Genomic DNA, 57,671 nt, shown 5'->3' with positions numbered 1-57,671 from the left:
CTAAATCAAAAGTTATATAATCACCAATAGCCTGGTTTTCATTAGTCCATGCAAATGTAGAATAATCATTATCAAATAGATTTTTGTAGCTTCCTTCTTTTAAGCCATTAGTTAAGTTTGTTTCCATTATATTAGGATTTACTTTTAAGTTCGTAATAGATATACCAAATTCATTTATATTTAAAGTAATATTCGAATTAGATTTATTAATTAATCTAATATATTTTGAGTTTACAGTTTCATCTATAAACTCATCCCAAGTACTTCCGTTAATTGAATACTCAACAGTTAATCCTTCTTTAGAAGCTTTATTAACTAAATTAGAAACTTTACTTATATCTATTAGTTTTATTCCTACATATTCATTAGGTTGTAAATTTATATTATTTAAATTATAAATACTATTTCTACCTCCATTAATAGTTATTGGAGTTTCTTTTAAAGCCTCAACATTTGTATATATACGTGGTTGTTTTGGCTCTTCCTTATTAATATTAAATTCACGAATGTAAGTCCAATAAGGTTTTGTTTTATCTTTAATTAAACGTAATCTTACATATCTTGCTTCAAAGTTTAAATCATCTAAATCAATTCTTACTTGATTATTATAAGTATTAATTTTATTCCATGTAGTTCCATCTGTTGAATATTCTAAAACAGCCTCATGAAAATAATCATGATGAGTATCATTCATCGCTTGTAAAATATGAATATTTTTTACTGATATATTTTTCCCCATATCAACACCAATGTAGTCACCCTCTGCTTGATTTACAATAAATGATGCATTAGTACTTTCATCACCATCAAATATTTTTGCTGTATTAGCATTATCAACTTGTTCTACTCCACCCATAACTGCATATATGCTTGGAGTAAAACTATCATCTTCTATACCAAATATAGATACTATATCATTTTTTACAGACTTAACTACTTTAGAAATAAATGGAGTTAAGCGTTTACTTCCAGCTTCTGCATATACATTAGGCAAACTTTCTGTTGTTAGATAAGTATACTTAGTTTCAAAAGCTTTAGTTGCTATCCTAAATGAATTCCAAGCTTCCGTTTTATTATTATTTAATATTGCAATCTTACTTTTTAATATTTCTTTACCTGATGTTGCTACATCTTTTAAGGATTTAAGCCATGGATCTAATTCTTCTATCAATCCATCATTTGTACAATTATTTCTCATTTCTTCTATAGAAACTAGCATTTTATCAAACTCTTCAATTAATTCTACTATGTCCTCATCCTCTGCAGTTAATGTTCCTTTTTGAATCTTATTTGCTACACTATCTAATTTCGTTTTTAAATACTCAGATTCATTAAATCCTGGAACACGTGATGATCTTGGTGCATTTGCAATGTTTCTTGCTATTGTTAAATAGGCTTCATTTACCTCTGGTTGTATATACTTAAAGGAATCCTCCCAAACTTTCTGTGAATTACTTAAATAATTTTTATTATTCCAATTTAAAGCAGCAAGTTGAAATAAAGCAACTTTATTAGACTCTGCAAATCTAGAAGGATTAGATACAAATCCAGCCATTCCATTTACATTATCACGTGCATAGTATGAAATATCTCCTAAATAAATTCCTGATTTAGAATGCTCATTTACTGGATAGTTTAGCCAAAACATTGGTTTATGATTAGTCTTTCCCTTTAGAAAATTAACTGTTTCTTGAGTAATTGGAGAATTTACATCATCCCCTGTCCAATATAAGTCAATTGTTTCATTTAATCCATTTAATACCCTCAGTTCTTCTCCATTGCCTGACCATGCTTTATTATATCCCTGTGGACAATAAGCCATCCTATAACAACCATTTTTTTGTATAAATTCAGTATCTAAACGATTTAATAATGCTACTACATCTTCATTAGATCCACTACCAAAATCATCATTTAAAACATCAAATTTTCGTACACCAACATCATATAACTGTTGAAATTTTGATATTAATTTTTCATATCTTTTTTCATATTCAACTTTATTAGAAGTGTCTAATCCGCTAAAAAATCCTGAAATATGAACTGACCATCCATAACGAACCTTTGTTTTTTCACCTATATTCACAAGTTCTTCAATCTTAGTCAATTCATCTGCTGGATATAACACATCCCATTTACTAGTATGATAAGGATCTGTCTTAGATGCATATATAAATGAATTCATTTTGTAATCTTTCGCAAAATTCATCAAGCTTTCACGTTCTTCATAATTCCAACCTCCGTAAAACCCCTCAATAAATCCACGAACTGGTACGCTAGCATAGTCTTCAATTTTAGCATTTAATAATTTGATATTATTAAATGATGAGAATAACATCTTTAATGTTGCTACCCCATAAAATGTACTATCAGTATCTTTACCCAATATAACAATTGCTTCTTCCCTAACATCCATTAAATAAGAATCTGGATTCTCAAATAAAGTTTTACTACTTATTGTTATATTGTTTTTTACATACTCATCTACTATCCCCTTTGAATTATTTACACCTAAACATAAGTTTGTTATGTTCTCACTTAACTTATCATTTATAGTATAGTTAATCTCAAATTCAGTTAATACTTCTTCAACATATAGCTTTGTAGCCTCATCAATCCCATCTTCCAAAACTAAATTTATCCCGTTCTTCAAATTGAATGAAGTTTTATCTTCATCATACAAAATACTTTGTGGTATTGGGTAAATTAAATACTTGTCAGATTCATCAGCGGTCCCACTATTAACGTTTTCATTTTCTATAGCACGTACTTTAAATTCTGTCGATTGAAAACAAATTCCTAATAAGATAGTTATACTCAAAGTCAATGATATAAGTCTATTTTTACAATCCTGTATCCTTTTTCTCATAGATTCAAATTCTCCTTTCTTAATATATATTAAACTATCATTTTAAATCATACCATAATATTTCTATATATTCCATATTTTACAAAAAACATTAGCAATACACCCTATTTTCAGATGATAATATTTTTTTCATTATAAAAAACCCCATGTATTTTAATTATATATTCATGTAGGTTTTTACATAGTTTATTTAAGTTGTTACAAAGTTATTAAATGTAGATATTAATTCTATAATTTTATGTAATTTGCATAAAATTATATATTTTCTTATATAATCATTGCTATACTTTTATTCCAATTATATAATAATTATTTATATGAAAAATTTATATTTTTTTCTAAATTTGAAATAAAGTTGATAATATTTTTTTATAATGATATTATTGAAAATGTTTGTACTATTTTGAAATTAATAAAATATATTTAATTTTTATATATTTATATATAAAGGGGGATTATTTATGACAAAAGATATGACAACAGGGAATCCTGTAAAACTAATTTTAACATTTTCTGTTCCTTTACTTATAGGTAATATATTTCAACAATTTTATAGTATGGCGGATACTATAATCGTTGGTCGCTTTCTTGGTGTTAAGGCATTAGCTGCTGTCGGATCTACTGGTGCTATGGCTTTTTTAGTTAATGGATTTGTAATTGGACTAACTAGTGGGTTTGCTGTTTTAGTTTCACAAAGATTTGGTGCTAATGATGAAGAAGGTGTAAAAAAAGCTTATGCTAGTTCTTTGGTTTTATCTGCTATTATGACTATAATAGTTACTGCAATTAGTGTTGCTTCTGCAAAACCATTACTTGATCTTATGAATACACCTACTGATATTATAGATGAATCTTTGGCCTATATAATAGTAATTTATGCTGGTAATATCGCAATAATCTTTTATAATATGTTTGCAAGCATTTTAAGAGCTTTAGGTGATAGTAAAACGCCTCTTTACTTCTTAATTATAGCATCAATACTAAATATAATTTTAGATATTGTATTTATTGTTAATTTTTCAATGGGAGTAACTGGAGCGGCTTATGCAACTATTATTTCTCAATCTATATCTGCTATATTATGTGTAATGTATATAATTAAAAGATTCCCTATATTGAGATTAAAAAAGAGTCATTGGAAAATAAGTAAAAACTTTGTTAAGAGTCAATTAAGAATTGGTATACCAATGGCACTACAATTTTCAATAACAGCTGCTGGTGCCATGGTTCTTCAAGGCGCTTTAAATAATTTTGGTTCTAAAATAATAGCTTCATATACTGCTGCTTCTAAAGTCCAACAACTAGTTATGCAACCTGCTGTTACTTTTGGTGTTGCTATGGCTACTTATTCAGGTCAAAACCTTGGCGCAGGAAAAATTGATCGTATTAAAGAGGGCGTTAAAAAATGTACAATTATTAGTATTATTGTAAGTATAGTATCAACAATTGTTGTAGTTTTATTTGGCGGTTCATTTACAAAATTATTTATGGATGGAAGTGACTTAGAAGTAATAGAATATGCAAGGCATTACTTAAATATGGTTTCTATCTTCTATATTCCTTTGGGACTAATTTTTATATACAGAAATACTCTTCAAGGAATTGGTGATAGCTTTGTACCTATGATGGCTGGCGTTGCTGAAATGGTAGCTAGAACAGTTGTTGCTTTTACATTGCCAAGCATAATAGGATTTACAGGAATTGCTTTAGCTGATCCTGCTGCTTGGATTGCTGCTGCTGTGCCTCTTGTAATTACTTATTTTAAAAGAATAAATGTAATTTTAAAAGAAAAACAATTAGCTGCATAGAAAGATTTCAATGGTATTACCAAAACAAAATTTATTTATGATAAAATTTATTCTAATTATCTTCAACTTATTATATTAGAAGCTTTAGATGTTACTACTGATTTAACTACAAACATTATAGTATCCGATGAAGCTTATAATAAATTTAAAAGTTATGTAAAATAGTAAAATAAAGACTTTTAATTCTATAATGATTTTAGTTATATATGAATAAATTAATAATAGTGTAAAGAATTAATGAAAATGACTAATTAAAATCAATACTATATTATAAATTAAAAAGAAAATTTCTAATAAATCATACTGCATTTATTAGAAATCTTCTTTTATTCTAGTTATTACATTCAATATCTCTTAGCATCTCTATGTGAGGAATATCATCTTCTAAATATGCGTTAGAGACTTCTATAAATCCTAAGCTTTTATAAAAATCCTTTATGTAAACTTGTGCAGATATTCTAATTGGACTTTCGCCATAAGTATTATTTATAAATTCTATAGCCTTTCTCATAGCTTTTCTTCCTAAATCTTTACCTCTATATTTTTCATCTACTACTACTCGTCCAATAGACAATTCGTTATAAGAAACACCCTTTTCAAGTATTCTTAAATATGCCACTATACTATTATTATCAGCACAGAATAAATGATATGCTCCCAAATCTTTATTATCGCAATCTTGATAAATACATTCTTGCTCTATTACAAATACCTTATTTCTTAAAGCAAGGATATTGTAAAGCTCTTTAGCACTTAAATCGTCAAATTCTCTTATCTTCCATTCCATTTTAACCACCCCCTAAACGACTTATTATAAGGTAATCAACTACAAACTTATATTTTATAATTAATATACCAATCGCTTAAAAGTTAAAGCCATTAAAACCCCAGTTCTCGACTTTTTCGTATTTAATATATATCGGGTCTTTAAGAATATTTAATTCCTTTTTATATAAATCATAAATTTCCTTAGTTACTTCTTCTAAATTACTTTTTGAAGTTTTATTGACTCTCTCTTTTACAATGTTAAATATAAAAAGCTTATAAATTTCAATATTATTCTTCTTTATTTATAAAGAATTAAATAAAGATTTTTGTATCTTAATTTATAACATCTTATTAAAGCTTTTCTAATTCATCTTCCTCTATATTTTTATAAAACAACTAATACTCATACTCATATAAAATTCCTAACTTTTATATAAATAAATTCTATAATTATAATATCTTCTTTATATAGAAAGGCTCATTATATTGGAATATACTAATTAATTCTTAATCATTTTCTCGCAATATCATATAATGTTATTTATTAGCAACTACTTTTCTTTTATCTTCATAATATTTCCTTCCTTTCTATAAACTTGATTATAGCATAATAAATTAATTCATAAAAGAAGAGATTATTACAATTTAATGTATAATCTCCTCTTCATATAAATTAAAATATTATTTAATGATTAAAATCTATATACTCTTCTAGCTTTTCAGTTCCATCAATTAATGTATCTTTAAATATATCTTTTATATAACTAATTAATACATTAATATCTGTAAATGTTTCGCCTGCCATTATAGCTTCCATTGTAATAGGTAAATTTACTCCTCCAATAACACAATACTTTTCTTGATTATTAACTAAATTAATCATTACTCTGCTAAAAGGCGTTCCTGCAAATAAATCACATAATATTATAACTTTCTTATATATACTTAAATTTAACAAGGAATCATTTAACTTCTTATCATAATCATTTATGCTGTCTCCTGAAATAAAATCAACAACTTCTACATTATCATAATCACCATTTAAACAATTTAGAGCACTATACACCCCAGAAGCAAAGGTACCATGTCCAGTTATTAAGAATCCTACTGATAATATTTTTCTATTATTAAAATAGAAACCATTATCAACTCTATTATTAGTATTATAAGTTATTTTTGTATCCATTTACTCCTCACTTAAAATATTTATAGCTTACTATATTATATTTTATTAAGTATGTGAAGTTACAGGAAAAACTATTTCTCCATCTCTAGCCTTACCCTTGCAGTTTTTTATAAATAAAGCATTATTATCATCTATAATTTCTCTAGTAATGACCTTAAACTTTTTAGATTCGGGGATAAATTTAATATTAATAATCTTATCATCACTCTCTATAACTCTAAGTATTACATTGTCAAAATCGATAGGACTTTTACTTATAATATCATTTATAATAACCTCGTTATTTTTTCTTTCTAAAATAACTACAATATCATCCTCCTGAAAATAATATAGATTGTCATTAAAAATATAGTTACAATAAACCTTTAAAGGCCATTCATCATTTATTACTCCAAGTTTATATGATACAGGATATCTATCTTTACATAACCTTTCTATAATTAACTTGTCTTCTGTTACAGATAAATTTAATCTTCTTATGCTTGCAATACTTTTATATCCTAATTTTTTACAATTAAGCTTCCTAGAATTTTTATTTCTTATATCATCCATACTTATTTTATACTCATTTTCATTTTTTCTATTAAACCCAAACTTATTATAAAAATCCAAAACAGAATTATTAGCAAATAAATATATATAATCTACTTTATCTTCATAGTCTTTAAAGACTTCATTCATAAGTCTTCTTATTAGTCCTTTATTTCTATAATTAATATCTGTCATAACAGTACCTAACTGAATTACTTTTTTTAATTCCCCATCCTGAATTATTGTAAATTTATTTATAGAAACATTAGATATTACTTTTTCATTGTAAATATACGAATATGCAATATAATTTTCATTACAATATCCCTCATCAAACCAAATCTCAAAATTTAATCCAAATGTCTCAGCTGCTAAATTACTAAAACTTTTTCTATATTTCTTATTTTTACTATAATCTTTAAACAAAATAAATTTATCCATTTTTTTACCCCTCTTTCTAATAATCTCTATATACCTTTTTTAAGAAATTCTCCCTTATGATTATATAAATTAATTTTATCCATATATTTTCACAAAATCTATAGTTATTAATATTATATTGACATTAGCTCTTATTACCTTTTAAAAGCTTTAAAAATCTTTGAATTTACTAACCTTTGCCTAATTTAATATCATAATGTTTTTTTGAGCATATAATATTTAAAAGCAATTAATTTAGTGTGGTTTTATGAATTACTTATTAGAGATTCAAAATTGTAAATTGTTAGGTTCTGGAGCAGAAGGTTCAGTTTACTTAACACCTGAGGGCTTTGCCCTTAAAACATTTAAAAATGTCAAAGCAGCTAAAAGTGAAGAAGAAATACTTAGAAAAACTTTAGATAGTCCTTTCTTTCCAAATCCTATATTAAGAGTAAGTAACATACTGGTAAGAGAATATGTAGGGGGAGAAAACCTTTTTGAATATATCTCAAAACATGGCTTACCTTATAACTTATCTATAGAGATAATAGATTTAATCGAGGACTTGAAAAGACTTAAGTTCAAAAGAATTAACATAAGAAATGCTCACATATTTATAAACTCAAAAGTTAAGATTATGGTTATAGATCCTAGAAAACCATATACTAAAGTAACACCATATCCTAAAGACATAATAAAAATATTAGTTAAGCTTCATCTATTTGATAAATTTTTAAAAGACGTTTTAGAATATAAACCAGATTTACTTCCTTATTGGACTTCTGCATACGATTATCTTGCATCTCCAAGAAAAAAAAGAATTTACCGATATGGTTAGTTAAAAATAAACGGTTAGTAAATATAGAAATATAGTTTACTAACCATTTATTTTTAATAATATCCATACTAAACAAAAATAAATAAATATTGTAATTACCCACAAGATTTAACTATATTCTTTTTTAAGTATAGAATACATATCTAAATCAACGATTCCCTTCCCTGTCCATATAGTTCCTTGCCTTATAGTTCCTTCTTTTGTAAATCCACTTCTTTCTAGTACATTTATTGATTTAATATTTTCAATCATACCATATGCTTGTATTCTATTTATGTCTATTTCATTAAATAAAAAATTGATTAATAATTTCACAGCATTAGTGGCTATTCCATTACCACAGTAACTCTCATTCAGTGTATATCCTATGGTTGCCATACTAACTTTTTTATCAACATCAAATATTTCAACTACTCCAATAAGTTTATTAAAATCTTCTTTATAAAAAATTCCAAGAAAAATTGTCTTTTTTTTTATAAAATCTCTTTCAAAGTGATTAATAATATGTCTTACTACCTCAATTGATTTTTTTGCACTTCCAGGCTTATATTTATATAGATTTTCATTTGAATAAATTTCATATAAATCCTCTAAATTGACTGCTTCAATTTTCCTTAAAATAATTTCATTGCATTCTATATACGGAAATTTAATAAAAAGCTTATATTTTTTCATTTAATCACCTGTACCTTATTATCTTTCTAATAATTTTCAGTTAATTACCAGTACTAATCTCTTTTATTTTTATTTTTGGTTCACCTTTATACCTCTTTATATAGACAATAGTGTAGGATAAATTTAATATAATACTAAGTAATGATATTCCAATCATAAATATACTATTCCTTGGGACTAAAAGCTCAACTGATTCTGTAAATCTTGGGAATGTAAAATAATACATAAACCAAGCTGCAAGAGTAAATGCCCTTGCTTGAAGCCATGTACCTTTTTTAACAAATATAGCTGGAATTGTAGAAGATAATATAACTATAAATTGAAGTGATGCTGATCCTGGAAAGTTTAAATATACAAAAGCCCAATTCCAAACATCATATGCTATTATCCAAAGCATGGGCATCTTTATCCAAACCATATCTTTTTCTTTTGAATTATCTGGTCCAATTTCTTTCCACCCATAAAATAAAGTTGCTATTGATAAAACTCCAGCAATGCCATTTAATATATTGGGCAAATTCCCCATAGAAAAATCTTGCACTACTGCTTCAATTATATTTGCAGATAATATTATAGCAACTATCATTTTACTCCAATTCTTGGTTCCTATTTTAGTAAATCTCATAAGAATAAACCAAACACTTCCAGCAACTGCCGAATAAACCTTAACCCATTTAAACCAATATGTAACTCCATTACTTGCCCATAATGGAATCATTATTATTGGTAATATAAAGAAAAACAATATAGCAGCCAACTTTTTTCTTCTAAATAATTCATTTAATGCAATTAAAACAATTAATGCTAAAATCCAATGTATTATTGATAAAGTTCCCTTGTGTTCTTTGAATATTGTATTATAAAAGCCATTACTATACTCTATAGATTTTTCATCTAATATTTTTAAATTTCCATTATCTAATTCTTTTATTACATCATTTGCTTTACTTTTTATTATTATATTATTATTCTTATTTTTCCATGTCTTTTCTTCCTTTATTTCTCCATCTCCAAATTGCTTTATTACTAATACATTACCATTAGCGTTAAACTTCAATCTATAAAATAATCCACCTTCCCCATGCTTACCATCAACTATTCCTTGCCATGTTCCTGCTTTAAAATTTATAGTTGTATTTGCTTTTGTAATAATACTGTTAATATTAAATATCACTATAGCAATTATGCCTATACTAATAAATTTTAATAATTTGCCCCTTAATAATTTTTCAAAATAATTTCTCATACTAATCCCCTTTTTTCTAATAGTTAAATATTACTTATAAATATCTATATTTCTCCTTTCATAATGTATATATAAATTCCATATTTTACATATAATTTAATTATAAATAAATTCTATTTAACGTACAACTTTAAAATGGAAAAAGTTATACATTAATTATAAATATAATGTATAACTTTCAATTTATATATTATGTTTAATTTATTTATTAATAGCTCTAAAGCTCATTATAACTTAAAGCTATCATGATTTTATGATTATCTCCATTATTAATCCATTGTAAAATTTCCTTCATCTTACTTTATTCAACTGCTATATATCCCCTAGTAGGAACTCCAACATCCATATGAAAAATATAACAGAACTTTTACCACTTATAACGTGATATCTCTTATAATTAATTACTAATGCATATTTATATGAATTACTATGCTCTATTAAATACTCAGCTTAGTTCCATATTCATGTTAGAAATCTCAAAGAACTAAAAGTATTATTTATTATTTTATTTGCATATTTAAGTTTTTTCTTTGCTAGCTTTTATAAGATAAGCTCCTGTACTACCTAAAATGATAAGTATTGCTATAAGTAAACTACTTATTATTTTTTCTTTTTTAGTTTTTATAATCTTCTTCATCCATATAATAAAATATACTTAGTGTCAATGTACCCATTTATTATAATACAGTGTTTTATATTCTATATAAATAGTTAATTCTTATAAAATTATTTCTTTAAAATCTATATATAGAAATCCTCTCAAAAGATTCATTTATAAATATCATAACAATTAAATATTGACTTTTAATACAAATTTATGTAAGCTTTACTTATAAATCAAATAATTTAAGTGCTAGGGGTGCCTTATGGCTGAGAAATGATAATTCATTAACCCTCTTTACCTGATCTGGATAATACCAGCGTAGGAAAGTCACGATGTACTTTTGTAGAAATGATTATATCAAAACTATAAGTATACCTCCTAGCAACTTTTAGGAGGTATTTTTTATGGATAATTTTATTAACACATTAAAAGAAGGTTTTACTGAAATATTTAAAAACCCACTTTCTTTAGCTACTCTTATAGGAGTAGTAATTTTAATATTAGCACTTATTAAATTTAAGAAAATTAGTCTAGATGCTAAAATTATGTCTAGAATAGGTATTGCTTTAGCTCTAGCTACAATACTTCACCTTATAAAGATTGTGGACTTGCCTAATGGTGCTGGAAGTATAAACTTAGGAAGTATGGTTCCTATTTTAATTATTGCTTTTATGTACGGCCCTGAAATAGGTATGCTTACTGGATTTTTATTTGGCGTTATCTATTTAATCATAAGTCCTTATATACTCCATCCAATTCAAGTTCTTTTTGATTATCCTCTTCCATTTATGGCTGTAGGACTTGCTGGATATTTTAAAAATAAAAAGCTCCTAGGTACCTTCGTAGGTATGTTTGTTAGATTTATATTTCACTTTATATCAGGCTTTTTATTCTTTGGACAATTTGCCCCCGAAGGCTGGTCTCCTATGATTTATTCATTAGTTGCTAATGGATTAGTAGTTGGAGGAAATTTAATTGTAGTCCTAATCATTATAGCGCTACTTCCAATAAATAAAATCATTAAGACCAATAACAATTTCACATTATAATTTTTGTTAATTACTATAGATTGAAATTTAATAATATTAATTTATTTAATTATGTATTATGATTATTTAGTAAAAATTTATTATTAGAAATCATTAAGTATTTAAGGAAAATAAGTGAATAACAATACAATTCAACATATAATAAGAGCTAAATGTAATTAGCTCTTATTATAATTTATATTATCTATTTCCCTTATATAAATTTATTATGAATATAATATTATAATTGAGTATGACTTCATTTTAGGAACTTCTGATGTTTTAACTGTCTTTATTATTTCTATTCCTGCTTTATTAAAATCAGCAATTATATTCCATTTTCCATTTTTTGAAACTGGCATATATTGATTTATATCATAATCGTCTATTGAAGTTCCATTATAAACTACAATTAAATCATTAATATTCTGTACTATATTATTTAAATTTTTAAAGTGCCATTTAATTACTCCAACCTTTTCTTCACCATTTAAAAAACTAATTTCAAGATTATCTAATTCTTCTCTCTTATCTAGTCTAAATGCTTTAAAACTCTTTCTAATTTCTATTAAGCCCTTTATATAATTAAATACTTCAATATATTTTGCTTTATATCTCCAAAATATTGCATTTATATTATCAGGGCTCTTATAACTGTTATGATCACCATTTTTTGTTCTTAATATTTCAGATCCACACTGTATAAATGGTATTCCTTGTGCTGTTAAAATTATTGCAAGTGCTAATATATTTCTCCTCACCAAATGATTATCAAATATATTTTCTTCTTTTATTTTTCTATAATCTTTTTCTTTAATATCAGGTGTTAAGCTTTTTTCAATTTGATCCCAAAGAGTATAATTATCATGTGCATCTACATAATTTATACTTTCTCTTGGGTTATATGTCAATGTATTTATAGACCCTTTTAATCCTTCTATTATGCTCCATGCTGTAGCGCCATCATGCTGTTTTCCATTGACAAATCCATAGGACGGACTATTATTTCCTCTTATAAAATCTCTAAATGTATCATTAAATATAGAAAACTCATCATTTTTTTGACTTCCCTTATAAGTTCCATTTGCAAGGACCGACTCTCCACCCTTCCATGGTTCTCCATAAATTAATATACTCTCATCTATTTCTTTACTTGCTTTCACAACTTCCTTCATAGTATCTATATCTATTAATTCCATAAGATCAAACCTTAATCCATCTATATGATAATCTTTTAGCCAATGTTTTATTGAATCAATTATAAATCTTCTAACCATAGGCCTTTCTGTAGCTATTTCATTACCACAACCTGACCCATTTGTAAATCTACCTCTATAATTAGTTCTAAAATAATATGCTGGAACTATATTATCTAAACTTCTTGTTTCTTGCATATGATTATAAACCACATCCATAACTACCCTTATGCCATTTTTATGAAGAATTTTAATCATTTCTCTAAGCTCAATTATTCTTGAAATTGGATCATATGGATCACTTGAATAACTACCTTCTGGAGCATTGTAGTTCTTAGGGTCATATCCCCAATTTCTATTACCCTTCTTATTTGATTTTCTTTCATCAACTGAACCAAAATCAAATACAGGTAATAAGTGTATATGGGTTATTCCAAGCTCCTTTAAATGATCAATTCCTGTTTTTACAGTAATTTTTCTTTTCTTATCTTTATAAGTAGTCCCCTCTTCAGCTAATCCTAAATATTTCCCCCTGATATTTTTGTCTATTCCACTATCATCACTTATAGTAAAGTCCCTTACATGTATTTCATAAATTATAGAATCCTCTTTTCTTAAAAGCTGTGGCCTTTCATCACATAACCATCCAAATGGCATTGATTTAACATTATTTATATCTATTAAAAATCCTTTTTCTCCATTGATTCCTACTGATACTGCATATGGGTCTACTGCATAATTTATTTTTATATATTCAGATCCATTTCGATCTATATCTTTAAAATATAACTTGTATAAATAAAACCTACATTCATTTTTCTTTCTACTAATCTTAGTATAAAAAGTCCCACTTTTTTCCTCTCTCTTCATATGATATATATTTTTTTCATTTTCATTAATATCATACCAATTTTCATATAAACATAAATCTATTTTAAATGCAGTAGGCGACCAAATTCTTAAATATATATTTTCTTTGTCATATACAACTCCCATATCGCTTCCATCATAATAATATCTATCTAAAAAATTCCTCATCGTCACTTTACAAGGTAAGAATGTATTACTAGCTCTTATTTCTACTAAATCACTTGGAGATATTCTTACATTTAAATTTTTAAACTCAACTTTTTTAAATAATTTATCAATTAAATACTCACAATTTTCTTCTTTAATACCATTAATATAAAGATAAAATTTAGTTCCATCTAAAGGTGTTTTAGATAAAAAAGCTGTAATACTATCTTTATTATCCATTATTGCAATTTCAATTCTAGGTTTCATATATTCAATTACATCTTCTAAATTTGTTATAAGATTATTCTCTCCATGAACTATATAACAATTTTTAACTCCTTTTGGTATTTCAAACGTCGCAGTTTGCTCTGACCAATCATTTCCCCAGTTATCTCCCCAAGCTTTTCTTCTTGCAATTATATTTTCTTCCCTTACAAATGCACATCTACCAAAATCACTTTTATTTTGTAGCTCAACAGCATATGAAATTCCATAATTTGAAAAACTCCATAAATCCCACTTGTATCCATTTCCAAAATAATCACCATCATTTTTTATAAAATGTATTAATGTACCTTCAACTTCATTTAAAATAATAGGAAATTCCCTACAAGCTCTTTCTCCTGTAATTTTATCTACACAAATTACTTTAAGTGAATTTTTATTTGTCAATATCTTTCTTATTTTGATTATATTATTTGAAAGCGTAATATCCTCTCCTGTATAGTCAATTTCCCAATAAACATCTCTTATTTCTTTTATTCCAAATATTGATTCCTTTAATGCTACTAATTGTATTTCTTCATCCAAATAAAATATATTACTAGATGCCTTTATTTCTAATGAATTAATATTATATATTTTAATAGAGTTGTTATTACTTATATCATTATATGTCATGTTATCACTACAGCTTATCATTCCTTCAACTCCTAAAATCTTTCTATTATATTTTATGTCTATCAATAATTATTGCCCCTACATGTTTTTTCTTAATCATAAGTAAAATTTATTTAATTCAAAAAATTATATAACCACTCTTTCATTATCTACTTTATCTTTATTTACCTCTTTACTAAATTTTCTTTTAATTCGTGACAACTATTATATCAATTCAATGTTTTTATTGATTTGTAAATACTTATATGGTATTATTTAAAAGACTTTAAGGGAATGAAGTTCTCCCTTGACTTATGTCTAAACCGCTTAATAAGCTAATGACTTCTGCAAGTTTTTTTGCAGAGCTCATTAGCTTTTTTTAATAAGAAATAAAGGAGGATTTTATGTTAACAAGCATAGCACTTATTATTTTATTAGGTCTATTTATGGGATCTATTTTTACTAAACTAAGGCTTCCAAGCCTTGTAGGTATGATATTAACAGGTATTATTTTAGGACCTCACATGCTTAACTTATTAGATTCTAGTATTATAGGCATATCATCTGAACTTAGACAAATAGCACTTGTAATAATTTTAACTCGTGCAGGCATTGCATTGGATATAAAAGATTTAAAAAAAGTTGGAAGACCAGCAATTTTAATGTGTTTTATACCTGCGACCCTTGAAATATTAGGTTTTATTATTCTCGGTCCAAAACTTTTAAATTTACCTATATTAGATTCTGCAATACTTGGAACAGTCATAGCTGCTGTATCCCCAGCTGTTATAGTTCCTAGAATGCTTAAGCTTATGGAGGAAGGGTATGGTACTAATAAAAGCATTCCTCAATTAATCTTAGCTGGAGCTTCTGTCGATGATATTTTTGTTATTGTGCTATTTACTTCATTTACAAGCATTGCAACTACTGGATCAAACTTTTCAATAAGCTCAATAATAGAAATTCCTATATCTATTATACTTGGAATCATCTTAGGGATTTTAACTGGTATTATTCTAGTATATTTATTTAAAAAAATTCATCTAAGAGATTCTATTAAAATTCTTTTAATTTTAAGTGTATCTTTTTTATTTATCACAGTTGAAAATTTATTAAAAGGATTTATTCCTATATCAGGATTATTAGCTGTTATGAGCCTTGGTGCAACTATACTTAAGATTTACTCAAAACTTGCTAGGCGTATATCTAATAAATATTCAAAACTTTGGGTTGGAGCCGAAGTATTTCTATTTGTTTTAGTTGGGGCTAGTGTAGACATTAAGTACGCAATGAATTCTGGAATTATTACTATTATTATAATTTTAGGTGCATTAATATTTAGGATTTTCGGAGTATTATTATCTTTAATAAAGACTGAAATGAATTTTAAAGAAAGATTATTTTCTGCTATAAGCTATATGCCAAAGGCAACAGTTCAAGCTGCTATTGGATCATTACCATTGTCAATGGGATTAGCTTCTGGAGAAATAATATTAACTGTAGCTGTTCTTTCAATAATTATAACTGCTCCTCTCGGTGCAACTTTAATTGATAATACTTACAAAAAATTACTCTCTAATTCAAAAAATAACTAAAAGCAAAAGCTATAGATATATTTATGCCTACATTATATAGACATCAAACTATCCATAGCTTTCATTAATTGTTTAATTAATATCTTATATTATTAAATCACAAAATTCCATTGCAACATTTATATCATTTGTTTTATACGTATCCTTAGTTGTATTTTTATTTAAATATTGAAATTTTATCTTTGGAAGTAGTATTACTACTTCATCTCCTTCATCACATTTATTATTTACATATACTTTACCATTTTGAAGTTCTAATAAAGATTTAGCTATTGACAAATCTTTAGCATAAGTATTTAAAGGACAACTTTTGGTATCATTTTTAAAAACATTAAATGTAGAATTATTAAAACTATTTCCTCTGTATTTAAATACTATATTTATATAGTTTTTTCTTTCTAAAACCCTTATTAATATATCAGATTCTTCGAATGATACCATGCAAATATTAGAAAGAATACTAAGTATTATTTTCTCAATTAAATTTGGATCACACTTTATAATCAATTCTTCTATTTCTGTATCAAATATTAAGTTTTGATTTTTAATATTTGCATATTTAACAGACCTTGATATTATATCCTCAATTAAGTATACAATATTATAATTTTTAAAATCTACTTTAAATTCATGTGCATCTATTTTTACAGCGTCAATTAAATTATTTATAGTTTTTAAAACTTTTAAGCAATTTTTAATTATTACAGTTTCATATTTTAAATAATACTCCTTTAATTCGCTAATTCCTATATTACTCATTGTATCTATTAATTGTACACTTGAATAAATTGAATTTATAGGCTCTTTTAAATCATATGATAATCTTGAAAAAAACTGCTCTTTTATTTTATCATAAGATTTTAAATCATTATATCTATTATTTATTTTAGTAACCTTTTTTTCATTTTCTATATTAATATCCTTCAAAATTGAATTCATTCTCTTCGTAATCATTAACGCTTTTTCATAATCACCACTTTTCTTATAAGCTGCTTTAATTCCATCATAACTTCTTAATGTATATTTAACATTAAATCTATAAGATATTCTTAACGCATCATTATAATACTCTAAAGCGTCTTGGTAGTTTCCCTCAAATATACAAATATCTCCTCTTATTATTTTTATCCAGTAATCTGTATTAGTAAATTTAAAATTATTATTATATTTATTATAATTTTCTTCACTCTCACTAATTAAATCTTTAATTAGTACTACTTTTTCTCTTCCAGAGACTCCCGCTCTTAGTTCAAGTATTATTTTTCTACATATCTGTATATTTATTTTTATTCTGAATTGCTGTTGCTTGAATTTATCTAACTTTTCAATATTTTTATTAAGGTATTTAATTAGATTTTGTACATCTTCTCCCAATTCCTTTTCATTTAAATATATTTCCAATATCTCAATAACTAAAGTTAATTTTGTCATTATGCTTAAATTATTTTTATATTCTTCTATCGTTTTAACAATTATTTCCTTAGCCTCATCCAATCTATTATCAATAGTAAAAATATCCTTCAAATAACAAACTCCAAATGCTATTTCATCATATTTATTTTTAATCTTTGCATATTTTATGGCTTGTATAAACATATCTTTTGCTGAATTATAATCCTTCATAGAAAAGTATACTTCTCCAAGACAAACATAAATATTAAATGTTTCTTCCTCTTTTAATGAAGATATCATTTCTCTAGTTTTATTTAAATACTTTTCTATATATTGACTTTCTCTTTTCTTTAATGCTTCTGTGTACATAGCTGATAAGTATAGCTGAACTAAATGAAAATATGACTTTTCCTCTATAAAAATCTCTTCTGCTAATTTAAAATATTTTTTTGAAGATAATTTTCATCAAGATCCGAATAACACTTAGTCATATATAAATATATTTTTCCTCTTTCATGTAAGCTATTTATTTTATTACTATTTATAGCTCTTTTAAAAAATCTAACTGCCTTATTTTTGTTCTTTTCTAAATAATAATAAATACCTTTTGCATATTGTATATTTTCATAATTGTTTTCATTTTCTATATATTTTTGTATTTTTGCCTTAGTTTCATGCAATCTTTCATTTCTTAATATATTTAAATATCCATGATCAACTTCATTTATTAATTCTGAAAATAATTCCATATCATTACTACCTCTACTAACTGTATAAATCATAAATATCAGATAATTCTACTGATATTTTTTCAACATTTAATTTATACCCTTCTTTTTTATAATCAGTACACTCTTCTTCAACAATCTTATCTTTAGGTAAGTTTAATACAAATTCACTTCCACTCTCATATTCAGTGTTTAAATATATTTTTCCATTCAATAAGTCTACTAATGATTTTACTAAAGATAACCCTATTCCACTTCCCTCTTTACTTACATTTAATGATTTATCTACTTGAGTAAACTTATGAAAAATTTTATCTTTCATAGCCTTTGGAATTCCTACTCCTGTATCTCTTACCCGTATTTCAACTTCATTTTCTTTATCATTAATACTAACTATAATCTTACCGTTTTTAGGAGTAAATTTTATTGCATTTGATAATAAGTTTAAAATTATTCTTTCAACCATGTATACATCGCATTTTATTATAAGTTCTTCTATATTAGTATCAAATAATATCATAATGTTTTTTATTTCTACATATGGAGTTACTGAATTAGTAATTTTCTCTACTAACTCAACTATATTCAAATTATTAAAATTAGCTTCATAATTACCTTTATTTATTTTAGTTACGTCTATAATATTATCTATAAGCTTAAAGCTTCTTAAACAATTTTGCTTTATGTTATTTTTGTACTTTAAATAATATTCCATAAACTCATTTTCATTTTTATTCTTATATAAATTTAGTAGTTGCATTGACGAGTATATTATATTTATAGGAGTCTTGAACTCATGAGAAATATTAGCAAAAAACTCACTCTTAGCTTTCTCTGACTCTTGTAGTACTTCAAGATTTTTGTATAACTCTACATATTTTTCTCTATATTTACTATTATCATATGAAATCATTATAGAGTTAGCTTTCTCTAAATATTCCATAGCCAATTTACAGTTACCAATTTTTTCATGTGTGTTAGATAATCTTTCATATATTTTTTCAATAAATTTATATCCATATTTTCTAGAAAGATTTATTAGGTTATTATAATGATATAATGCTATTTCATATTCATTTAAGTTATAATATATATCACCATATAACATTTCTATATATAAATCAAAATTACTAAATCTAAATGTATCTCGATATTTTTCATAAATATCTTTAGCTTTATTTAACTCTTCTAATATATAGTTTGATTTTTCATTTATCTTTAAATAATATCTACATTTAATAAGTATTAAATTTGCTTCAAATTGCTCCTTAGTCTTAATTGGCATCTTCTTTATATTTTTCTCAACCAAATATATTAATGAGTTTATGTTTTCCATATTTAAATTTAAATCTATATATAATGTAGATAATTCCATATAAACTGTAGTAATAAGAAATAATGATAAGCTATTTTTATTATTAGTTATAAGCTTATTAAATAGTTCTATTGCATCTCTTCTTTTATCTATATAAGTATATCCAACTGCTATATAATACATTAACAATACCTGAATATCTTTTAAATTATATTTTTTTGCTAATTTATATCCCTTATTATATAATTCTAATGCCAATTCATTATCATTTAGTTCTATTGAAAAAATAGATCCAATTTTAAGGTACTCTTCTGCTATCCAATATCCATGATTTTTCCCTATCAAAGCTAAAGCTTTTTTTATTATACTTATACCTTCATCTTTTTTTTCATTTCTAATTAATTTAGTTGATAAATTAATGTATAGATTAATTAATGATTCATAATTTTTCTCTGATAACAATGTTTTTTCCGCTAACATTAAATGAGTTTCATATCCATTTATATCATTTTTAGCTAAGAACATTTTTGTAAGTTCTGCATATACTTGTCCTAAGCATATATTATCACTATTATTTATCATTAACTCTCTTTCTAAATTTTCTGTTGCTTCATCTATAATAATTTTATTTATATTAACTAATGTCTTTAAATAATATGATTGTACTTTATCTATACTTTTTGATCCATCATCTACTTTTTCCAAAGCATTCACGGCACTTGAGTAAGCCTTATTCATGGTGTCACTATGTTCCTTTATCACTTCTAAGTCTCTGATCTCTTTTTCTAACGCTTTCATGCTATCCCCTTAAATCTAAGTATTAACCTAAAATATATATGATTCAAATAATTATAAATATATAATTAATTATACATTTCATCCTAAATTTTAACAATATATTATTTGTTTTTATTCAATATTTAGTCATATTTCATTTTATTCCTAACTATTCATTAATGTTTAAGTTCTCAAATAAATTAATAATTATCTATTGAAAATTTATTTCATTTTTCGAAATTACATCTTGAAATATTCAATCTTATAGGTTACAATAATATTAATTTGTAAATGTTTCCATTAAATATAATTTTTAATTTAATTTTAAATTTACTTTAAAAATATCTAAATTAATTAAGGAGGGGTATTATGATTAAGAAAAAAGCTTTGACATTATTTTTACTTGCTAGTATATCTAGCCAAGCAATTACTTGGCAAAATTCATTTGCAAAAGCAAATGAATCACCTCTATTTAACTTTAAGTCTTATGACTTTACTACTATGGAGTCAACTTATGATGAGAACACACCTGTGTATCTTTATAAAAATGGTCCTCAGGTAACTATTCCTGATAAGTTTGATAATCCTAAAGAACAATTTAGAACAGCTTGGCTATCAACTGTTGTAAATATTGATATTTCTGATGTAACTAGTGATCCAAACCTTTCTGCTGAAGAAGAATTCAAAAATGAACTTTCTTCAATTCTTAATAGATTTGAAGAATTAAATTTAAATGCTGTTACTTTTCAAGTAAGTCCAATGCTGGATGCTTGGTATCCATCTGAAATAGCACCATGGTCTCAATACCTACATCAAGGTGGTTCTAACTATACATTCCAAGGCCAAGACCCTGGTTTCAATAATTTTGATCCATTAGAATGGTTAATCTCTGAAACCCATAAAAGAGGTATGGAATTCCATGCTTGGTTTAATCCTTATAGAGTTACTAACACTGTTGACAAAAGACCTATTCTAGATAAATTGAATGAACTTTCAGAAAATAATTTTGCAAGGAAAAATCCTCATTTAGTATACGAATTTCAAAACAAATTATTCTTAGATCCAGGCAGACCAGAAGTAATTGATTATGTTGTTCAAAGAGTAGAGGAAGTTGCTACTAAATATAATGTAGATGCCATTCATTTTGATGATTATTTTTATCCTTATAAATATACTGAAGATGGTAAGGATATATACTTCTATACTCAAGACCTAGATAAAGAAACCTTTATTGATTATAATAGAGGTTATGGTGAATACAACATTGAAAATGCTGCTAAATGGAGAGAAAATAATATTAATCTTCTTATAAAATCAATTAAAGATACGATAACTAGCATTAATATAGCTAATAATAGATCTATACAATTTGGAGTTTCTCCATTTGGAATATGGGGACATGCAGAAAATTATCCTGAAGGATCTAATACACCTATAGGATCAACCTCAAGTCTTAGAGACCAATTTGCTAATACAAGAAAATGGGTAAAAGAAGGCTTAGTGGATTATTTAACTCCTCAAATTTATTGGTCCTTTAATACTGCTGCTGCTCCATATGGCGAATTACTTAAATGGTGGGATTCTCAATTTGAAGGCATAAATAATTCTCATCTTTATATTGGACATCCTAACTATAAATATATAGATGCTTCTTGGGATAATAATTTTAAAAACCCATATGAAATAGCTAACCAATTAAGATTTAATCAAAAGTTTGAAAACGTTAAGGGAAGTGCATTTTTCTCCTTTGATAAATTATTACCTAAATCAGTTGCTACTCCTGGCGATAAATATGATATATTGAATCATTCTAATACTATTTTGCAAAAGGAATACTTAAACTTACCATCAAATGTTCCTGGAAAGCCTTGGCTTGATAAATTAGAAACTCATCCAGTTACTAATATCAAATATGAAGTTAACGATAATATAGTTAAATTGAGTTGGGATGATACTAATGCAGATAGCAAATTCTATTGTATTTATAGACAAGAAGGAAACCTAGATGAAGTAGATATTACCAACCCTCAAAATTTAATTGCAAGAAAAGGTATAGAATCTGGAAAAGAGTTTATTGATGCAAATATAGAATCTAATAAAACTTATACTTATGCTGTTACTATAATAGACAATGCCTCTGTTGAAAATGAAGCTAAAATATTTAATAAAGAAGTTCTAGATAATGAAAATGCTGCCTTACCTATTATAGACGCAATTAATAAAATTCCATCCTTAGATGTATTAAAGTTAGATGATGAATCACTTGTTACTTCTGCTAGGGCTTTAGTTATAGATTTTAACAATGATGTCTATATTACTAACTTAGATGTATTAGTTGCTGCTGAAAATAAAATAGCAGAACTTAAAGAGGAAAAAGCTAAGGAAGAACAAATAGCAAAAGAAAATGCTGCTATTTCTGCAATAGACAAGCTACCATCTCTAGAGAATATATCCTTATCAGACGAAGCCTCTATTAAAGATGCAAGAAAATTAGTTACTATTGCAAATAATGATTCAGCAATAACAAACTTAGATAAACTTGTAAAAGCCGAATCTAAAATTAAAGATTTAAAAGATAATTCTAATACAAACCCTGGTGAAAATAATAATAATAATAATAATAATAATAATAATAATAATCAAGATGGTAAACTTCCAAATACAGGAGGAAGAAATTCATCAATTTTGTTTAGTTTTGCATCAATGCTTACTATAGCTGGAGCCACTTTATTTAAGAAAAATAAATTATAAAAAGATATTAATCCTAGCAATCAAAAAAATTGCTAGGATTAATTATCTTTACATTTAATTTATTGTTCTTTAAAGTTTATTTAATTTACAGTTAATATACTTATAATATAAAATCCATTTATAAAACATATTATGATTTTATAATAGATCTAGTTTAGATTCTTATATGAGCTATTGAAATAATGTAAATTTTCCTAGCGGGAAAATTATTTCTACCTTTGTTCCTACTTTTTCCTTTGATTCTATTTTAATACCTAATCCTAACTTTTCACATAAACTTTTACACAAATAAAGCCCCATTCCTGTTGATTTACCAAATACCCTTCCATTTTCCCCTGTAAATCCTTTTTCAAATACTCGCTCTACATCTCTTTGATTTATACCTACTCCATTATCTTCTATTATCAATGAATTACTATTTTCATTGACTTTAGTATATATAGTTATTTTTCCTTTTCCCTTTTGAGAATATTTAATTGAATTTCCAATAATTTGATTAATGATAAAGCTTACCCATTTTATATCACTAAAAATCATTATATCTATTTTTTTTAGGTCTAAAGTTAGCTTCTTATTTATAAAATCCCTTGAATTATTTCTTATTGCTATTTTAACAGCATCTGATAAATTAAATTCTTTTATTATATAATCCTTGCTCACATCTTCACTTTTTGAATAATATAATACTTGTTCTATAAAGCCTTCTATCTTCTTTATCTCATAAGATATTTTTGAAGCAATTTCACTTTCACTATTTTCTAATATTAATTTAGTTGAAGCAATTGGTGTTTTTATTTCATGAACCCAAGTTTCAATATACTCTCTATACTCAGCTTGCTTTTCTTTATAGTATTTAACATTTTCATTCATATTTTTATTTGTTTCTTTTAAAACATCATATACTATTTTTCCTTCTAAAAATTCAGGTTCTTCAATAACTTCAGTAAGTAGATACTTTTTATCTAAATTTTCTAATACAGATATCATATTTTTATAAAAACTATTTTGCTTAAAATATTCTATAAAAATATTTATAACTAAAGGTCCTATCCAGGTAAAAAATATTAATACTATTAACCACTTATTTACATGTGCAAAGAATAAGGTAATAGATACAAGTACAAATAGAAAAATATTTATTATTATTCTAGCTCTTCTATCACTAATGTATTCTAATATACTCATGGCATTATATAACCTAACCCTCTTCTAGTTTCAATAATATTACTTAATCCTATTTCTTCAATTTTCTTTCTTAATCTAGTTACATTTACTGACAAAGTATTATCATCTAAAAATAAATCAGATTGCCATAACGCATCCATTAATGTATCTCTTGAAACAATCTTGCCTTTATTCTTAATTAAATATGCTAAAATTTTCAATTCATTTTTAGTTAATTCTATAGTATTCGAGTTATATGAAATACTTCCATTTGCAAGATTTAACTTCAAATCTCCATAACTAATTATTTCATCACTATTACTTTTTCCATAGCTTCTTTTTAATATTGCTGATACTCTAGCTATTAATATTTCAGTGTTATATGGCTTTGTAATAAAATCATCAGCTCCTAAATTCATACTCATAAGTTCATCAACTTGACTATCTCTACTAGTAACTACTATTATAGGTATATCCGATTTTTTTCTAACTTCTCTACAAATATAATATCCATCATAAAAAGGAAGATTAATATCTAATAAAATCAAATTTGCATTACTTTTATCAATATATTCGATTATATTTTCAAAAGAATCTGGAGCTTCAACTTCATACCCATATCTTTCTAGATATATCTTAAGCTCTTCTCTTATAGACTCTGAATCTTCAACTATAACGATCTTATACATTTTTCACCTCTATATTATTTTTTATTATTACATATTTTATAATATGTTTATTATATACTAAAACTTACTATTATCATACAAACTTAAATTATTTTATGAATTATATTCTGTATGTTTTCAAAAAAATAGCAACCTTATTAGGTTGCTACTTATCTATTTAACTATATTTTTATACCCAGTATATGTTGCATAGAAATATCCTCCATAAACTGCTACTAAAGTAAACAGTGTAACAAATGATGATAATCCAATACTTGGCTTGTTAAATAAGATTATAAAATCATTTATAACACTAATTCCTACTAGTGAATGTACTATTGCTAAAATAAGTGGAACCATAAAATATATTAATGTTTGCTTAAATATAGTTTTATTTATCATTTTCTTAGATGCTCCAATTCGTTTAAGTGAGATATATCTTTCCTTACTATCAGCAGCTTCTGATAATTGTTGTAATGATAATATTGCAGCACTAGAAATTAAAAATACTATTCCTAAATATATTGCTATAAATAAAATGACAGTTGTCATGCTTTTATTCTCAGTATATATTTGATTTCTAGTATAACCTAATACAAAATCTGTATAATCATTTCTTGTATAACTTCCACTCCTAAAGTCTGTAAATAAGTTATCATATTTCTCTTCATACTTACCTTCAGGATAGTTAACATTTAAAATTGATCTTGATGTAACTAACTCACCCTTAAAACTATCTGGAACTATAACTGTAAAGACATTTCCTGAAAGTAAATCTGTATAAAACGACTCTGTAATTAAATCTGTATTGGCTATTTTATATTCCTCTCCACTTAAAATTATAGTTTTTTCATTTTTAGCAAATTCACTAATTTCTTTAATTTTATTTTCAAAGCTTGAAGAAATTAATACTTCATCTTGATTTAAAGATAATTCTTTTTCACCTTTAAGTCTCATAATTTTATTATAATCTGATATTTTAATAAATTCGATTGGGTTATCTTCAAATCCCTTCATACTGTCAGGACTTTTTGTATAGTCTTTAAGAATATCTCCTAACTTTTCTTTTGAAACATATTCAGTATATATTATATATTTCTCATCTTCATTGAATTTGAAATTTAATTTATCTAGATTTTCCTTTATATCCTTTGAATTAGATCTTTCATCAAGATACATAATTGCTGAAGCCGAAAATGGTGTTGCTCCTTTTAAACTACTTTCAAGAGCATTTTTAAAGCTAAGTCCTGTTGAAAGTGTTGTTATCGTCAAAAATAACATTAGTGAAATTACTGTCATAGATACAAAGTTAGTATTAATTTTACTGCTTATTTGCCTTAAAACAAATATATTAAGTTCTTTAAAATAAGTTTTTTTATTTTTTTGAATTAAATATATACTAAATCCACCTAAACTTATAAAAAATAATAATGTTCCTAAAACACCCAATATTAAAGCCATAACAAACTTAATATCTTCTGGCTTTAATCCCGCTTTAATTACCAAATAATATGCTACTGATAATATCATTACTGATAAAATAAATATTATAATATTCACAATTGGATTTTTAAATTTTATATTTTCACTTTTTCTAGCAGCTGTTAACATATCAATTAATTTATATTTTGATACTACAATAGTATTGAAAATCATAACTAATAAAAACATTATCCCAAAATAAATAGTACTTTTAACTATTGCTTCAGATGATATTATAAATTTATATTCTTTCATACCAACTTCAAATAATTTTGCAGTAAACACTGATAATCCTTGAGAAAAAATCACTCCTATAACAAGTCCTGCTAATAATGACATTATCCCAATAATTAAGGTTTCAAAAAGTAATATTTTAGAAATCTTATTTTTCCCCATACCTAATGTCATATAAATTCCAAGCTCTTTTTTACGCTTTTTAATTAAGAAGTTATTAGCATATATTATTAAACTTCCAAGAATAACTGATACAAATATTGAAACCATTCCTATAATTTTGCTTAAACCACTTATCGTATCTGACTGGCTACTATTCATTTCAAATATAGCTTTTTGGGATTCTATAGAATTAAAACTGTAAAATATACAAACTGCAAATGTTAATGTCAAGAAATATATTGCATAATCTTTTATACTCTTTTTTACGTTGTTAAATGCTATTTTAGAATACATCTCCTGCATCACCTCCTAAAAGAGTAACTACTTCAATAATTCTATTAAAGAATTCCTTTCTAGAATCTCCTCCCCTTACAAGTTCATTGAATATCTTTCCATCTTTTATGAATAAAATTCTATGTGCATAACTTGCTGTAAAGGCATCATGAGTAACCATTAATATAGTTGCTTCTAATTCTTTATTAAGAGTTTCAAATGAATCTAGAAGTAACCTTGATGATTTTGAATCTAAAGCTCCTGTTGGCTCATCTGCTAATATCAATGATGGATTTGTCACAATTGCCCTTGCTGAAGCTACTCTTTGTTTTTGCCCACCTGACATTTGATATGGATATTTACTTAGCACTTCTGTTATTCCTAGACTTCTTGCAACATCTTTTATAAGCCCATCAATTTTATTATGACTTCTACCTTGGATAGTTAGTGCTAATGCTATATTTTCATAAGCAGTTAATGTATCTAAAAGATTAAAATCTTGAAATATAAATCCTAATTCATCTCTTCTAAATTTCTCTAGTTGTTTTGATTTTAATTTTGTAATATCCTTATCATTTATTACTATATTTCCTGTAGTTACAGTATCTATTGTTGAAATACAATTAAGAAGTGTTGTTTTACCACTTCCAGATGGCCCCATTATTCCAACGAACTCCCCTTTTTCAACTTTAAAGCTTATATTATCTATTGCCTTAGTTACATTTTCTTTATTTCCATAATACTTTTCTATTTTTTCTACACTTAAAATATTCTTCATATTATCCTCCCTCTTATTAACTACATTAATGTTTATATATAATGTTTTTCTTACAATCATATTTTATCCTAATATTAATTAATTACATATTTATGTAACTTTCATTAAGCTTTCATTTTTGTAAGATATCTGCATAAAAAAACAACCCTTTATCTTATTAAAGGATTGTTCAATATTTATATATTAACTTATTTTAAAATTCTTTACTATCATCAACTTTAACTTGTTTCGTAAATTTTACTATATAAATAATTTTTCTTGTAGCTAATTTAAAAATATCAATATAGCCCTTGCCTATTTTATTTTTAGTTTCATAAATTAATAAAAATATTCCTACCGTTAATGGAATAATATAATAGCTTATACGATACAAAACTAAAGCTAGTAATGCTTCTTCTTTATTTATTCCTAATGCACTAACCCCTAATATAAATGATAAATCAAATCCTCCAATTCCGCCAGGCATCATACTAACAATACCTATAGCTGAAGATATAACATAAATTGGAAATATTTTCGAAAGTGGTAAAGAAGTTCCTAATAGCTTTAAAATACTAAATAATAATAAAGCCATTGCTATCCACTCTAAAATTGAAATTGTCATTATCCTTATGGTCTTTATAGCATTTTCACGTTTTTCTTTATTTGTATACCTATATAGATTATATATAAAAATAATTGGGGCATAAAGTGCTGCTAAAAATATCCCTAGCCTTACTAATTCAAATTTTTTTAAGTTTGATATATTTGAAATAGAATAAATAAAGCAAAGTGCAGAAAAGCCAGTAAAATTTAATAATACCACTTTTGATACTTCTTTAACTAATGCCGCCTTGTCCTTAATGTAAGGTGAATAAAAATGACTTTTAAGTGCTATTGCAGCTGCTCCGCCAAATCCTACTATACTTGAAATAGAGCTTGCAATCCAAGAAGATTTATAAAGACTCTTATTATCTAAAGAAATATTACATGTATCCTTTATTATAAAATCATATAAGGATAATGGTAAATATGATAATAATCCTAAAATAGCAATAATACTTAAAGTTATAAAAGAAAGCTTGTCTTTATATATGTAAAATGTATGCATATCAAAATCTGAAAATAGCTTTCTAAACTGAATAATAATTACTGTAAATATACTAATCATAAAAGCTACTTTCATCCATACCTTTACTTTATCTTCTATCTTAACAAACATATAAATTCTCCCAACAAATCAATTTATACAATACATAAAAATATATTTACTTAATCTTTATTAGTATACATCAATAGTAAGGTAAATTCAAAATATTTTTATTTATTACTATTATCTTTCAGAAATTTATACTCAAAGTTCTAATTAATATTTAATATGTCTACTTTGAGGATATTTTATAAATTAAATTTTTTTTCATCATACCCTGCAAATACTACTAAAGCAACAACAGTTAAAACTTCTTTAATCTTTCTCATAAAAAATCATCTCCCATATCAATTTATAAATTTATTATATTAATTATTTTACCTTTGTAGTATTTATGTATATTACTTAAAGCTTTCAATTATGTAACCTTTTTTTATTTTTATAAAAAATCATCTTTTTAAGTAAAAGATAATTTAATTTTATCTTTTATTACTCAAAAAGATGATTTTATAGTATTATTATTTGATTATTTTTATTATAAGTTATTTTTTTACTTTCTTATAAAAAGTATTTTCAAGTGGTAATTTAGTTCTAAATTCACCATCTAATTTATAATAAGCCCCTTGCATTGCTGGAGCAGCTGGAACAACAACAATTTCTCCAACACCTTTTGCTCCATATGCTAAACTTGATTTATTTTTTTCTACTAATATAGTTTCTATTTCTGGAACTCCTGTTGATCTAAATAATCCTAATGTTCCAAATTTAGCTAATGGAACTCCATCTTTTAATGGATAATCTTCTGTTAATGCATATCCAAGTCCCATAACTACTCCACCTTCAATTTGACCTTCTACAGCTATAGGATTTACAGCTCTTCCAATATCATGAGCTGCAACTACTTTTATTACCTTTCCATTATCATCTAAAACTACTACTTGAGTTGCATATCCATAAGCAACGTGACTTACTGGATTAGGCTTTGTACTACCCATTGGATCTGTATCTGAAACATATTCCCCATAGAATTCTTCACCCTCAAGTTCCCCTAAAACTTTATCCTTTAAGGCATCTTTTAGTTTCAAAGCTGCTGCTCTTGTTGCTTCTCCTGTAAATACAGTTTGTCTTGAAGCTGTTGTTGTTCCTGAGTTTGGTGTAGTAAAAGTATCTGGATTATCTACTGAAACTTGCTTTGGATCTATTCCTGTAGTTTCACAAAGAATTTGTGTTGCTATTGTACCAACACCTTGTCCAATGCAAGCTGCTGAAGTTCTTATAACAGCCTTACCATCCTTAATTACTATTCTACATCTACCTGTATCTGGAATGCCTACACCTAAGCCAGCATTTTTAAATGCACAAGATATACCGACATTTTTATTATTTTCAAAAGCATCTTTTACAGCTTCTAAAGTTTCTACTAATGCAGTTCCTTCATCAGCAATTTGTCCATTAGGTAAAACTTGACCTGGTCTAATTGCATTTCTATACCTAAACTCCCATGGTGAAATTCCTACAAGCTCTGCAAGCTTATTTATGTTACATTCATTTGCAAACGCTGATTGAGTAACTCCAAAGCCTCTAAATGCTCCTGCTGGTGGATTATTTGTATATACAGCAATACCTTCTATTTCCACATCTTGATAATTATATGGTCCAGCTGCATGAGTGCAAGCCCTTTGTAATACAGGTCCACCTAATGATGCATAAGCTCCAGTATCTGAAATTATTCTTGCCTTCATTCCAGTTAAAATTCCATTTTCATCGCAAGCTGTAGTAAATTCCATTTCCATTGCATGTCTCTTTGGATGGATTATTATACTTTCTTTTCTGCTTAAAGAAACTTTAACTGGTTTCTTTGTATAGTAAGTTAAAAGTGCAGCATGATGTTGAACACTCATATCCTCCTTACCACCAAATCCGCCTCCTACAAGCATACTTTTTATTCTTAATTTGCTTGGATCTAAATTTAAAAGCTTTCCTATTTCACGAAGCTCATCATAAACTCCTTGTCCACCTGTATATACTGTTAGAATTCCATCTTCATAATTACCAACTGCACATTCTGGTTCTAAAAATGCATGTTCAGTTGGTGGAGTGCTATATTTTTCTGTTACAACATATTTTGAATTTTTTATAGCCTCATCTGCATCTCCTCTTTTTAAATATTGTCTACTTAGAATATTTCCACTTTCATGAACTTTAGGGGCATCGTCTTTCATTCCCATTTCAGGATTTATTACAGGTGGAAGTTCTTCATAATCAACTTCTATAAGATTTAATGCTTCTTTTAATATCTTCTTATTTTTTGCAGCTACTAAAGCAACAGCATCTCCTAAATATCTAGTTTCTTCTCCAATATCTATCATCGCTGGCCAATCTTGGACTAAATGACCTATAAATCTATCCCCTGGTATATCTTTTGCCGTTAAAACAGCATAAACACCATCTAAGGCTTTTGCTTTTGATGTATCTATATTTTTAACTAAGGCTCTTGGATATTTTGATCTTAATGCAGATCCATAAAGCATTTCATCAAAATATAAATCATCTGCATATTTACCAATTCCTAAAGTCTTAACTTCAGCATCAATTCTAGGTAAATTTTCTCCAACTAATCCTTTACAATATACTTTAGGTACTTCTTCATTATTTCTTAAAAGTTCTGCAACTAAATTAATAGCTTTTATAATTTTTACATATCCAGTACATCTACATATATTTCCTTTAAGAGCATTTTTTATCTCTTCTTCAGTAGGATTTAAATTTTTATCAAGTAATCCTTTTGCACTTATAACCATTCCTGGAATACAAAATCCACATTGTACTGCTCCACATTTACCAAAGGCATAAGCAAAAACATCTCTTTCTCTTTCACTAATTCCTTCAACTGTGATTACATCTTTATTTTCTAATTTACTTAACTTTTGAATACATGCTCTTTGTGCTATACCATCAATTAATACCATACAAGCACCACAAGCACCTTCTGCACAACCATTTTTTACTGATGTCAATTGTACTATATCTCTTAAATAATCAAGTAAACCCATATCTTCATTTACTGATACACTTTTACCATTGAGCTTAAAACTATACATTTAATTTGCTCCTCCCAATTATCAAAATAATAATTTTAGTGTTTTATAAATAAAAAATCTTTTTGATAACTTATTATACGTAGTTTTTTAGTTCTTCTTCTTTTAAAGCATTTCTTTCATCAATATAATAAGAATAATCTTTTAAAATTGTTTCAGCAGTAATTTCTAATTTACTCTTTTCTTCTTTTGAATTAACTACATATATATATTCTTTTCCTTCTTCTCGTAATAAGAATTTATCTTCTCCAATTCTTAATAATCCAGTATTCTTTGAATTATTATATTCTTCTAAATTCTTATAAATAGTAGGTTTCTTAAGATAAGGGAATCCACCCTTTGGACAGAACATATGACAGTTACCACATTCATTACACATATTTTCAACATGAGCTATTTGATAATTAGCTGAAAGTTCTTCAACTGGTACTCTCATATTAGCTCTATTTGGACATACATCAACGCAAATTCCACAACTCTTTAAGCAATCAAAGGTCTCTAACTTATCTTCTAAAACTTTACCGTTACCTTTATTTTTATAATTAGTATCATTCTTTGCCTTATCAGCTAAATCATTTAAAGCTTCAATATTTAATCCTTCAGGTGCATGTCCAGATTTTTTCATTTCATTTAATACCGCAATGTTATTTACATATCCTTTTGGTTGCAAAAATAATGTCGCTATTGTAATAGGCGCAATTCCAGTACTAAAAACATCTAATACATTATTTTTATCTATTCCACCTGATATTGACATACATATATTATTAAACTCATTAGAAATTTTTTTAGCTACATTTATTGCTATTGGGTAAAGTGGTTTTCCAGACATATACATAGCATCCCCTGGTATAACATTTCTAGTATTAACTACAGGTAATGTATTTGTTAACTTAACCCCAAATGTTACATCATTTTCATTACCTATTTGTAGTAACTTAGATATTATTTCTTTAGCCATATCAAATTGTAAATCATGTTCAAAGTCTTCTTTTTTAAGTTCTATGTCATCGTAGCCTAAATCATCTAATATTTTTCTTACAGCATCATAACCTAATAATGTAGAATTACATTTTAACAATGTATTTATATTTTTATTTACCATTAAATGAGTCGCTATATCTAAGATTTCACTTGCTTTACATCCATGCATTGTTGAAAGTGTAATTATATTTGTAATCTTTGAACTTAGCTTATCTATATCTTCTAATTTAAATCTTTTAAAGTTATTTATATTTTTCTTTAATACTTCTATACACTCTTTAAATGCTCTAGTATCTCTTGCCTCTTTAAGGTCATCAATAAAATCAGAAATCTTTTTTGATTGAATTCCTTTAAGGTCATATCCTACACTTATATTAAGTATAAAATCTTTTACATCAGATAATCCAAGCTCAATTCCCATTACTTGCAACAATACAGAGGCTTTAATATACTCTTCTTTTGCTTCTTCAACTGTTAATTCTGTAGACCATTCTACATTGTATCCTACATTTTTAACATCAATACAAGGTCTTGCTATCATTTCTTGCATTTCTTTTCCATCTACTATTTGAACAGTCTTAGGTTCAAAATATCTACAACCTGTTAAATAAGCTGCTAAGAAGTTTTGTGTTAATTGTGTATGAGGACCTGCTGCAGGACCTACTGGAAATCTTAAATACTCATTGCAAAAATTCATTTCTATACTATTATCAATATCTCTATAAAAATCCTTTTCTTCTATTCCAAATATTTTTCCTTTTGTATAATAATCTTTAAGAGTTAAATCAAGAATTTTTTCAAAAGACATTACTTTCATTACATCGCTCATAATTCTTCCACCTTTCATAAGACAAATTAATATAAATTCCTATCACTATAAATTTTAATTATTATCTAAACTTTGATATAAATTTACAAATACTATCACTTCTATTTAAGTTAATACGAACTTTCTATTCCCGTATACGTAAAAAACTTATTAAATCTTTAATTAATAACTCTTACATCTGATCCCATAACCTTTGAGCTATTTTTCTTGAGTCTGCAAATATTTTTTCTTCATCTATATTTACTAACTCTCTATTTTTCATAACAATTTTTCCATTTATAATAGTTGTTATTACAGATCTTCCTGTAAATCCAAAAAGCATATGACCATTTATATTACTTGCATTCATTGGAGTCAGAGGATTATAATCAACTATAATCACATCTCCATAAGCTCCTTCTTTTAATATCCCAAGACCTTTATTAAAAAATCTATTTGTTATATTTCTATTATTTTCAAATAACAACTTAAATGTTTCATTAAAAGCTACACTTGGATGACACCTATTATGTCGTTGTATTATAGGGAAAACCTTCATGGACTCGAACATATCGCTAGTATATCCATCAGTTCCCATTCCTATATTTATACCTTTATTTATCATTTCTAATACTGGAGAACATCCAACTGCATTTCCCATATTTGATTCTGGATTATTAACTACATTTGTATTAGTGTGTTTTAATAATTCCATTTCCCTATCATTTATATGGACACAATGGACTGCTAAAGTCTTTTCTCCTAAAATATTAAAATCATAAAGTCTTTCAATAACTCTTTTTCCACTGCTCTTTAAAGACTCATGTAAATCTGATATGCCCTCTGCTGCATGAATATGAAATCCTGAATTTAAACTTTGAATTTCTTTAGTACATCTTTCCAAAGTTCTATTACTTAATGTAAAAGACGCATGAAGTCCAAATAGGCCTTTTATCATATCACTTGAATCTTTATTAGCATACTTAATAAAGTTTACGTTTTCATTAATACCCTCTTCTGCTATTTTATGTCCATCTCTATCAGATACCTCATAACATAATGAAGTTCTGATTCCAAGATCTTTTGCTACATCTCCTATAGTGAATAAACTATCAGTTATACTCATAGGACTTGCATGATGATCAAAAACAGTAGTTACACCATTTTTAATACAATCAATATATGTTGTGTACGCACTATATTTTGTATCCTCAAGTGTCAACTTTTTATCTAGCTTCCACCAAAGTCTTTCTAGTATTTGATTAAAGTTTTCTGCAGGACTTTCTTTAGCATCCATACCTCTAGCAAAAGCACTATATATATGATGATGCGTATTTATTAATCCTGGCATTATAACCTTGCCTTTAGCATCAATAAATTCATAATCCTTATATTTAGCTTTTAAAATTTCATAATCTCCAACTTCAATAATTAAATTTTCTTTTATAGCAATAGCTCCATTATTTATAATGGGTTTATCAATATCCTGGGTTATAACTATACCATTACCAATTAAAATCATCTATTATCCCTCCAGTATAATATACTTAAAATTATATTTAGCATTATCCATGCCAAATTCTATAAAATTATTCTTTTACTTAATTTTATTTTAAGTATTTTTATAAAAATACTCATTTAATCCTAAACTTTCTTTAAGCTAATATTCTTATCTATGTTGAAATTAATAGCCTTAAAATAAATATATTATGTTTAATGTCTAATATATATATTAAGAATGGTGAAAGTAAAGTATTAAATGATTTTAAATTTGGAACAAGTTTTTACGACAGTATTTTAATTGATAATACTTTAGTTAAAAATTAATAATAAGCTATTTATAGTCTTATTTCAGAATAATATTAATTTCATTACTACTAATTTAAGGTTTATTATCAATTTAGTAATTATAATTATCATTTTAAGAAAAGAAATTAAAAAGCTACCAAAGTAATTAATCAAATTACAGAAATAAAATTCCATATCGATAAGATATACATTCATTGTAAAGATGAAAATATATTGAGAAATGTAAAATATAATGATATGCATAATACTTTTATCCTATAAAAACTAGAATTTTACGTGACAAAACAATCTAACTTATATCTATATTTGTATTAAGAGATTTAAGACAAGACAATTAATATTTATATAAATTTTATTTAATACTCATTTTTACTGGAATTGTAAATCATATATTATATATAATAGAAATATATGTTAAATAAAAATTATATTTAACTCAGATATACTCTTTGAATCTGATTATAAATAAATGATGTGGTTAATATTAATAAAGTTCATATAAAACACTCAATTATATTATTAGCATTTGCTTTTATATTTATATCTTTTAGTAACAGTACTGTAAGCAGTAATCCCGATAATATTGACATTTAAAATGTTGTAAAATAATCATTTCTTACGATAAAGGATATTCTGATGAATTATCAAAGTATATCTCAGAAGAAGTATTTACTGCAAACCAAACATCAAATGGATGGTATATTATCAATAAATATGAACTAGCTTAACTAATAATGTAAACTTTTGATTGATAATTGCTATTAGAATAATATTTGGAGGTGAAACTATGAAAATATGTCCTTATTGTAATAACAAATTGATAAGAATAGATATAATTTTTAATAATTCTTCTAATATCAAATGCTCAAATTGTAATAATAAACTTTTTCAAACTAAAAGGTACAATATTATAAATAATATTCTAAGTTATTTACCTATACTATCATATATATTTTTCACTAATGAAATAGATTTTTATTTACTTAACCTTACTAAAAATCCTAAGTTATCAACTGTTTTCTTTGCATTTATATCAGGTTTATGGGGATGGTGTATAATGGTTTATCTCCATTGTAGTCAAAATATAAGTGATAGTTACTGAAACCTGTATAACTATCACTTATATTTTGAAATTTATTCAATCTTTTAGTTTATTATATATATAATCTATTTTTTCGCTCACTTCTTTATTTTTTAACCTAACAATCCAAAATTTGTTAATGAATTTATATATCAATATTATAATACCAAATAATAAAAAGAAATTAAGAACTGTTACTATAATAGTTGCGAAATTTATCTCAATAGAACTTTTCCTTTCTTTATAACACCAACTCACTTAGATCATTAACACTTTTAAATAGTAATTTGAGTTTTTTTCATAAATAAGCTCCTTCATTAATATTATTTAGTTGATATATCCTAAATAAAACACTATTTATTTTAAAATACTATAATCATCTTATATAAAATAAACTATTTTTTATCATTAAAATTATAAAAAGCATTATATTTGTCAGTATTTTCAGCTTTTCCTATATAAAGTAGCTAAACCTATTCCAAGTTTTTTAGCCGCCTTAGATTTTCCTTTTGTGTCATGTCCGTATTTTTCTAAAGCATAATTTATATATCTTTTTTCTAATTCCTCTAAAGTTATAAAATCTTCATCTGTAATTTTATATAAATCGATTTCATTATGTTTATTATAATAATCTACTATATTATCTGGAAGTATACTACATGATATCACATTATCTTCATCTACTAAATTTATCATAAACTCCACAGCATTTTGTAGCTCTCTTATATTACCTTCCCATGGATAGTTTTTTAGTTTTTCTATAACATCATCCTCTATATAAACTCTTTCTAATCTATATGTTGAACAATATTTCTCTATAAAGTTTAACACTAGCTGCTTTATATCTTCTTTCCTTTCCGAAAGATTTGGAATTTCTATTGGTATAACATTTATCCTATAATAAAGATCTTCTCTAAACCTTTTTTCCTTTATCATTTCTTTTATGTTTTTGTTAGTTGCAGCTATTACTCTTATGTCTAAATTTATCATTTTATTAGAACCTATTTTAGCAAACTTTCTTTCTTGAAGAACTCTAAGAAGTTTTACTTGTAATGCTAAAGGCATATCTCCAATTTCGTCTAGAAATATTATTCCCTCATTAGCAAGTTCGAACTTACCTATTCTACCACTATTACTTGCTCCACTAAATGCTCCTTTTGCATAACCAAATAATTCACTTTCAAGTAATGCTTCTGGTATAGCTGCACAATTTATGGCTATAAATGGTTTATTACTTCTATTACTTTGTGAATGTATAGCTCTTGCTATAACTTCCTTGCCTGTGCCACTTTCTCCTGTTATAAGCACTGATGAAGTTGAATTTGCTATCTTTATAATTTTCTTTTTAATATTCTTCATTGCCTCTGATTCACCAATTATAGATTCTAATTTTATTTCTCCCCATACATTATTTTCAGTTATATTATTACATTTATCTTTTTTACAAATTTTATTCAATATAATAATATGTTTATAGTTGTATGAATCGAAATCAATTTCTAATAATTCTCCTATACCGTCATAATCAATTCCCTTAACCTTTATCCCAATCTTATTATTTTCTTTATCTTCCCCTATAAATATTTCTACTTCTTCTAAATCAATACTTTGGATATTTAAGGCTCTTCTTACGTAATTGTTTGCGTAAATTACTTTATCGTTAGAATTTAAAATTATAATCCCATCGCTTATTTTATTAGCTATGTCTTCAATAAACTTTTCTTCCATGCTATCACCTTTTGTAAAATATTATTGATTGTCATATCCTCTCATAATATTATGTTACCATTTTTCTCTTATTCTTACAATTATTATAATCATCAAAAAAGAAGCTTAGACTCATAAAATAACCTTTTTATAAGCTCATTTTATATCTAATGCTTCATTTTAATTTATTTATTAACATTCATATAAATTGTAGGAATTAATGCATACATAGCTGCTGCCTTTACTATTTCACTCTTCCATGTTCTTTCATTTGGTGCATGTGCTTGATCTTCATGTCCTGGCCCAAAACCTATACATGGAATACCATACCTCCCCATTATAGAAACACCATTAGTTGAAAATGTCCATTTATCCACAATAGGTTCTACCTTAAATAAATATCTATATGACTCTATAAGCGTCTGACATACTTCATGTTCTTCAGGTATAACCCATGTTGGAAAATACGCTTGTGTCTCATAAGAAAGCCCTGTATAAGATTCCTTATTATAATTATACATAGATACTTGTGCTTGTACATTTTTAACGGAAGGTAGCTCTTTAATTTGATTTATCGCCAATTGATAAGTTTCTCCATCGGTTAATCTTCTATCTATAGAAATACTACATCCATCTGCTACAGCACATCTTGAAGGTGATGAGTAAAATATTTCAGATACAGTTAATGTACCTTTCCCAAGAAAATCATTATCCATAAGCTCATTATCTAAATTTCTTAATTCATTTAATATTGGAGCCATCTTAAATATTGCATTTTCACCTCTTTCTGGAGCTGATCCATGGCAACTTATTCCATTAGTGCTAACTTTTATTTCTACTCTTCCTCTATGCCCTCTATTTATATTACATGCAGTCGGCTCTGTAATTACCACAAATTCTGGCCTTATATTATCCTCGTTAATTATATATTGCCAGCAAAGTCCATCACAATCCTCTTCTTGAATAGTACACGTTATAAGTAAAGTATAATCATCTTCTAAGTTTAAATCTTTAATTATTTTTCCTGCATAAACCATGGCTACTAATCCACCACCTTGATCACTTGCCCCTCTTCCTAAAATAATTTCAGCATCTTCATCACCTTCATATGGATTATAGTTCCAAAGACTTGGATCTCCTACTCCTACAGTATCAACATGTCCATCCATTGCTATTAAATGACTTCCTGTTCCAATATAAGCTAAAATATTACCCATTGGATCTATTTCTATCCTATCAAATCCAACCTTTTCCATTTCCTCTTTTATTCTCATTATCTTAAGTTCTTCATTACAACTTTCACAAGGTATAGCTATTATTTCTCTTAAAAAGTCACTCATATCTTCTTTGTATTTCTCAGCACATTTCATTACCTCTTCAGATATAAAACTATAATCCATATTAGTTCCCTCCACCTTAATCTCTAAAGATATATCTAATTACGTATAAAGCATATTTTATGCCAAATATTTTATAAAAATCAGAATTAATTTCCACAAAATTTTATTAGAATTGGTAGAACTTCATATAAAAACCTAATAATATTTTTAAGCAGTTATCAAAATAATAATTTATATCATTTTGATAACTGCTTCTTATTCTTCTGTACTTGTAATGAATTTCTTATAGTCAGCTATAGTATCTATATCTTGAAGAAATAATTCATTATCTATATCTATATAAATAACTTTGCTCTTATTACTTTTTATTACTTCTCGCCCTCCAAAATCTCCTTCTAATGCCTCTAATTCATCTTTTAAAAATTTAGGAAAAATAACAGGACTCCCTGTTTTGCCATTTGCTCTTGGTATTATTATACTATCTTTGAAATTTAGAGAAGCAGTTACTAATTTATTTATTGAGATACTATCTATAAAGGGTTGGTCTCCACAAAAAAACATAAAATTTTGATTTACATCTACCATTGTTAATCCAAATTTTATAGACTGACTTTGTCCATAAATCGCAAATTTATTTTTAATTACTTGTATCTCTTCTCTAATTCCAATCTCAATAACACTATCTTCCCTTGCAACTAGAATTATATTAGAAATATCACTTTTCTTTATTTCTCTTATAACCTTTTGAAGGATTACTTCCTCTCCAATATTCATTAATAACTTATTTTTTCCCATCCTTCTACTAAAACCAGATGCTAAAATTATTCCATTCATTTATCCCACACCCTTATTTTTAAGGAAGCACTTCCATATAATAAATTAATCGAATTTACTTTGCAAAAATTTTACATATTATATCTTAGCAAATAAATTTTCTACTGCTTTTCTAGCTTCAAAAGCAGTTTTTTCTTCATCTATTGTAGTAAGTTCACCATTTCTTACCACTACTTTTCCTGCTATTATAGTATAATCTACAGGTGCTTTACATCCTACTGTACCTAGTATTGATTTTGGATCATATTCTGCACCTATAAATTCTATCCTATTAGAATTTATTATAAATAAGTCAGCAGCCTTTCCAACTGAAAGTTCTCCTATATCTTTTCTTCCGAGAACTCTAGCACTTCCTTTAGTGGCTAATTTTAATATATCATATCCTGTTGGTGCTTTATTACTCCAATTTAATCTATGAAGTAAATAACAAATTCTAAGCTCTTCCAAAAGATTAGATCCATCATTACTTGCGCTTCCATCGACAGCCAATCCGACAGGGACATCTAAATTTATCATTTCTGGAATTCTTGCTATTCCTGATGCTAACTTCATATTAGAAATTGGGCAATGTGCCACTCCAGTTTGTGTTTTTGCTAGAACTTTAAGTTCATCAGTATTAAAGTGAATTCCATGAGCATACCATACATCATTACCAACCCAATTAAGAGTTTCCATATATTCAAGAGGTCTCATATTAAATCTTTCAAGAGTATACTTTTCTTCATCCTTTGTTTCTGCTAAATGTGTATGAAGCCTCACATTATATTTTCTAGCTAAAGCTGCGCTTTCTTTCATAAGTTCAGCTGTAACATTAAAAGGAGCACATGGTGCTAAAACAACTTGTCTCATAGAAAACTCATTTGCATCATGATATTTTTTTATTAGTCTTTCAGAATCATATAAAATCTTATCCATTTTTTGAACAACTGAATCTGGTGGAAGTCCTCCATCTTTCTTGCTTAAATTCATACTTCCTCTTGATGCATGAAACCTAATACCAAGCTCTTTAGCTGAATTAAATTGTTCATCAATAAGAGTTTCTTCAGCTTTTTCTGGGAAAAGATAATGATGATCAAAACAAGTCGTACAACCGTATTTCATTAATTCTCCCATGCCAACTAAGGAACTATATCTTACTGATTCAGAAACTACGCCTTTCCATATCTCATACAAGGTAGTTAACCAATCAAAAAGCTCCATATTTTGAACTTGTGGTAAATTTCTAGTAAAGGTTTGAAAAAGATGATGATGGCTGTTTACAAGTCCTGGATACACATACATATCCTTTGCATCAATTACCTCATCTGCCTCATATACATCATTTCCTATATATTTTATAACTCCATCTTCAATATATAAATTTACATTTTCAAATAAATTATCTTTCTCGTCGCATGTCACTAAAGCTTTTATATTTTTTATGAATAAGGTATTTTTCATAATAAACCCTCCACTTTTTATAAATTAATTAGCTTTAACTCACTTCAATTTTCTTTATTCTTCTAATGATTTTTTGGTTGCATTAAATATCTTTTGGTATCCTGTACAACGACATAAATGTCCTGAAATTTCTCTCTTTATTTCTTCATCAGTAAACTTTTTACCACTATTTACAAGAGAAGTAGTTGTAAGAACTAACCCTGGAGTACAAAAACCACATTGTACTGCACCTTCTTCTATATATGCTTTTTGTACCTTTGAAAGCTCTCCATTTTTTTCTACTCCTTCTACTGTTAAAACCTCTTTTCCATCTGCCCAAACAGCCATATATATACATGAATCTATTGGTACTCCATCTACCAATACTGTGCAAGCACCACATTCTCCAACAGAACAACCTCTTTTTACTCCTGTATAATGTAATCTTTCTCTTAATACATCTAATAAAGTTTCTCTTATATCCACTTCTAAACTATGCTTTTTTTCATTAATTATAAGAGTTATTTTCTTCATAAATTCATTACTCATTAACTACACCTCCAGCCCTTTTAATTACCTCTAAGATTCCTCTATTAGTTAATTCTTTTATCAAATGTTCTCTAAAATCCTTAGATCCTCTCCATGAATTTCTTGGCTTAGCATTTAGCAATGCTTTTTCTGATATTTCAATAATATTATTCATATTTATTTCAATACCTTTTGCAAAATTTTCTGCTTCTAAGCATCTTATTGGAGTTGGTGCTGCTACCCCTAATGATATTCTTAAATCCTTAAATTTATTATTTTCAATAAATCCAACTACTGACACGCCTAGCATTGCAATATCCATAGCTTTTCTATTACTAAATTTTATATAATTTCCTTTATACCCTTTATAGTCTTCTTTTCTTATTATTATCTTTACTAATATTTCATCTGGAAGAATACTAACTTTACCTGGTCCTAAATAAAATTCTCTTATTGGCACTACTCTTTCTTCATTTTTACTTCTTAGTAGAAGCTGCGCATTTAGTGCAAATAATGTTGTTGCACTATCTGCTGAAACTGCCCCATTACATACATTCCCACCAATAGTTGCCATATTTCTCACTTGTGGTCCACCCATAGATACTGCTGCTTCTGATAATACATATATATTTTCATTTATTATTTTATCTCTAAATATATCTGTAAATGAAGCCATAGATCCTATTTCGATATCCCCATTATCATTTAACTTTATTGCTTTTAGCTCATCTATATTTCTTATACTTAAAAGTTCAATTCCAATCATATTTCCGTGGTGTAATTTTATTAATACATCTGTTCCACCAGCAATAATTTTTATATTTTCTTTATTATCTAAAATATCTAAGGCTTCTTCTATAGTTTTAGGTTCGTAAATATTACTTATATCAAACATTTCTCTTCCTCCTTATATTAGTCCAAGTTCTTTAAATTTCTCAAAAACTGACTGAGGATTCATTGGAATTTTATTAAAGGCAACTCCAGTTGCATCTAATACAGCATTACGTATTGCTGGTGCTGGTGATATTGTTGTATTTTCGCCGAGAGATTTCTGACCAAAGCCAGCTGCTGGCTCAAATTTCTCTACAAATGCAGATCCTATATTAGGTGTATCCATTATTGTCTGTAATTTATAATCCAATAAATTATTATTTAATGTTTTTCCTGTTTTTTCATCAAATAACATTTGTTCTGAAAGTGCATATCCTAAAGACATACTAACTCCACCGTGTACTTGTCCTTCTGCTAATTTATGATTCATTATTATGCCTGAATCATGCACATTATAAATTTCTAATACTTCTATTTGTCCAGTTCTCATATCTACTTCCACTTCTGTAAAGGTTGTACCATATGCTATTGAATTACTTCTAACATTTACAGATGTATCACTTGTTATAGGTGCAGATTTTATTCTGTCATAGAATGATTCCATAGCTATTTCTTCTAATGAACAAATAACTCTTCCCAATTCTTTCTCTATAATATTACAATTTTCCATATTTAATGCTTCTTTATCTAATCCACATTTATCACTTGCAAATTTTAAAACCTTGTCTCTAACCTCTAAAGCAGCTTTTTTAACAGCTGCACCTGATACAAATGTTTGTCTTGATGCATAAGATCCTGTATCGAAAGGTGTTATATCGGTATCTTGATTACTTATAACATGTACCATATCTAGAGGTAACCCCAATACTTCTGCTACCATTTGTCCAAATACAGTATCACTACCTTGTCCTATTTCAGTAGCCCCAATTTGTAGTTGAACTGACCCATCTTGGTTCATAACTATTCTTGCCCCTGCAGCTTCTAATGAAACTGGATGTGTACCACTAAAATAGCTAAAGCAGGCCATTCCTAGACCTCTTCTTTTATCTCCTCTTTGATTCTTATATAAATCTTTCTTTCTGTCCCAATTTATTAACTCTTTTCCTTTTTGAATACATTCAGGAAGTGCAAAAGCTCTAGCAATATTTTTGCTAACTGGCTCTACATATCCTTCACTAATTAAATTATTTAATCTAAATTCTATTGGATCAATATTTAATTTTCTTGCTATATCTTCAACATGACTTTCAAGAGCAAAAAACATCTGCGGTGCTCCATATCCTCTCATTGCACCTGCTACTGGTAAATTTGTGTAAACTGTCTTTGGATTATATTTAATTGAATTAAAATTGTACAACGGTCTAAATTTTCCACCAGAACTCATAGTTACTGAATGCCCATGTGAAGCATAGGCTCCATTATTAACTAAATTCTCTATAGATGTTCCAAGTAGCTTACCATCTTTTGATACTGCAGTTTTAAATTTAAATTTCATAGCATGTCTAGTTCTACTATCTATAAAGCTTTCCTCTCTACTTAAACTATATCTAACAGGTCTACCATTTACAGCTAAGCTCATTGCTACTGTTAGCGGTTCCAATACTACGTCTTGTTTATTCCCAAAACCGCCTCCAATATAAGGCTTTATTACTCTTATTTTTCCCCAAGGGATTCCAAATGCTTGTCCCACTACTCTTCTTACTATATGAGGTATTTGTGTAGATGAAACAACTACAATTCTTCCTTCGCCATCAACATATGCATATGCGCTATGATTTTCCATTTGACAATGTTGTACTATACTAGTTTCATAAATACCTTCAAAAAAATTATCGGCATTTTTAAAATCTTCATCTACATCTCCTGATTCTGATCCCATTTGACTTAGAATATTATTAGGTCTTTCTTCATGTATAACTGGTGCACCTTCTTTTATTGCATCTTCAGGATTTATAATGTGCGGCAAAACTTCATATTCAACCTTGATAAGTTTTAATGCTCTTTCTGCAATGACTTCATCCTTTGCTACAACTGCTGCCACAGCATCCCCAACAAATCTTGCCTTATCGGTTAGTATAAGCCTATCTTCAATATCTCTATGGCTAGCTTCTAAGGACCAAGGATGTCCTGCTGTAGAGAATTTCATATTTGGCAAATCTTTATAGGTTATTATTCCTTCTACACCCTCTATTTTTTTAGCTTCGCTCACATCTATATCTTTTATTTTCGCATGAGCATAGGGACTTCTCAGAACCTTTCCAATAAGCATATCCCTTTCAAAAAAATCATCAACATACTTTGCCTTTCCCGTAACCTTAGCAACTGCATCTATTCTATCTACATTGCTTCCTATTACTTTATAAGTCATTTTACACCTCCAAAAATACTTTTTTGTAACTGTTTACAGAAGTAGATTGTTTAAATTTTATTCCTTTTGTAATATGCTGTCAATAATTACTTTTTATGTTTATATTATAAGAGCAAAAAAATTCTTATTTTATTTTTTTACTCTTACTTACTATTTTAATAATCTATATTCGTCAATTTTTCTATATAATGTCGCTATCCCAATACCCAATTTTTTAGCTATCATTTTTTTATCCTCTGTTGTTGTTCCATAAATATCTAATGCTTTTTTTATTTCCATTTCTTCTAATTCTTTTAGAGGAACAATCTCGCTTCTATCTAATGTTCTCTCAATTTTCTCACATAATAAAATATTCTTAGGTATCACTTCTTTATCTATTATTCCATCTATACCTATCATATTAACTATAAATTCTATTGTATTTTCTAGCTCTCTAACATTTCCTGGCCAAGAATATCTATAAAAAGCCTTCTTTACCTCTTCTGTCATTACTATATTATCAAAGCTCTTATCTAATAAATTTGTATATTTATTAATAAAAAATTTTATTAATACCTCAATATCATCTATTCTTTCCCTTAATGGAGGAATTTCAAAAGGTATTACATTTAATCTATAATATAAATCTTCTCTGAATTTATTTTCCTTTATTAATTCCTTTAAATTTTTATTTGTTGCTGCAATGACCCTTACATCTATATCAATTTCTTTATTTGAACCAACTCTCGTTATTTTTCTTTCTTGAAGTACTCTTAGTAGCTTTGTTTGAAGATAAATTGGCATATCACCAATTTCATCTAAAAAAATAGTGCCCTTATTTGCAAGTTCAAATTTTCCTATTTTCCCCATAGGGTCTGCTCCAGTAAATGCACCTTTAACGTATCCAAATAATTCACTTTCTAATAGAGTATCTGGAATTGCTCCACAATTTATAGCAACAAATGCCTTCAACTTTCTATTTCCTTCATTATGTATAGCTCTTGCAAATACTTCTTTACCAGTCCCACTTTCTCCTGTTACTAATACAGTTGAAGTTGATAAAGCTATCTTTTTTACTTTTCTTTTCAAATCCTGCATTATATTAGTTTGTCCTAAAATATTTTCTGTCTTTATTACATTTTTTATATTAGTATATTCTGATATATTATCTCTAAATCCTTTATAGTCCCTAAATACGAAAATTTTATCAAACTGATTATCATTTAGTTCCATAGGAAAAATATTACCTATAAACTGAAATGATTGATTACCAATAACTACTTTATATATTTCCATCTGAAATAAGCTATCCCCTGTAGGTTCAATAGACACCTTTGATATAAAAAAGTTATCAACATGTTTAATTAGTTCTACACCTTTAGAATTTATATGTGTTACTTTATCATTTTTGTTTAATACCATTACTCCTTGATCCATTTTATCTATAATTAAATTTAATGATTTTACTACTACATCTTCCCTTTTCCTTTGAAGATCTTCATATGCTGCTGTGCTTATAAATTCAGCTATTTGCTCCATAAATGCTTTATAATTTTCAAATCTAGCAAGTATTTGATCTTTTTGCTCTTTACTAAAACAAACTAAGCCTATAACACCAATAATTCTCCCTTGAAACTTTATTGGTGTACTCATTTCAAATAGTTCTTCACATTTTCCTCTTTTTATACAACTGCTACAAATAATATCTTTTCCTGGTTCAGTTATAGCTTTAAATTCTCCAGTTTTTAATACTTCTCTATACGCATATCCTTGCTTTGATATATCTTTATCTATTCTATTTCTATAAGCTCCTGTTGCTGCAATTCTTATTAAATTTTCATCTACGACCTCTACATCAACCATTAGTATTTTTTCTACTATATTTACATATTTCATTACAGCACCTTGGATTTCTTTCAATATAGACGACATACCCTAACACCTCTTTTAGCTTTTTATATAACCATAGTTTACTCATATATTTATAGCAATTCTTATGCCATTATTTTACTAATATATAATTATAATATTTTACTATGCTATTGCCTTAAAATATATTAAAGGCTATGCATAATAATTCTACTTTTTTTATGCATAAGCCTTATTAATCAAATTATCCTTCTATTTTGTTTCTTTCTTTTTCTTCATCTTCTATACTTTGCTTTGGCAAAATCGAATTTAATAGTATTACTACTATAGTGGTTATTACAACTGGTGAGCTTCCAAAAACCATTCCCACTCCACTTGGAAATGCATCTAAAACTCCTGGAACCTGTGTTACTCCCATTCCAAGAGCAACTGAAAGACCAACAATACTCACATTTCTACTTGATAGTTCATCTTTAATTATTATCTTAATACCAGTCATAGTAATCATTGCAAATACAATAACAGTTGCTCCACCTAAAACGCTTTGAGGTATTGTTGTTATTAACGCTCCAAACTTAGGTATAAATCCTGCAATTAACATAAATACAGCTGCTATAGCTACTACAAATTTACTAATAACTTTTGTCATAGCAACTATACCAACATTTTGACTATAAGTTGCTGTTGGAAGTCCTCCGAAGAAAACACCTAATACACTTGATATCCCACTTGCTATTATACCTCCAGAAATCTCTGTATCTTTTGCATCTCGACCTAGCCCTCCTTCTGTTATCGCCGAAAGATCTCCTACAGCCTCAACAGAATTAACTATATATATTACGCTAATAGATATTATTGCAGAAGGTACAAATTTAATTCCAAAATGCATAGGTGTTGGCATTTGTATCCAAGAAGCTTCCATTATCGGTGTAAAATCAACTCTTCCTAGTACTACTGAAAATGCATATCCTACAACTATCCCAATTAAAATGGAAGCTAATTTAGCATATCCCTTTGTAAAGTGATTGCAAAATAGCACTACAATTAATGTAAGTATAGCTATCCCCCAATTAATCGGATAACCGAAATCGCTTACACCAGAGCCTCCAGCCATATATCTTATAGCTGTTGGATATAAAGATAACCCTATTGAAAACACCACAGTTCCTGCAACTAATGGCGGAAATAGTTTTCTCATTGGCTTTAGGAAAGCTCCAAATAATATAGCTACAAATCCACCAACTAATTGAGCACCAAAAATAGCTTCTATACCATAAGCCATCCCTATTGCAGTTAAAGTTGGTACATAAGTAAAACTAACACCAATTACCATTGGCAATCCTGATCCTATTTTCCATATAGGATATAATTGTATTAATGTTGCAATTCCTGCTAAAAAAAATGAAGCTTGTACCAAAAGAGTTGTATCACTTACTCCAAGTCCCGTAGCTCCAGCAACTATAAGTGCAGGAGTTACATTTCCAACTATCATGGCAAGTAAGTGTTGCAGTGATAATGGCATTGTTTTTTTTAATGAAGGTACTCCATCTAAATCAAAAATTGAAGTACTTCCAGTCTTATTTTTTCCTAATTGTAACATAATAATATATTCCCCCTCATGTAAATTTAATAATTTAAAATTAATACATCACTCGAGAATATATGATAATTATCAACTCAAAAATTTCTTCTCATTTTGATAATAACCCTATTCTTATATATCTTTAGTAATAATTTCTATTACTTGAAATATTGATTATTATATATATATTTAAACATTTGCTACCACAATAGAAATCTTAATTTCCTTATGTTAATAATAAAATAAACTCACAAACTCATTTAAATTATAATAATTATTAAGAATTAAAGACTATATATATGTTTAAGTTTTATATACAGCCTCTAATTTTATCCCTCTATCTTGCTTCTTTCATTATCTTCATCTTCAATTGTTTGCTTTGGTAATATTAAATTAAGTAATATTACAGTAATTGTTGTTATTACTACTGGCGAACTACCAAATACCATATTCACCCAACTCGGGAAAGCATCTAAAGCTCCAGGCACTTGTGTTATCCCCATTCCAAGAGCAACTGAAAGTCCAACTACACTTACATTTCTACTTGAAAGTTCATCTTTTATAATTACTTTTATTCCTGTCATAGTTATCATTGCAAATACAATAATAGTTGCTCCGCCTAAAACGCTTTGCGGTATTGTTGTAATTAGAGCTCCAAACTTAGGTATAAACCCAGCAACTAACATAAATAAAGCAGCTAGCATAATTATATACTTACTTACAACTTTAGTCATTGCAACAATCCCAACATTTTGACTATAAGTAGCTGTTGGTAACCCTCCAAAGAATGCTCCAATTATACTAGATACTCCATTTGCCATTATTCCTCCTGATAATTCTATATCCTTCGGCTCTCTACCTAATCCACCTTCTGTTGTAGCTGAATAATCTCCAACAGCTTGTACTGAATTAACTATATAAATTATTACCATAGATATGATAGCAGAAGGTATAAACTTTATTCCAAAATGCATCGGTGTTGGAACTTGAATCCATCCTGCATCTATAATTGCTGCAAAATCTACTCTTCCAACTATTATAGAAAAAACATACCCAACAATTATTCCAATTAAAATAGATGCTAATTTGGCATACCCCTTTGTAAAATGATTACAAAATAAAACTACAACTAAAGTAACAAGAGCTATAATCCAATTAATAGGAGATCCAAAATCTTTCGCTGCTGCTCCTCCAGCCATATATTTTATTGCTGTAGGATATAATGATAACCCTATTGTAAATACAACAGTTCCTGCAACTAACGGTGGAAATAGCTTTCTTAAAGGTTTTATGAATGCCCCTACTAATATAGCTGCTATACCGCCTATTAATTGTGCTCCAAATATCGCCTCTATTCCATAAGCTGAACCTATAGCCGTTAAAGTTGGTACATATGCAAAGCTTATCCCCATAACAACTGGTAATCCAGAACCTAACTTCCAAATAGGATATAATTGCATTAATGTTGCAATACCAGCCATGAACAATGAACATTGAACTAATAAAGTCTTATCACTCAAATCCATACCTGTAATACCTGCAACTATAATAGCTGGCGTTACATTTCCTACTATCATGGCAAGTAAGTGTTGTAAAGATAATGGCATGGCTTTCTTTAATGATGGTACCCCTTCTACATCAAAGATTGAAGTACTCTTCTTATTTCTTTTACCCATCTCTAACATATGATATATTCCCCCTCATGTAAATTTTAAATTTAAACTAAATACATCACTCGAGAATATATAGCTATTATCATATTGAAAAATCCTTCTCATTTTGATAATAGTTCTATTCTTTTACACAACATAAGTAATCGTTTAAATTTTCATATTGTTTTCACATAGCTATATGTTTAATTATTTGTAACTTAAAAGAGCCTTTAAAGTTTCACTTACTTTACAAAGCAATAAGTGTGCCAAACTTTAATAGGCTCTTAAATTACTATATTTACTTTTTCCCCTTATTTTCCCTTTATAAAACAATATTTAAGCTATTAGTATGCACATAAATATTAAAATGATATCATAATTGCTTATAAATGATGTATTTACTAATATAAAATTATCAATTCGAGTATATCAATTTAATAATTTTTATCATAATGATATTACCAAATTACCTCATGTTCTATATTAAACTTTATTAATAATCTATATATTAAACTTACCATATTCCACATATTTTCTGATTCGTCTTCACAATCAATTATTAAATATGCATTCTTATCTTCAGTATAACACTCAACTATTATATCGTACCCTTCATTAATAAAATAATCTTCTAATATTTTAGCAAGATTGTCCCCTTTTTCATATAAATAATTTTCCCCTAACTTCAACTCTACAACATAATTTAATTTTATAATATTATACAGATGTAAAATTCTCTTATATGTAGTATTAATAGTATTTAATTTTTTCTTTTTGAACTTCCCTTTAATTCGCTGTCTCACTTCTTTTCCCTCACCATATAATTAATATTCAATTATTAATTTGCTTTTTAAGCTTTTTATCTTCTATATAAGATACTATTATAGAAGATATCATAAAGAAAATTCCTAAATACAAAATAGGTCTATTATCTTCAATAGGACATGCTCCTACGGGCAAGTCCTTTCTTACTTCGTATATTTTATAAAAACTATATAAGCTTACAACTACAGCTATAGTAAATAGTATATTAGATAGTTTAATTATTTTTTTCACTATTATTTTCACCTTTCATAAAGACTTAATAAAAACATAATTTTATTGTAACATATTTATGTAATTTCGTGAATTTTTTTGTATTATTTTCAAAGAGCTTATTAGGATATTCAATATTATTAAAAATAATATTGATATCTGTAAGATATAATTATTCTAATTAAGTCTACAAATTTTAAAGTAAAAAAGTAGACTTAGATAAGTTTAATTCCTCATTCCTTTCAAAAAAAGGCAACTCAAACTTATCTATGTCTACTTAAAAGCTTAAGGAAGAAACATATAAAATAATCTTATTCAAATTAATTTTAAATATTATTCCTTAGTAATATCACAATATATTCTTAGTACTTCTCCAACACTCCAAGCTTGTGAATAACATCCTCTACTTGTAGATGAAAATTCTCCATCAAAAATTTCTGCTATTCCATTTATACATCCATCTTTCATATGATCTTCAAATACAGATATCATTTCTTTTGCTTTTTTTATAGATTTTTCATCATAATAATTTACTTTGCAATAAGATGTAATAAATGGTCCAATTAAAAATCCCCAAGTTGTTCCCATATGATAAGCTAAGTCTCTTTTAAATAACTTACCTATATATTTGCTCTTGAACTCTTCATCCATAAATGAAAGAGATCTTAGCCCATAAGTTGAATATAAATGCTTATATGCAACTTCAACAATATTTTTTTCTTTTTCTCTATCTAATATTGAAAATGGTAATGAAACTGCCCATAATTGATTTGGACGAATCTTATCATCCTTTTCATCTATTACATCAAAAAGGCATTTTTTATCTTCATTCCAAAACTTTTTATTAAATGAATCCTTCACTTTCAAAGACAGTTCTCTATAGTTTAAATCTTCTTTATTAAATTTAATTCGAAGCTCCTCCATTATACATAAAGCATTGTACCATAAAGCATTTATCTCTACAGGCTTACCATGTCTTGGAGTTACAACAACCTCTCCAATTCTTACATCCATCCAAGTTACTTGATCTACACCAGAACCTGCAAAAATTAATCCATCTTCATCCATTCCTATTGAAAAATCTGTTTTGGTAGAATATGCTTTGAAAATATCTACTAATTTATCATATATTTTTTTCTCTATAAACTTGTAATCTTCATCATTACCTGTGTATTTTAAATATTTATAAACGGCTTGAAAATACCAAAGTGATGCATCTACTGTATTATATAAAGGTTCAGTATTGGTATCTGGAAATAGATTAGGTACTAGTCCATTTTTCACATATTTAGAAAATGACTCTAAAATTTCTCTTGCCTCTTCAAATCTCTTAGTACATAAAACTAATCCTTCAAATGCAATCATTGTATCTCTTCCCCAATCAGTAAACCACGGATATCCTGCTAATATAGTTTTAAGCCCTGTACTATTTCTATTAACTATAAAATGATCAGAAGCTTTAACAAGGTTACTTGCAAAATTATCTTTATAACCTGCTTTTCTTACCAAATCTTCTGCTCTCTTTTTATATTCTTCTTCTATTTCAAATCCCGTTTTATTTATTTCTTCTTCTAAAGTACATATTACATAAAATCTTTTTGTTTCCTTAGCTTTTATTTTTATATTAATTTCGTATGGAGTATAATGATTATCTACACCTAAAAATCCTGTTCTATTATCTATCATATAATATTGATTTTCTTCAAATATATAGTTAGGTGTCGCCATTGTAGTAGGTATTAAGCTTCTGTCATAGTATTCACCTTCTGATGTATAAAAGGTAATTTTTAAATTCTTATTTTGCTCTGGTATTAAAATAAGCCTATTCCCTTCAACCTCTTTAATAAATTTTAAGTTTGACTTCTCAATAGAATCTCCTGATAATCTATAATTAATTAATGGTACTATTTTGAAATTCAAGTCTTCAATTCCATTTTCTATTTCATAACAAACGGCAGTTGTATTGTATCCATACTCCATTGAAATACTTTTTTTAATTATCACATCTTCTACTCTATAAATATACTCTGGAATCGTATCAAAATTAAATCTCTCTAAGAACTCTTGCCCATTCTTTGATGTATTAATATATTGTTGAGATGTTAAATCATAGATTCTTCCATTTATACTTACTTCTTCTTGAGTCCTTGTAAGTATTAAATATCTATTAACTGGTGGGTTTAACGCTGCTATTAGATATCCATGATGCATCATAGCACTTCCACCGGAAACTGTACAATTAGAATATCCGCCTATTCCATTTCCAATCATCCATGATAACTCATTTCCTTCTTCTATTGTTTTAAAAGAACTTCTTCCATAACTATATATTTTTTCCACCTATATCCCTCCAAACCTTCTTTAGATTTTGCTTTTCTTATTAATTATATAATTAATCATATATTTCTTTAATTGTATATAAGTACAAAAAAGAGTTCATTAATTTATATATTTTACAACATTATACTGTTGATAATTATTAATTTATTATTTCATGTGTAACATTTATATCTTTATATTCATATGATTATAATATCTATTAGCTTTATGGCTAATCCATATAAATTCATCTCCTTCATTAATTATAAAAAAAGAATCAAGGCTTTTGCCTTGATTCTTTTTTATAATTCTCCAAATTTTATACTTATTTTCTTAAATGCTACTTCCTTTGTTAACGTAAGATTTTCTGGATCTATTTTAATTTTAAATATATTAGGACATTTTTCTAATCTCCATAATTTCATAAACTTAGGGGTTGCCGTTAAACTAGCATAATATTTTTCTTCAAAATCATCAAAAAACTCAAGAAACTCTAACTTACTAAGTTTATCAATATCTAAATTATCCTTTTTTATATTTTTTACTATTGGAACAAAATATCTTAATGGAATTTCATAATTATATCTTCCTTTTATCTTTTTTCCCTCTAATATTGCTCTTTTTAAAAAAGGAAATTTTACTATATCATCATCTTTTAAATTAATTTTAAAAATAGGTTCTTCATTTTTACCCTTTTGTATTTTTATTCTAATCATTTGCTTCACCTTTAGTTTATATTTAATTTATTCCCATGAATCCCAAATTTCCTTCTTATACCCAAGAGTTGCTACATTTCCATTTCTAACTATAGGAGATTTAAATAACTTAGGATTTTTCAATAAAATTTCTTCTTTCATTTCATTACTTCTAATTTTATCTAGATTTAAATTTTTATATTCTTTACTTGATTGATTTATTAATTCATTTATTGAAATGTTCCTTTTAACGGAATTAAGTTCGCCTTTACTAAGACCTTTAATATCTATATCTATAAATTGAAAATTTATTTTTCTTTCTTTAAAATATCTTTCTGCTTTTTTTGTATCAAAGCACTTTTTTCTTCCAAATATTTGTATATTCACGTAATTGCCACCTCCTAATGTCTTTTTATTATAACATAAATTTATATTATATATAAAAAACAGATTATTTACCCATTATATATTTAAAAATAGTTCTAATTATCATATATAAAGAAATACTTTGCTTATAGTCAATAGGGATAATAAAATTACTTTAATAATATTATTTATAGAATATTTCTTTCTCATTGGTACAAGCTAATTAATATTAAAAACAAATAATCTAGATATAATTAAATCTTTGTATTGTGTAGTTAGAACAATTATTTATTAATAACAACTAACAAAGATTTAAATATAGTTTAATACCGAATATCTATCATCCCCCCTTATAAAACATTATTAAAAGAATTAATTAATGCTTTATGATAATTAAGTATAGGCTGAAAATAGATTTTCTATAGTATAAAAAAACTATTACATATTTTCTTAGGCTTTTTTTATTCTGATTTATTTTGATAAAATATGAACTTTTTTACTATATTATTCTATATTAATAATTAAGATGAATTTTTAAGGATGATGATTTTGCAATATCTTATTTTAATTTTAAAAGTTTTTATTATAGAATATGTAATTATATTTTTGCATGAACTTTCTCATTATGTTATATCTTTATTTTTAGGATTTAAATGTTCTTTTTATCATGTAATTCCTTTTACTCTTTATAAAGATGGTACTAAATTCAAACTCAAATTTAAGCCTTTGATACAAGGTGATATGACAAGTAGATTGCATTTTAACTCAATAAAAGTATCTTCTAAAATAGAATACAACATACTTTTAAAAAAGCTTAAAATATTTCTTTGGATTGGACCTGTATTTGATTTTATAATATTTATTTTATTCTTTTGTATTGGAGTCAGCAATGTTAAATACTCGTATTTAGCTTTAATTTCACTTATTCATTTATCTATTACTACTCTTAATTTCTTTAACAGTGATGGTAAATATGCAATAGGAGCAAAAGAAGATCCTAGAATTGCTTTTGACTTAGTTAGAAGCTTTACTATTTGTGGAAATGGAGAAATTCCATATGAAAGCAAAAGGATTCTTACTGATACACATATGGAAATTGCAGAAGGGATAACTTTAGAAAAGTTTGACGTAAATGACCTTTGGAACTTTTTAAATAATATTTCTTTTTTCACTAACTCTCTTTTAAGTTTTTTAAATAAAGATCTGTTAATTATACATCCGTCAACCTTCAATTTTTTTGAAAGTTTAATTAATGATTTCGATGATATAAAGAAATATGACTATAGGCAGGTAGAAAAAACTTCTATTGCTATTATCTATTATTTTATATATAAAAAGCTTAAAGAGAAAACTTTTTATCCAAATGATAATGCTATAAATAAAGTTTATACTGGTTGTAATTCAACTTATTTTAGAAAGTTATTTGATTTATATTTCAATTCTAACAATAATGACATTGAATATTTAATTAATGAATATAACATGCCAAATTATATATCTCACTGTGAAGGTTATAATAAACTTCTTATAAATATTATTAATTTATATAAAAATACAATGATGTAGTTAAATGGACTGTATCAAAGTAAATTTTGATACAGTCGATAAAAATTAAAGTTCTAATTTGAGCTTCCATTTTGAGTATGTATAAATAATATATAAAAATTTCTATTTAAGTTTAAAAACGTATTTAAGTAAGTAAAATCAATGGTTTAAAAGGGGCTCGCATTTTGGTCTGACCCCTAAAAAGTAGACATTGTTAAAAGGGATATATCATTGTGAATTACAAAAATGGCTTCGATATTTAATTGGAGCCATATTTTTTAACCTTTTTTGAAATCTAATATTATTATA

Annotated in this window: 41 protein-coding genes and 2 riboswitches (1 of these 43 running past the window's edge); of the genes, 7 read left to right on the top strand and 34 right to left on the bottom strand. The window is 26.7% G+C overall.

Annotated elements, in window-relative coordinates; translation table 11 throughout:
* A protein-coding gene (locus J7M87_RS03145) for a beta-N-acetylglucosaminidase domain-containing protein (protein WP_291648569.1) crosses the window boundary here: on the bottom strand, positions 1-2,869 show its 5' portion. Its footprint begins 2,687 nt before the window's first position; 2,869 of the gene's 5,556 nt are visible here — the first part of the coding sequence; the start codon lies at positions 2,867-2,869; the stop codon falls past the left edge of the window.
* Between the two features lie 461 nt (positions 2,870-3,330).
* Between J7M87_RS03145 and J7M87_RS03140 the strand changes: the two genes are divergently transcribed.
* Positions 3,331-4,677 (top strand): MATE family efflux transporter, encoded by a 1,347-nt coding sequence (locus J7M87_RS03140; protein ID WP_291648567.1) that lies wholly within the window; start codon positions 3,331-3,333, stop codon positions 4,675-4,677.
* A 331-nt stretch (positions 4,678-5,008) separates the two neighbouring features.
* Here J7M87_RS03140 and J7M87_RS03135 read toward each other — a convergent pair whose 3' ends face one another.
* From J7M87_RS03135 to J7M87_RS03125, 3 genes are all read right to left on the bottom strand, one after another.
* The gene (locus J7M87_RS03135) at positions 5,009-5,464 is read right to left on the bottom strand and encodes a GNAT family N-acetyltransferase (RefSeq protein ID WP_291648565.1); all 456 of its coding nucleotides are present in this window, start codon (positions 5,462-5,464) and stop codon (positions 5,009-5,011) included.
* A 666-nt stretch (positions 5,465-6,130) separates the two neighbouring features.
* On the bottom strand, positions 6,131-6,631 hold the full coding sequence (locus tag J7M87_RS03130; protein ID WP_291648562.1) for a PTS sugar transporter subunit IIA: 501 nt from the start codon (positions 6,629-6,631) through the stop codon (positions 6,131-6,133).
* Positions 6,632-6,676: 45 nt separating this feature from the next.
* Positions 6,677-7,603 carry a GNAT family N-acetyltransferase gene (locus J7M87_RS03125; RefSeq protein WP_291648560.1) on the bottom strand — a complete coding sequence of 309 codons (927 nt, stop codon included), beginning with the start codon at positions 7,601-7,603 and terminating at the stop codon, positions 6,677-6,679.
* Positions 7,604-7,850: 247 nt separating this feature from the next.
* Between J7M87_RS03125 and J7M87_RS03120 the strand changes: the two genes are divergently transcribed.
* Positions 7,851-8,420 (top strand): serine/threonine protein kinase, encoded by a 570-nt coding sequence (locus tag J7M87_RS03120; protein ID WP_291648558.1) that lies wholly within the window; start codon positions 7,851-7,853, stop codon positions 8,418-8,420.
* A 108-nt stretch (positions 8,421-8,528) separates the two neighbouring features.
* Here J7M87_RS03120 and J7M87_RS03115 read toward each other — a convergent pair whose 3' ends face one another.
* Both J7M87_RS03115 and J7M87_RS03110 read right to left on the bottom strand, forming a co-directional pair.
* A complete protein-coding gene (locus J7M87_RS03115; RefSeq protein WP_291648556.1) occupies positions 8,529-9,095 on the bottom strand; it encodes a GNAT family protein in 567 nt (188 codons plus the stop codon).
* Positions 9,096-9,135: 40 nt separating this feature from the next.
* A complete protein-coding gene (locus J7M87_RS03110; protein ID WP_291648555.1) occupies positions 9,136-10,341 on the bottom strand; it encodes a DUF5692 family protein in 1,206 nt (401 codons plus the stop codon).
* Positions 10,342-11,186: 845 nt separating this feature from the next.
* A riboswitch (TPP riboswitch) is annotated at positions 11,187-11,287 on the top strand.
* 62 nt (positions 11,288-11,349) lie between these two features.
* On the opposite strand from J7M87_RS03110, the gene thiT reads away from it, so the two are divergent.
* Positions 11,350-11,994, top strand: a complete 645-nt coding sequence (gene thiT / locus J7M87_RS03105) for an energy-coupled thiamine transporter ThiT (protein WP_291648554.1) — start codon at positions 11,350-11,352, stop codon at positions 11,992-11,994.
* A 206-nt stretch (positions 11,995-12,200) separates the two neighbouring features.
* Here the strand turns inward: thiT and pulA are convergent, their stop codons facing one another.
* Positions 12,201-15,152 (bottom strand): type I pullulanase, encoded by a 2,952-nt coding sequence (gene pulA, locus J7M87_RS03100; protein ID WP_291648553.1) that lies wholly within the window; start codon positions 15,150-15,152, stop codon positions 12,201-12,203.
* Between the two features lie 194 nt (positions 15,153-15,346).
* Positions 15,347-15,420, top strand: a riboswitch (Fluoride riboswitch).
* 49 nt (positions 15,421-15,469) lie between these two features.
* Between pulA and J7M87_RS03095 the strand changes: the two genes are divergently transcribed.
* Complete coding sequence (locus J7M87_RS03095) at positions 15,470-16,660, top strand: cation:proton antiporter (RefSeq protein WP_291648552.1); 1,191 nt, start codon at positions 15,470-15,472, stop codon at positions 16,658-16,660.
* 84 nt (positions 16,661-16,744) lie between these two features.
* Here J7M87_RS03095 and J7M87_RS03090 read toward each other — a convergent pair whose 3' ends face one another.
* From J7M87_RS03090 to J7M87_RS03080, 3 genes are all read right to left on the bottom strand, one after another.
* Entirely contained in the window at positions 16,745-18,421 is a 1,677-nt protein-coding gene (locus tag J7M87_RS03090; RefSeq protein ID WP_291648551.1) for a tetratricopeptide repeat-containing sensor histidine kinase, read from the bottom strand.
* A 62-nt stretch (positions 18,422-18,483) separates the two neighbouring features.
* A complete protein-coding gene (locus tag J7M87_RS03085) occupies positions 18,484-18,801 on the bottom strand; it encodes a hypothetical protein (RefSeq protein WP_291648550.1) in 318 nt (105 codons plus the stop codon).
* Between the two features lie 16 nt (positions 18,802-18,817).
* Positions 18,818-20,893, bottom strand: coding sequence for a tetratricopeptide repeat-containing sensor histidine kinase (locus J7M87_RS03080; protein WP_291648549.1), 2,076 nt, complete (start codon positions 20,891-20,893; stop codon positions 18,818-18,820).
* 348 nt (positions 20,894-21,241) lie between these two features.
* Between J7M87_RS03080 and J7M87_RS03075 the strand changes: the two genes are divergently transcribed.
* The gene (locus J7M87_RS03075; RefSeq protein WP_291648548.1) at positions 21,242-23,623 is read left to right on the top strand and encodes a family 10 glycosylhydrolase; all 2,382 of its coding nucleotides are present in this window, start codon (positions 21,242-21,244) and stop codon (positions 23,621-23,623) included.
* Between the two features lie 171 nt (positions 23,624-23,794).
* Here J7M87_RS03075 and J7M87_RS03070 read toward each other — a convergent pair whose 3' ends face one another.
* From J7M87_RS03070 to ssnA, 8 genes are all read right to left on the bottom strand, one after another.
* Complete coding sequence (locus J7M87_RS03070; protein WP_291648547.1) at positions 23,795-24,808, bottom strand: sensor histidine kinase; 1,014 nt, start codon at positions 24,806-24,808, stop codon at positions 23,795-23,797.
* Positions 24,805-25,476: a response regulator transcription factor gene (locus tag J7M87_RS03065; protein ID WP_291648546.1), complete on the bottom strand. Its 672-nt coding sequence runs from the start codon at positions 25,474-25,476 to the stop codon at positions 24,805-24,807. Before J7M87_RS03065 ends, J7M87_RS03070 begins: the two co-directional genes overlap by 4 nt.
* A 153-nt stretch (positions 25,477-25,629) precedes the next feature.
* Complete coding sequence (locus tag J7M87_RS03060; protein WP_291648545.1) at positions 25,630-27,627, bottom strand: FtsX-like permease family protein; 1,998 nt, start codon at positions 27,625-27,627, stop codon at positions 25,630-25,632.
* Positions 27,617-28,384: an ABC transporter ATP-binding protein gene (locus J7M87_RS03055; RefSeq protein ID WP_291648544.1), complete on the bottom strand. Its 768-nt coding sequence runs from the start codon at positions 28,382-28,384 to the stop codon at positions 27,617-27,619. The genes J7M87_RS03060 and J7M87_RS03055 overlap by 11 nt, the downstream gene beginning before the upstream one ends.
* A gap of 193 nt (positions 28,385-28,577) precedes the next feature.
* Complete coding sequence (locus J7M87_RS03050; RefSeq protein ID WP_291648543.1) at positions 28,578-29,585, bottom strand: lysylphosphatidylglycerol synthase domain-containing protein; 1,008 nt, start codon at positions 29,583-29,585, stop codon at positions 28,578-28,580.
* A gap of 470 nt (positions 29,586-30,055) precedes the next feature.
* Complete coding sequence (gene xdh / locus J7M87_RS03045; protein WP_291648542.1) at positions 30,056-32,614, bottom strand: selenium-dependent xanthine dehydrogenase; 2,559 nt, start codon at positions 32,612-32,614, stop codon at positions 30,056-30,058.
* A gap of 73 nt (positions 32,615-32,687) precedes the next feature.
* Entirely contained in the window at positions 32,688-34,424 is a 1,737-nt protein-coding gene (locus J7M87_RS03040; protein WP_291648541.1) for a hypothetical protein, read from the bottom strand.
* Positions 34,425-34,596: 172 nt separating this feature from the next.
* Positions 34,597-35,925, bottom strand: coding sequence for a putative aminohydrolase SsnA (gene ssnA / locus J7M87_RS03035; RefSeq protein ID WP_291648540.1), 1,329 nt, complete (start codon positions 35,923-35,925; stop codon positions 34,597-34,599).
* Between the two features lie 1,074 nt (positions 35,926-36,999).
* On the opposite strand from ssnA, the gene J7M87_RS03030 reads away from it, so the two are divergent.
* Positions 37,000-37,314 (top strand): hypothetical protein, encoded by a 315-nt coding sequence (locus tag J7M87_RS03030; protein ID WP_291648539.1) that lies wholly within the window; start codon positions 37,000-37,002, stop codon positions 37,312-37,314.
* Between the two features lie 423 nt (positions 37,315-37,737).
* Here the strand turns inward: J7M87_RS03030 and J7M87_RS03025 are convergent, their stop codons facing one another.
* The 15 genes from J7M87_RS03025 to J7M87_RS02955 form a co-directional block, all read right to left on the bottom strand.
* The gene (locus tag J7M87_RS03025; protein ID WP_291648538.1) at positions 37,738-39,021 is read right to left on the bottom strand and encodes a sigma 54-interacting transcriptional regulator; all 1,284 of its coding nucleotides are present in this window, start codon (positions 39,019-39,021) and stop codon (positions 37,738-37,740) included.
* A gap of 164 nt (positions 39,022-39,185) precedes the next feature.
* Positions 39,186-40,400 (bottom strand): YgeY family selenium metabolism-linked hydrolase, encoded by a 1,215-nt coding sequence (locus J7M87_RS03020; RefSeq protein WP_291648537.1) that lies wholly within the window; start codon positions 40,398-40,400, stop codon positions 39,186-39,188.
* Positions 40,401-40,595: 195 nt separating this feature from the next.
* Positions 40,596-41,174: an NTP transferase domain-containing protein gene (locus J7M87_RS03015; RefSeq protein ID WP_291648536.1), complete on the bottom strand. Its 579-nt coding sequence runs from the start codon at positions 41,172-41,174 to the stop codon at positions 40,596-40,598.
* 78 nt (positions 41,175-41,252) lie between these two features.
* Positions 41,253-42,614 (bottom strand): 8-oxoguanine deaminase, encoded by a 1,362-nt coding sequence (locus tag J7M87_RS03010; RefSeq protein WP_291648535.1) that lies wholly within the window; start codon positions 42,612-42,614, stop codon positions 41,253-41,255.
* A 54-nt stretch (positions 42,615-42,668) separates the two neighbouring features.
* A complete protein-coding gene (gene xdhC / locus J7M87_RS03005) occupies positions 42,669-43,142 on the bottom strand; it encodes a xanthine dehydrogenase subunit XdhC (RefSeq protein ID WP_291648533.1) in 474 nt (157 codons plus the stop codon).
* On the bottom strand, positions 43,135-44,016 hold the full coding sequence (xdhB, locus tag J7M87_RS03000) for a xanthine dehydrogenase FAD-binding subunit XdhB (protein ID WP_291648531.1): 882 nt from the start codon (positions 44,014-44,016) through the stop codon (positions 43,135-43,137). The genes xdhC and xdhB overlap by 8 nt, the downstream gene beginning before the upstream one ends.
* 12 nt (positions 44,017-44,028) lie before the next feature.
* Complete coding sequence (gene xdhA, locus J7M87_RS02995; RefSeq protein ID WP_291648529.1) at positions 44,029-46,320, bottom strand: xanthine dehydrogenase molybdenum-binding subunit XdhA; 2,292 nt, start codon at positions 46,318-46,320, stop codon at positions 44,029-44,031.
* Positions 46,321-46,470: 150 nt separating this feature from the next.
* Positions 46,471-48,231: a sigma 54-interacting transcriptional regulator gene (locus J7M87_RS02990; protein WP_291648527.1), complete on the bottom strand. Its 1,761-nt coding sequence runs from the start codon at positions 48,229-48,231 to the stop codon at positions 46,471-46,473.
* A gap of 181 nt (positions 48,232-48,412) precedes the next feature.
* Positions 48,413-49,768, bottom strand: coding sequence for a nucleobase:cation symporter-2 family protein (locus J7M87_RS02985; protein WP_291648525.1), 1,356 nt, complete (start codon positions 49,766-49,768; stop codon positions 48,413-48,415).
* A gap of 311 nt (positions 49,769-50,079) precedes the next feature.
* Entirely contained in the window at positions 50,080-51,435 is a 1,356-nt protein-coding gene (locus J7M87_RS02980; RefSeq protein ID WP_291648522.1) for a nucleobase:cation symporter-2 family protein, read from the bottom strand.
* Between the two features lie 425 nt (positions 51,436-51,860).
* A complete protein-coding gene (locus J7M87_RS02975) occupies positions 51,861-52,205 on the bottom strand; it encodes a hypothetical protein (RefSeq protein WP_291648520.1) in 345 nt (114 codons plus the stop codon).
* Between the two features lie 28 nt (positions 52,206-52,233).
* Positions 52,234-52,458 (bottom strand): hypothetical protein, encoded by a 225-nt coding sequence (locus J7M87_RS02970; protein WP_291648518.1) that lies wholly within the window; start codon positions 52,456-52,458, stop codon positions 52,234-52,236.
* Between the two features lie 312 nt (positions 52,459-52,770).
* Complete coding sequence (locus J7M87_RS02965; protein WP_291648516.1) at positions 52,771-54,777, bottom strand: amylo-alpha-1,6-glucosidase; 2,007 nt, start codon at positions 54,775-54,777, stop codon at positions 52,771-52,773.
* Positions 54,778-55,058: 281 nt separating this feature from the next.
* Positions 55,059-55,472, bottom strand: coding sequence for a hypothetical protein (locus J7M87_RS02960; protein ID WP_291648514.1), 414 nt, complete (start codon positions 55,470-55,472; stop codon positions 55,059-55,061).
* A 27-nt stretch (positions 55,473-55,499) separates the two neighbouring features.
* Positions 55,500-55,838: an arsenate reductase family protein gene (locus J7M87_RS02955; protein WP_291648512.1), complete on the bottom strand. Its 339-nt coding sequence runs from the start codon at positions 55,836-55,838 to the stop codon at positions 55,500-55,502.
* Between the two features lie 519 nt (positions 55,839-56,357).
* Here J7M87_RS02955 and J7M87_RS02950 point away from each other — a divergent pair.
* Complete coding sequence (locus J7M87_RS02950; protein ID WP_365844320.1) at positions 56,358-57,383, top strand: site-2 protease family protein; 1,026 nt, start codon at positions 56,358-56,360, stop codon at positions 57,381-57,383.
* A 207-nt stretch (positions 57,384-57,590) separates the two neighbouring features.
* On the opposite strand, the gene J7M87_RS20405 is transcribed toward J7M87_RS02950, so the two are convergent.
* The coding region (locus J7M87_RS20405) for an IS3 family transposase (protein ID WP_365843969.1) at positions 57,591-57,671 on the bottom strand (81 nt) is incomplete at its 5' end.

The organism is Clostridium sp., from assembly GCF_017888565.1.
Lineage (GTDB): Bacteria > Bacillota > Clostridia > Clostridiales > Clostridiaceae > Clostridium.
This window is presented reverse-complemented; position numbering and strand designations above follow the sequence as displayed.

Excerpts from the sequence above, each read along its gene's own strand:
- J7M87_RS03140 (WP_291648567.1), top strand. The coding sequence starts at position 3,331 with ATGACAAAAGATATGACAACAGGGAATCCTGTAAAACTAATTTTAACA.
- J7M87_RS03135 (WP_291648565.1), bottom strand. The coding sequence starts at position 5,464 with ATGGAATGGAAGATAAGAGAATTTGACGATTTAAGTGCTAAAGAGCTT.
- J7M87_RS03130 (WP_291648562.1), bottom strand. The coding sequence starts at position 6,631 with ATGGATACAAAAATAACTTATAATACTAATAATAGAGTTGATAATGGT.
- J7M87_RS03125 (WP_291648560.1), bottom strand. The coding sequence starts at position 7,603 with ATGGATAAATTTATTTTGTTTAAAGATTATAGTAAAAATAAGAAATAT.
- J7M87_RS03120 (WP_291648558.1), top strand. The coding sequence starts at position 7,851 with ATGAATTACTTATTAGAGATTCAAAATTGTAAATTGTTAGGTTCTGGA.
- J7M87_RS03115 (WP_291648556.1), bottom strand. The coding sequence starts at position 9,095 with ATGAAAAAATATAAGCTTTTTATTAAATTTCCGTATATAGAATGCAAT.
- J7M87_RS03110 (WP_291648555.1), bottom strand. The coding sequence starts at position 10,341 with ATGAGAAATTATTTTGAAAAATTATTAAGGGGCAAATTATTAAAATTT.
- thiT (WP_291648554.1), top strand. The coding sequence starts at position 11,350 with ATGGATAATTTTATTAACACATTAAAAGAAGGTTTTACTGAAATATTT.
- J7M87_RS03095 (WP_291648552.1), top strand. The coding sequence starts at position 15,470 with ATGTTAACAAGCATAGCACTTATTATTTTATTAGGTCTATTTATGGGA.
- J7M87_RS03090 (WP_291648551.1), bottom strand. The coding sequence starts at position 18,421 with ATGTACACAGAAGCATTAAAGAAAAGAGAAAGTCAATATATAGAAAAG.
- J7M87_RS03085 (WP_291648550.1), bottom strand. The coding sequence starts at position 18,801 with ATGGAATTATTTTCAGAATTAATAAATGAAGTTGATCATGGATATTTA.
- J7M87_RS03080 (WP_291648549.1), bottom strand. The coding sequence starts at position 20,893 with ATGAAAGCGTTAGAAAAAGAGATCAGAGACTTAGAAGTGATAAAGGAA.
- J7M87_RS03075 (WP_291648548.1), top strand. The coding sequence starts at position 21,242 with ATGATTAAGAAAAAAGCTTTGACATTATTTTTACTTGCTAGTATATCT.
- J7M87_RS03070 (WP_291648547.1), bottom strand. The coding sequence starts at position 24,808 with ATGAGTATATTAGAATACATTAGTGATAGAAGAGCTAGAATAATAATA.
- J7M87_RS03065 (WP_291648546.1), bottom strand. The coding sequence starts at position 25,476 with ATGTATAAGATCGTTATAGTTGAAGATTCAGAGTCTATAAGAGAAGAG.
- J7M87_RS03060 (WP_291648545.1), bottom strand. The coding sequence starts at position 27,627 with ATGTATTCTAAAATAGCATTTAACAACGTAAAAAAGAGTATAAAAGAT.
- J7M87_RS03055 (WP_291648544.1), bottom strand. The coding sequence starts at position 28,384 with ATGAAGAATATTTTAAGTGTAGAAAAAATAGAAAAGTATTATGGAAAT.
- J7M87_RS03050 (WP_291648543.1), bottom strand. The coding sequence starts at position 29,585 with ATGTTTGTTAAGATAGAAGATAAAGTAAAGGTATGGATGAAAGTAGCT.
- xdh (WP_291648542.1), bottom strand. The coding sequence starts at position 32,614 with ATGTATAGTTTTAAGCTCAATGGTAAAAGTGTATCAGTAAATGAAGAT.
- J7M87_RS03040 (WP_291648541.1), bottom strand. The coding sequence starts at position 34,424 with ATGAGCGATGTAATGAAAGTAATGTCTTTTGAAAAAATTCTTGATTTA.
- ssnA (WP_291648540.1), bottom strand. The coding sequence starts at position 35,925 with ATGATTTTAATTGGTAATGGTATAGTTATAACCCAGGATATTGATAAA.
- J7M87_RS03030 (WP_291648539.1), top strand. The coding sequence starts at position 37,000 with ATGAAAATATGTCCTTATTGTAATAACAAATTGATAAGAATAGATATA.
- J7M87_RS03025 (WP_291648538.1), bottom strand. The coding sequence starts at position 39,021 with ATGGAAGAAAAGTTTATTGAAGACATAGCTAATAAAATAAGCGATGGG.
- J7M87_RS03020 (WP_291648537.1), bottom strand. The coding sequence starts at position 40,400 with ATGGATTATAGTTTTATATCTGAAGAGGTAATGAAATGTGCTGAGAAA.
- J7M87_RS03015 (WP_291648536.1), bottom strand. The coding sequence starts at position 41,174 with ATGAATGGAATAATTTTAGCATCTGGTTTTAGTAGAAGGATGGGAAAA.
- J7M87_RS03010 (WP_291648535.1), bottom strand. The coding sequence starts at position 42,614 with ATGAAAAATACCTTATTCATAAAAAATATAAAAGCTTTAGTGACATGC.
- xdhC (WP_291648533.1), bottom strand. The coding sequence starts at position 43,142 with ATGAGTAATGAATTTATGAAGAAAATAACTCTTATAATTAATGAAAAA.
- xdhB (WP_291648531.1), bottom strand. The coding sequence starts at position 44,016 with ATGTTTGATATAAGTAATATTTACGAACCTAAAACTATAGAAGAAGCC.
- xdhA (WP_291648529.1), bottom strand. The coding sequence starts at position 46,320 with ATGACTTATAAAGTAATAGGAAGCAATGTAGATAGAATAGATGCAGTT.
- J7M87_RS02990 (WP_291648527.1), bottom strand. The coding sequence starts at position 48,231 with ATGTCGTCTATATTGAAAGAAATCCAAGGTGCTGTAATGAAATATGTA.
- J7M87_RS02985 (WP_291648525.1), bottom strand. The coding sequence starts at position 49,768 with ATGTTACAATTAGGAAAAAATAAGACTGGAAGTACTTCAATTTTTGAT.
- J7M87_RS02980 (WP_291648522.1), bottom strand. The coding sequence starts at position 51,435 with ATGTTAGAGATGGGTAAAAGAAATAAGAAGAGTACTTCAATCTTTGAT.
- J7M87_RS02960 (WP_291648514.1), bottom strand. The coding sequence starts at position 55,472 with ATGATTAGAATAAAAATACAAAAGGGTAAAAATGAAGAACCTATTTTT.
- J7M87_RS02950 (WP_365844320.1), top strand. The coding sequence starts at position 56,358 with ATGATGATTTTGCAATATCTTATTTTAATTTTAAAAGTTTTTATTATA.